We start from the raw sequence: 54,494 nt of genomic DNA on the forward strand, positions 1-54,494 counted from the left end.
GAAGCCGTCAACACAATCATCGACTTCATCCACGGCTTCAGCCTCGGCGAAGCGTCAGTCCGCGCCGACACCTTCGACCTCGCGCCCGACCTACTCACGCGAATCAACGCCCTCCCCCCCGGCAAGGCACCCACACTGACCCGCGTAGTCACCGAGCTAGGCGCGTCGGGCCTGGCTTACGACTTCGACACCGGCTTCACGACGGGAATCACTCTGCTCGTGGACGGCATCGCCACCCGCTTCGCCTTATAGTCCGGCTCTCAGCTCAACCGGTAGCTGACCCGGACGTCATGACCCCCGCCGGAGGTGTCGATCTCGAGACTGCCGCTGATTCCGACCAGCTCACCGGTCCCGGAGCCCGGGGCGAACTCGTAGTACAGGTTCGCTTCCCCATCCATCGTCCCGAACTGCTGCAACACCACCGTGCCGACCCGTCCGTCGATGCTGCCCTGGAACGACTCGAGGGCGACATAGCCCGCCTTACCCGCTGCCGGATCCCCTGCCGACAACATGAAACCTGTACTGGTCCCGTCCATCCCCCCAGTCCAAACCTTACTGAAATCAAACCGCCCAGTTGCCTCCAGCAACGATTCCCCAGGCTGCAGCTCAATACTGAACGCCGCAGTAGTCTCCTGAAGCCCACCCACCACCGTCGAGTTCTCAGACATGTCAGGGACCTTAGCCTCATCGGGTCTTCCGCCACTTGTAAGAACACGACAGCCCACCACTCCGACCGCGGCCCACCCGCCAACTCCCGGCGCCCCACCGGACCGCCCCAACCCGCCACCACCCGACCTGCCCGACCGCCCGACCTGACGAGCTGACGAGCTGACGCAAGAGTGCACACCCGGCGCCAATGCCTTCGCCGACGTGAGGCCCGCCTCGACCAACGCATCCAGCCAGCGACGACGAACATCACCCGCGACCTCCCGCCAACAGCAGTCGCGTACCGATCGGCCCCCGACCCAAGGACGAGACGACCCATGACGGCCAGCCCGCCCACCGCCTTTACCAAGCCGGCGACGGAGGAGCCGGCGCGCTGGGTGGGCGGGAGCGTCAGCGCGGGTGAGCGACGCAGGAGCGAGCGGAGCGCCGGCGTGGGGTTCTTCGAGCGTCGGCGTGGGGATCTTCGGGCGTTGATAATCGGGGAACCCACCGCCTGGAGGTTTTGATGCGTGCGAAGGTTTTGTATGTCAGTGATCTGACTTATCCGGCTCGTGGTCGGCGGTATGGGGATGAGGACGCGTATCTGACCCGCGAACTGCGGGAGCATTTCGATCTGGCGTTGTGTCATCCGTTGGATGCGGTCGGGTTGATGGATCGGTTCGACGCGGTGATCGTGCGGAACAGCGGGCCGGTGTTGCACTTTCAGGCGGAGTACGACGAGTTTCGGGCTGAGGCGATCGCGCGGGGGACGCGGGTGTTCAACCAGCTCAGCGGTAAGGCTGACATGGTCGGCAAGCAGTACCTGGTGGAGTTGAGCGACGCCGGCTATCCGGTGATACCGACGACAGACAGCGATCCGTCGACGTTGCCGGAGTCGGCCGGGTATCTGGTGAAGCCGAAGCTGGGCTCGGATTCCATTGGGCTGCGCAAGGTTTCCCGAGACGAGTTGAGCACGCTGGCGCTCGACGGGCTGCTCGCGCAGCCGCTGGTCGATTTCCAGTACGAGGTGTCGTTCTACTTCGTCGATCGCGAGTTCCAGTACGCGCTGTACACCCCGGACCCCAAGCACCGCTGGGAACTCGAGCCATACCAGCCGACCGACGACGACCTGGCCTTCGCCCAGCGCTTCGTCGACTGGAACACGATCGACCACGGCATCCAGCGCGTCGACGCCTGCCGGACCGTCACCGGCGAGCTGTTGCTGGTCGAGCTCGAGGATCTCAACCCGTTCCTCTCCTTGGCTTCGACCACCGACGACCACCGGATCGCCTTCGTCAACCGGGTCGCCTCATCCCTCGGCACCCTGCTCAGTCTGTGAGGCCACTGGGATTTCTGTAAGGTTTTTCCGCTGTTTTAGTCGAAGTATTGCGTCAAGTAATTGGCGCGCGTACGGTCGCCAAGAGCCGAGACCGCCCCCAACTTGGCAGGAGTTCCCCATGCACGGCATCCAAAGCCCACTGCACCAAACCAGCCGTATCCGGCGCCGCGTGATCGCTGTCTCCGCGACCGCCGCGGTCGCAGTGACCGGCGCGATCTGGATGTCGTACGCACCGCCCGCCCCGGCCGCCACCACCGCGGTCACCGCGGGGGCGACGACGGCCTTCAGCAGTTACGAAGGCGAGGCCGGCACGCTCGGCGGTGGGGCGACCGCTGTGTCGCTGACCGCAGCGCCGACAACGCAATTCTCGAGCCCGGCACTCGAGGCCTCCGGTCACGGCTACGCGCACCTGAGCGCGACCAATCAGTCGGTGCAGTGGACGAACAACACCGGCCAGCCGATCAGCTTCGTCAACCTGCGCGCGAGCATCCCGGACTCCGCGTCGGGCGGCGGGATCGCCGCGACGCTGGACCTGTACGTCGACGGTACGTTCCGGCAGGCGCTGAATCTCAACTCCAAGCAGACCTGGGTCTACGAGGGCACCAGCTACAACACCAGCGACGACCAGAACCCGGCCGACGGCGGTGCCCGCGTCTTCTTCGACGAATCGCACGCCTTCATCACCGGTACTCCGATCGCGAACGGCAGCACCCTCCAACTGAGGAAGGCTCGTCGAACACCGCGGCGTACTACGACATCGACGTGATCGACGTCGAGAACCCGCCGGCTCCGATCGCCCAGCCGGCCAACTCGATCTCCATCACCAGCTGCGGCGCGGTGTCGGACCCGACTCCGACCAACGGCGCGGCCAGCCCCCAGTCGGTGGACAGCCGGGCCGCGATCCAGAGCTGCATAGATCAGGCGCAGTCGCAGGCCAAGGTCCTGTGGATTCCGCAGGGCACCTTCTACCTGAAGGGCACCGGCAACCTGCACGCGAACGGCATCACGATCGCCGGCGCAGGGCTCTGGTACAGCACGATCTACCGTGACGTGCCGGTGCCCAACAACACGCCGTTGGGTGCCGTGTTCGACCTGACCTCGACGACCGTGCAGAACTTCCACATCGACGCGAACGCGATCAGCCGCAGCACCATCGGCGGCGATGGTGGCGCGATGGACACCACCGGTACGAACTGGATGGCCAACGGCATCTGGACCCAGCACACGATGTCCGGGTTCTGGGCGTCGGGCACCGGCGGCACGGTGCAGAACAGCCGGCTGACCTCGATCTGGGCCGACGGGATCAACGTCAACAACGTGGCGCTCACCGGGACGACCGGGAGCAACCTGACGGTGACCAACAACTTCGTCCGCGGCACCGGTGACGACGCGATCGCCATCAACTCGGTCGCGTACAACACCAACGGCGACGGCTCCACCACCACCTACACCCCGATGACCAACATCAAGGTCACCCACAACACGTCGATCTCTCCCTGGGGCGGCAAGGGCATCGGGATCTACGGCGGCAGCGGCCACCTCGTGGACAGCAACTACGTCAGCGACACGGCCCGCTACATCGGTCTGGGTGCGGGCCGGTTCGGCGTCAACGGCAGCGACCTCACCTCCGCGACGGTGTCGAACAACACCGTCGTCAGGTCCGGCGGCAACGCCTACAGCCAGGGTCAGCCCGCATTGCACGTCGGCAACGGAGGTGACGGCCAGAACGTGGGCGTCGTCAACAACGTCACCGTTACCGGCAACACCGTGGCGAGCTCGGTCTACGACGCGATCGGCTTCTCCACCTCGACGAACACCCAACTGCAGAACAACACGATCACCTCGCCCGGACGCAACGGCGTCATCATCTCGCCGCCGTTCTATCCGGCGCCCAGTGGATCCGCGACGATCACCGGCAACACCCTGACCGGCCTCAAGGCAGGGATGACCGCGTTCGCCAACAACTCCAGCGGTTTCAGCGCCTCGGTGAGCAACAAACAGCTGGGACGGCACCACCACCCCAGGCGGCCCGTACGGCGGAACGCCCGCCGCGGTTCCCGGCACTGTCCAGGCGGAGAACTACGACACCGGCGGCCAGGGCGTCGCCTACAACGTCGGCTCCATCAACGGGAACGGCACCGCCTATCGCTCCGACGGCGTCGACCTCGAGTCGACCTCGGACACCGGCGGCGGCTACAACCTCGGCTGGACCAGCGGCGGGCAGTGGTTCCGCTACACCGTGAACGTCGCCTCGGCCGGCACGTACACACTCAACCTGAGGGTCGCGGCGCCCTCCGCCGCGAACGGCGCACTGCATCTGTCCAACGCTTCGGGCACGAACCTCAGCGGCGCGATCAACATCCCGGCCACCGGTGGCTGGCAGACCTGGAGCACGATCACCGCCAGCGTCACGCTCCCAGCCGGTCAGCAGGTCCTGACCCTGAACCAGGACAACGGCGGCTGGAACCTCAACTCCCTGACCTTCGCCGCGAGCAGCAGCCCCACCCCGATCGACTCCTCGGCCTGGTACGAGGTGGTCAACCAGAACAGCGGAAAGTGCGCTGACGCCCTCAGCTCCAGCACCGCCAACGCCACCGTCGTCCAGCAGAACACCTGCAGCGCGGCCCTCAACCAGCAGTGGCAGTTCGTCTCCGCCGGCAACGGCTACTACGAGGTGCTCGGCCGCCACGCCGTCACCCAGCGGCAGGCTTGGGACGTCACCGGCGGCACCTCCGCCACCTCGCCCGGAACCCCGATCCAGACCTGGGCCTACGCCACCGCGACCAACCAGCAGTGGCAGGCCCAAGCCCTGACCGGCGGCTACTACACCTTGGTGGTCCGCAACAGTGGTCTGTGCCTGGGTGTCCCGAACTCCTCCACTGCCAACGGCGTGCAGCTCCAGATGCTCACCTGCAACGGCAGTCCCGCACAGTCCTTCCAGCTGATCAAGCAGAGCTGACACGACCTCATCCCTCCTCTTGTTGTGAAGCCGGCGGCGGTAGCGCCGCCGGCGTGATCAGTGCCGTCAGGAACAACGGGATCGTCAGACCGGCCACCAACACCGGCAACGCGAACCAGACCGCTCCCAGCGCGAAGCCCGCATAGACCACGACAGCGAAGACCTCTGCGAACAACCCCGACACCGAGGTCACCGTCGCCCGTGCCGGACCCGTGATGGCGTCCTGCAACCGTGCCTCGGCGACGATGATGACCAACTGCATGAAGCCGTAGCCGACCGCGATCGGCACGAACCCAACGGCCGTCCCGCTCAAGGCACCCCACGCCAGCATCCCGGCCGACAACGCCAGCCCGACGCCGAGCACCCAGCCTCGCATCCGGTACGCCGGACCCGCGAGCGCACCACCGATCGCCTGCGCGGCGACCGTGCCGGCGATCAGCAACGGCACGAGTTCCGTCGAAGCGCCGATTCCCCTTGCCAGCAAAGGGAAGTACTCGTCGAAAGCCAGGAACCCACCGAGCAGAGCCACCAGAACAACAGCCTTGCGGACAACCCGGCTGGTCGAAACCTCGGACAGCCCCGAGCGCAACATCACTACATACCGCCCGAACGGACTACTTCTGCCCAGACTCACCTCCTTTGTTTCGTCGGCCGTGGCGACTCGGGTCGCCTCGGGTAGGGACAGAGCGACGGCTGCTTGGGCAAGGCAGCTGAGCACGCTGACGACACCCAGCAACGGATAGCCGCCGAGCTTGAACAGCGGTGCTGCCAACGCAGTCGCCGCGAGGTTGAGTACCAACGCGGCCGACTTCGCCCGACCGATCAGCCCGGCGTACCGGTCGGCGGCTCCGCGCGCGGCGAGTTCGTCGTACACGAGGGCTTCGAAGGTGCCGGAGATCAGCGCAGAGCTGATTCCCCACAAGACGAAGCCGAGCGCGAACCCCGCGTACGAGGGAACGACGATCCAGCCGGCGAAGCCCAGGCCGCGCACGAGCGTGCCGAGCACCAGCAGTTTGCGTCGGGAGAAGACATCCGCCCAGGCACCAGAGGGCACCTCGAGCAGGAAAGCGGTCGTCGACCAGATGATGAACAGCGACGAGACCTCCGTCGCCGAGAGCCCGTGATCGGTGAACAGCAACTGGTACACCGGATACAGCGGGATGAAGTCCTGCAGCGCCTCGAAGGCGACGATGCGCGCAGTCAGACTGCGCGGTACAGCGTTCGGTGGGCGGTCAGATCGTCAAAGATGCGGCGCTGAATAGTTCATACCTCAGAAGATAACCGCGAACCAGCTACCCGAACAGCTCCTTTGTTCCAGGTGTGGATAAGTGCAGAACCTGGTACCGCGTCCCCGGAACGATCCCCGGCTCGCCACTCCACAAGGTGAAGTGCACCAGCTCCCACCGCTCCGGATCCACCGCGACCGCCGAGCTGTGGACGCCAGGCAGCTCAACGGTCCGCTGCAAAGCGGCCAACGCCTCGGCCACCGGCTCAGCCGGGTCGACTTCCGCGGGCAACTGCCACACATTCTTCGTCGCACCCAGCGCCGGCTGGTCCACATCAGCTCCGGCCTTGGCCAAGGCACCGGTCCAGTGCCGCACACTCGGCCGCCCGAACGACTGGCAGATCCCGGTGAAGAAACCACCACCCCACAGGAATCGGCCCATCCCCGCCGCGTCGTTCCACAGATAGAACGGCGCGTACTGGTTCACGATCGACCCGTTGGCCTGGTCCTGCACCAGGTACGCCTTGATCCCCAGCCCCTCGAAGTCATCCGTCCGGTCCCCCAGCGTCTCCACGCGGCGCCGGATGATCCCCATGTCGTAGTCCGTCGGCAGATTCAGCTCGTACTGCATCGCGTACATGCCGTACATACTAGTTGGTACAGAGCGATATTGAGAAGCTTTCCGGGCCCTGGTCCGGCAGGCTTTGGGGATGGGCGATGTGGGCGAGCGAGTCTGGCGGAAGGTTCCTGACGGGGCGCGGGAGGCGCTGACGCGCGGGCTCAGTCCGTCCGAGTTGCAGACTGCGCTGCTCGAGGTCGGTCGGGAGCGGGCGGCTGCGGTGACGCCGGCGCGGTTGATGCAGCGGTGGCGGGAAGATCGGTTCGTGCGGCCGTCAGGGGTCGATCCGCGGGCGCTGGTGAAAACGCAGGCGATGCTGTGGGAGCGACTGCCGGAGCGGTTCGCGGGCGTGGAGTTGTCGCCGCTGACGCCGCTCGGGACGTGCTCGACGGTGGCGACCATTCACCAGAACATGATCGTCAGCACGATGCGCAGTACCGAGGTCGCGAGCGATCCGACCAACCAGCTCGCGATCGAGGCCGCGGTACGCCGCCGTGCCGGGCAGGACCGCGTTGACCTTGCCACCTGCCAGCGGGTGGTTCGCGCGCAGCTGGTCGACGGGCCGGGGATGTTCGCGCACTTCGAGCTGTTCGCGCTGGTGTCGAGTGCGCGGGACACCGGGTCGGGGCGGATCGAGGGGGAGATGCTGGTCGATCACCTGCGCTACTGGCACGGCGTACTGGGTGATGAGGCGCAGTTGACGTTCACGACGTTCGAGCGGACCGCAGTACGGGAGCGGATCGATGACACCGTACGGCCCGCGCTGAAGGTCGAGTTCGCCGAGGATTCTCAACGGGAGAAGGGCTCCAACTACTACGCCGGTACTGCGCTCGGCATCGCCCTCCCCGGCGCCGACCTGGGCGACGGCGGCTTCACGCCATGGACCGCGCAGCTGCTCGGAGATGCGAAGGAGCGTTGCCTCATCTCCTGTGTGTCGACCGAGCGGCTGACCGCGGTACTCAGCGGAGCTTGAGCAGAGCCGCCTCGGTGGGCGAGAAGCCGCATGCCTTGACGTAGAAGTCCGTGAGGTGCGGCTCGTGGTCGACATGCAGCCACTCGCAGCCCGCCGCCTTCGACTCCGCCGCCGCGAGGCGAACCAGCTCCTTGCCGATGCCTTGCCGCCCGTATGACGGGTGGACGGCAGTGTCGAGTACGAAGGCATGCGCGCCACCGTCCCAGCAGACCTGCACGAACCCGACCAGCTGGTCGTTGCTGAAGGCACCGACCCAGGTCAGCGCATGCCGCTCCAGCCGAGCGGCCCAGGGCTGTACCTCGACCGGGGACTCGAAGGCGAGCGCATGCAGGGTGGACAGCTCCGTATCGTCGACCGGGAAGCGGGTCAGGTAGTCGATCACGGGGCCGCCTCGGTACTGATCAACACGACCGTGCTCCGGCCAGTCAACGACAGTAGCTCGCGTGCCGCTCGCAGGCCGGCCAGGGTGGCGGCTCCGCTGGCACCCGATGAGATCCCGGCTCTGCCGAGGTCCTGGACGGCGGCCGTTGCCTCGTGCTCCTCCACTGTGATCGCTGCGTCCAGCCCGGCCTGCAGTACCGGCCAGGCGAGGCTTGAGGGCGTACCGCAGTTCAGGCCTGCCATCACCGTCTTCCCCGTGGGCACAGTGAGCAGCTCTCCGGCCCGCAAGCTTGTGGTGACACAGGCGGCGCTCGCCGGCTCCACACCGAGCAGGGCCGGAGTGACCAAGCCACTGCGGTAGTGAGTGACAGCAGCCTGGGCGACAGAGCCCACACCCATCGGTACTACGACCAGGTCGGGCTCGACGTCGATCTCCCGGAACAGCGTCGAGTACCCGTCGACGATGTGCTGCGGGATGACCTCGTACCCGGGCCAGGCCGAGTCCTGGATCAGCAACCGCTCTCCTGTCGCCGCGTCGGCGGCAGCGGCCACAGCAGCGTCGTACGAGTCGTCGACGACGGTGACGACGGCACCCTCAGAGCGGATGGCCTCGATCGCGCGCTCGCTGACCACGGCAGGGATGAACACGTGCGCCTTGATGCCGAGCGTCTTCGCCATCCGGGCTACTGCTCGACCGTGGTTGCCGTCGGTGGCGGTGACGAGCTCTGTGGTCGCCAGGTGGTCCTGCAGGGCGCGGTGGATGGCCCACCAGGCTCCGAGCGCTTTGAACGCGGGCAGGCCGAGTCGCTGCGACTCGTCCTTGACCAGGATCTCGGCTACGCCCAATTCAGCGGCCAGGACTGGTACAGGGGTGAGCGGGGTCGGGTGGTAGCCGTCGAGGCTCTGGTGGAAGGTGAGTACGTCTGCGGGCGCAGCCGTAGTACGCCAGGTCCTTGCGGACGGGTTGCTGTGCCAGAGCACTGACTAGGCCACCAGGGCGAAGGCTTGGGCTGAGGTGGAGTAGGCGTTCGGGGAGGAGACCACGCGCTGCGGGGCGGACTCGGTGACCCGGATCGAGGAGGTCTGCAGGCGGACAGGCAGGGTTGCGCGGACGGCGGTGGCCAGGTCGAACTGCACCTCGGCGAGGAGGTCGGCGAGCTCGAGGTCCAGGGCCCGGCAGATCGCGGCGAGGATCTCCGAGGAGGGTTCCTTGCGGCCGCGCTCGATCTCGGAGAGGTACGGCACGGAGACCTGGGCCTGCTCGGCGAGCTCGCGCAGGGTGATCCCCCGCTCGCGCCGCAGCCGGCGGAAGACGTTTCCGATCACCTGGCGTAGCAACACGTCTGGGTCCTCCCCTGCTCCGGTGTCCTTAGGTCGAGTGTGCCACCCCGGGCAGGTCTGCGGTGGGCAGATCTGCCATGGGCAGATTCCTGGGACTCCGTCGCGCCGGGCGGCGACGCTGGATCACATGAGCGAGACCACTGCACCGAATGCCCTCGACAACCACATCTACCAGCGCCTGCTCTGGCAGCGCATCGTCGTGCTCGGCGACGAGATCAAGGACGAGAACGCGAACGCCCTGTGCGCCCAGCTGATCCTGCTGAACGCGGAGGATCCGAAGGCGGACATCTCGCTCTACATCAATTCGCCCGGCGGATCCGTGTCGGCCGGGCTGGCGATCTACGACACGATGAACTTCATCAGCAACGATGTCGCGACGTATGCGATGGGGCTGGTCGCGTCGATGGGGCAGGTGTTGCTGGCTTGTGGGGCGGAAGGTAAGCGGTACTCACTGCCGCACGCCCGGATCATGATGCACCAGCCGACCGGTGGGATGGGCGGGACGGCGACGGACATCAAGATCCAGGCGGAGCAGTCGGTGCTGGCGAAGAAGGATCTGGCCCGGTTGTTGAGCGTCCGCACCGGCCAGCCGATCGAACGGATCGAGGAGGACTCCGACCGGGACCGCTGGTTCACCCCTGAGCAAGCCCTCGACTACGGAATCATCGACAAAGTCCTCCAGCAACCAGCACCAGTACTCAGCTAGCCGCCAGGGCCTGGGATAGGTCTTTTGTGAGGTCGGTTGGGTCTTCTAGGCCGATGCTTAGGCGGAGGAGGTTGTTGTGGGGTTTGGCGGAGTCGGCTACCAGGCGGTGGGTTAGGCCGGCGGGGTGTTGGATGAGGGTGTCTACTCCGCCTAGGGAGACTGCGTGGGTGATGAGGTGGAGTGAGGCAGCTACTTGGGCGGCGGCGTCGTAGCCGCCGGTGGTGGTGAAGGCTAGGACGGCGCCGGGGCCGGATTGCTGGCGGCCGATCAGGCCTTGGGGGTCGCACTCGGGTAGGCCGGGGTAGTAGACGTTATCCACAGCTGGGTGGGTGCTTAGCCAGTCAGCGACCTTCTCTGCTGAGGACTGCTGGGCACGGACTCTTACCGGCAGGGTTTGGAGTCCTCTGTGCAATTCGTATGCCGCTAGGGGGTGCAGGAGGGCTCCGGTGAGGGCGCGGACCTGGCGGAGTTTGGCGGTCCATTCGGCGTTCGCCGCGACTACTCCGCCCATGACGTCGCCATGGCCGCCGAGGTACTTCGTTGCCGAGTGCAGCACCAGAGTCGCGCCGTGCTGGGCGGGTTGCTGGAGTACTGGCGTTGCGAAGGTGTTGTCCACAAGCACCGGTACGCCGTTGGCCTGGCGGACGGCTGCTGCGATGTCCACCAGCTCCACGGTCGGGTTGGCCGGGGTCTCGACGAGAACGAGTCCGGTGTCGGGGCGAATGGCGTCGGCGATACCAGTGGGGGTCACCCAGCTCACCGTCGTACCGAGTAGGCCTGTGGACAACAGGTGGTCGGAGCCGCCGTACAGGGGGCGGACGGCGACCACATGCGGGCGGCCTGCGACGACAGTGGCGAGCAGTGCGGCCGACAGGGCCGCCATGCCGGAGCCGAAGGCGACTGCCCCTTCGCAGTACTCGAGTTCGGCGAGGGCCTGCTCGAAGCGGGCGACATTCGGGTTCCACAGCCGCTGGTAGACGAGGCTGCCGCCGTCAGGGCCGTTGCCGAGCGCCAGAGCGTCGTACGAGGCTCCGCCGCTCGCCACGTCGGGCAGTGGGTAGGTCGTGGAGAGGTCGATCGGGGGGACGTGGACGCCGAGCGCTGCGAGGTCGTCGCGGCCGGCGTGCACGGAGCGGGTGTCCAGCTGGGTCATGGGGGCCTCCTCGGGACGGTGAGGCCGAGGATGGAATCTTCTGCGGATTTGGGCAAGAGTTCCGAATAAAATTCGTCCACAGGGTTGTCCACACACTGTGGATTCTGTGGATGGGACTTACAGTGGAGGCATGCCGAAGAATCGTCGGACGCCTGGACCGGCCCCGCGGCCGCTTCCGGCTGCGCTCGACGAGGTCGACCAGGAGCTGGTCCGGCTGTTGACGGCCAACGGCCGGATGCCGAACAACGCGCTCGCCGAGGCGACCGGGATCGCGCCGTCGACCTGCCTGAGCCGGGTCCGTTCGCTCCGTGAGCGCGGCGTGATCCGCGGTTTCCACGCGGATGTGGACCTGGCGGCGCTCGGGCGCCCGCTCCAGGCGCTGGTCGCGATCCGGATCGGCGCTCACTCGCGCGACGACATCGACCGCTTCCGGGCGGCGGCGCCGCGGCTCCCCGGCGTACTGGCCCTCTTCCACGTCAGCGGCGCCAACGACTACCTACTGCACGTATCGGCCGAGAACCCCGACGCCCTCCGCGATTTCGTCCTCGACCACCTGACCGCAGATCCTGCGGTGATCCACGCCGAAACCAGCCTCATCTTCGAACACGTCCGAGGCACCCCGACCTGAACAACCTGTGGATAACTCCACTCAGCGGGGCTTCAGGCCCCAGGCGGTGGCTAGCAGGTCGTAGGAGTGGCGACGTTCGGCCGGGTTGTGGATGTTGGTGGTGATGATCAGTTCGTCGGCGCCGGCGGACTCGGCTCGGCGGGTGAGGTCGGCGGCTACCTGGTCCGGGGTGCCTACGGAGACCAGGCCGGCCCACTCCTCGACGGCTGCGCGTTCGCCGTCGGACCAGGGGTACGCGGCGGCTTCCTCGGGTGACGGGAGCGGGCTGGGGCGGCCGGAGCGGAGGCGGAGCATCGAGAGTTGGTTTGCCAGGCTTAGTTGCTGGGCGCGCTCTTCGGTTTCGGCGACGATCGCGGCCAGGGCGAGGATCGCGTGCGGCTTCGGCTGCTCGGGGCTGGGCTGGAAGAGCTCGCGGTACGAACCGATGACGCCCGCCGGGTCGAGGTTGCCGAAGTGGCCGGCGTAGGCGAATCCGGTGCCCAGGGCGGCGGCTGCCTGACCGCCGTACGCGCTCGAGCCGAGCACCCAGACGGGCGGCAGTGGGATGTCGTCCGGCTGCGCGGAGATCGGGGCGAAGGGATGGCCGGCCGGGAAGCCTTCGGCGTACGCGCGCAGTTCGGTGTACTGGTCGAGGAAGTCGTCGGCGGCGAGGGCCTCGCGGCTGCGGCGGAGGGCCAGTGCGGTGCGCTGGTCGGTACCGGGGGCGCGGCCGATGCCTAGGTCGATGCGGCCCGGGTAGAGCCCGCCGAGGACGCGGAAGCTCTCGGCGACCTTCAGGGGTGAGTGGTTGGGCAGCATGATGCCGCCGGAGCCGACCCGGATCGAGGAGGTCGCGGCGGCGACGGCCGCGATCATCACCTCGGGGCTGGTGCTCACGACGCTGGGGATGTTGTGGTGCTCGGCCAGCCAGTACCGGTGATAGCCGGCTGCCTCTGCGCTTCTCGCAAGTTCGAGGGTCTCGTGGAGTGCCTCGGACGGACGCGTTCCCGTCGGTACCGGGGAGAGGTCGAGCACGGACAGGGGCATCGGCTCAGCAGTCACGTTCAACCGTAACCACCACCCATCACAGGCTATTCCGGCTGTACCGCACTAGGCGGGGTATGGGGTGGTGGTGCGGGCTTCGCGGAGGGGGCGGGACCACCAGGCGAGTTGGGTGAGGAGGGTGGCTGCGGCTGCCGGGGTGGTGGGGTCTTGCGGCGTGCCGTCGGCGGTGAACGGGTCGGTGGGCTGGTGGAAGCTGAGGGTCTCGCGGATGGTGACGGCGTGGAGTTCGCCGAAGACCTGGCGGAGTTGCTCAGCCGCACGGAGTCCGCCGGAGCGTCCGCCGTACACGACGAAGGCGACCGGTTTCGCGTACCAGGGTCGGCGTACCGCGTCGATGGCGGTCTTCAGATCGCCCGGGTAGCCGTGGTTGTACTCCGGCGAGACGATCACGACCGCATCAGCCTCGTCGATCCGCGCGGGGAGTTCGGCCGTCGGTGTGCGGCTGAGATCGATGAGGTCGAGCTTGAAATCGTCCCGGGCGTCCACCTCCCGCGCGAACCACTCAGCCAGCACGGTGCCGAACTTGCCCGGCTCAGAGTTCCGGACCAGCAGAGCGAGGCGGAGCGGATGCACGGTCATTCCGCCGACGGTAGAACCTCAACAAGACTTGAGGTCAAACTACTCCGATTCGGGCCGGCCCCTACCGCAGAGACAGCATCGGCGGACAGGACGAGCCCGTCACAGGGCAGATCTCCAGCTCGTACGGAACGCCATCGAGTCGGTTGCGGACAAAACCGGCCGTTGTCTCGTCGAATCCGGGGTCGAGGATTCGGGCCAGAACAAGCACGGAGACTTTCGCGGCTCCAGCTAGTCTGAGTCGCCGCCCCGCGCCTTGTGCGTGCCCGCCCGACGCCCACGTGTCATCGAAAACGACGACATGCCGGCCGCTGAGATCCGCTTCGCAGGCGTAGTACCCCGGATTGGGCGCGCGTCGGGCATTCTGGTCCCGAGGCAGGTCAGTGCTCGGCGACAAGGTGAACCTTGACCAGCCAGCGGGCAAGTAGCTCAGCATCTCGTTGAGCGGATGTGTCCCTGGTCTGTCCTAGGGACGGCACCGTCGCCACCGCCGACACAGGCAGCTGGAGCGCCCTGCCGATGCAACTCCCATGTCGAAGAGCGAAGAGCGCCGTGAGGATGCTCAGCCGACGCTTCGCCGGCTCGCCTCCGGACTTGTATCCCCACATGTCGCGATAGGCCTGCCGACCCTTGACGGCATAGGTCAGCGGCACGACAAGGTCCGCGGTAGAGGTCTGCGACTTGGCAGGATCGGACGTGCCGATCCCCGCCTGGGCTCTGAAACTGTTGCAGGCATGGCACCTGCGGTAGCACGCAGTCACAGGCCGCGTGCAGTCCTGGCAGGTGAGTCCGTGCTGCCTGATCGGATTGCCCATCACTTTGGCGATCTGGCGAATGAGGTCCGCGACCCGCGGATCAGGTGGGGCAACCATCGTTCGCTAGCCGGTGAGATCGTGCAGAATCTGCGAAACCCGCGTCGGGCGGTCGAGGATCTCCCCGATGACAGAGAGCGCACCGTCGACGCTGCCGACAACGTTGACGTCGTACGCCGAAGACGCGAGTTCTCGTCCCCACGAGGTCGTCGACGCAACGTCGGTCGACAGGATCAGCGGCCGCCCGTGCGCAATTGCCTGGCGGGCCTGGATCCTGGCCCCGGATCGCTCACCGGCCGCGACCACCATCGTGCAACCGCCGTACGCCGACATGGTCGCGTTCCGAAGCGGGAAGGAGGTCTTCGTCGGGGGGCTTCCGGGCCAGAACTGGCTGATCACCAGCCCACGCTGCTCGATCTCCGACTGGAGTGCCCGATTCTGCGGCGGGTAGAACCGATCGATCCCGGTACCAATCACCGCCACTGTTCTTCCACTGTTGTCGAGCGCACCACGGTGAGCCGCTGTGTCGATGCCTGCGGCGAGTCCCGAGATCACCGCCACCTGCTCACCAGCCAGGGCCGAGGCGAGCTGATAGCTGAAGTCGAGGGCTGGCCGGCTCGCCTGCCGTGATCCGACCAAGCACACACCCCGATGATCCTCCCCGCCACCGTCAAGGTCTCCTCTGGTGAAGAGGAAGGGCGGCAGATCATGAACGTCGGTCAGCTGGCTGGGGTAGCGAGCGTCGAAGACGGTGATCAGGTCGGCCAGATCGGACCAAGCTGCCGTGTCCTGACGCGCTCTCTCCAGCAGTTCGGTCGTCGGATCGCCCATCAGGTCGGCCGGCACCACAGTCCGGAGATAATCCAGCGCGCTGCCACGCTCCAGAACATCCGCCACCGTGGCACGCCATCTGTCGCCCGCGTCCGTGTACAGCAACAGAGCGATCATTGCCAGGTCTTCGTCCGTCACTGCCACCACCCTTGCTCGACGTTGCTTCAGCCTACGACCCGAGACCCCCAGTTTTGGCGTAACCTGCGTCTCCGCCGGTCAGGCTGGCCGCTCAGTGCTGCTGTCAGTTCCCCTCGCCGCCGCCTGCAGCCGTTTCCGGGGCGGGGGCCGCGGGCGCGGCCGGAGGCGCGTTGAGAGGGAGGGAGGTATTGGCGGCTCGCATCAGTTCTACGGATTCGGGGGATGGCGGCTCTGGGGGTGCGGTGGGGAGGACTCCTACCGATTGCCAGGCGGTTTGTACGGCGGTGGCTTCTGGGGACGACGGGCCGAAGAGGGTTTCGGCGGTGGCGTGGGTGGCGGTGGCGAAGGCTTCGAAGGTGGTGCTGGGGGTGAGGTTGCCGGAGGTGAGGGTGGTGTACCAGATCTGGCCGGGGGCCTCGTAGGCGTTGCCGCCGAGGGCGGTGGCGACCAGGTAGAAGGCGTGGTTGGGGATGCCGGAGTTCAGGTGGACGCCGCCGTTGTCTTCGGTGGTTTCTCTGTAGGAAGACATGTGGGCGGGTTGGGGGTCGCTACCTAGGCGCGGGTCGTCGTAGGCGGTGCCGGGGGCCTTCATCGAGCGGAGGGCTACGCCGGCGACACCGGGGCGGAAAAGTTCGGCGCCTATCAGCCAGTCGGCTTCAGCTGCAGTTTGGCCTAAGTGGTGTTGTTTGGCGAGCGAGCCGAAGACGTCGGAGAGGCTCTCGTTGAGAGCACCTGACTGCCCTTCGTAGACCAGACCGGCCGTGTACTGCGTAACGCCATGCGTCAACTCATGCCCAGTGACGTCGATCGAGCGGGTGAAGTCGCCGAAGATCTCCCCGTCGCCATCACCGAACACCATCTGCGCGCCGTCCCAGAACGCGTTCGCGTACCCGTGGTCGAAGTGCACCGTCGAGCTCAGCGGCAGCCCCGCGCCGTCGACGGAGTCCCGCCCGAAGCATTCCTTGAACATCGTCCAGGTCGCGCCGGTACCGTCGTACGCCTGGTTGACGGTCGCGTCGGCCACCGCGGGATCGCCCTCGCGCCGGACGACCGGGCCGGGCAGCGTCGTGCCGTTCTCCGCATCGTGGACGACCCGTCGCGCGCCCGGGTCATCGCCTTCAGACTGAACAGTGCCCTCGAGCTGGACCGAGCCCTGTCCGAGGGCGGCCGGGCGGCTTCGGAGTACGGCGTCGTGCTGCAGCGACAGGCGGTAGCGGGCGCGCAGATTCGGGTCGTCCGCGGTGCGCTCGAGGTGTTCGAGCAGGTACGGCGGGACGATGTGGTGGACCGTCATGCTGCTGATCGTGCCCTCTGGACCGGGTAGCGCAAAGGGCGAAATGCGATAAACTCAAGGATTTGTGGCGGCGGCCAGAGAATTGCCGAAATCGGCACCGGGAACCAACGAGCTGCATTTTATCACGAGGGGTTGGAATTGCTGAATCCGGTCGAGGCTGAACAGGTTTACCTGACGGCTTTCTACGCGACTCTCGACCGTGAGCGCGAGCGTACCGAGGGTCGCCGGCAGGACGAGCAGATCGCCGGTACGAGGAACGCGCAGGCCCTGCACCAGCGTGACGGACGGGTCCGCGACCTGAACGCCAGGCTGTCGCGATTGAACGCCGCCGAGGAAGGTCTGGCGTTCGGCCGGCTCGACGACGAGGACGGCGGCGTCCTGCACATCGGCCGGATCGGGTTGCACGACGAGGACTACGAACCGCTCCTGGTCGACTGGCGCGCGCCCGCGGCACGACCGTTCTACATCGCCACGGCGGTGGTGAACGAAGGCATCGTCCGGCGCCGGCACATCCAGACCCGGCTGCGCCAGGTGGTCGACGTCCAGGACGAGCAGCTCGACCTGGACCGGACCGCGGACGGCGCGTCCCAGCCCGGCACCGGGGTGGTCGGCGAGGCGGTGCTGCTGAGCGCGCTGGAAGCGCGGCGTACCGGCACGATGGAGTCGATCGTGCGGACCATCCAGGCCGATCAGGACCGGATCATTCGCTCCGAGCTGGCCGGGGTGCTCGTCGTGCAGGGCGGTCCGGGGACCGGAAAGACCGCAATCGCACTGCACCGGGCAGCTTTCCTTTTGTATACACACCGCACCCAACTGGAAAAGCGGGGAATTCTGGTAGTCGGCCCCAATTCCACCTTCCTGAAGTTCATCGGCCAGGTGCTGCCGTCGCTCGGCGAGGACGGCGTCCGCCTCGTCACCGTCGCCGAGCTGTACCCCGGTGTGACCGCGACCCGTCCCGAGCCCGCCGAGGTGGCCGAGGTCAAGGGCCGTGCGGTGATGGCCGAGGTGATCGAGACCGCGGTCGCCGACCGCCAATGGGTGCCGGCCGAGCCGATCGAGCTGACCGTCGACCGGACCGTACTGCGGGTCGAGCCGTCCGTCGTCGAGGAGCTCCGGGCCGCTGCGCGCGCCCGGCAACTGACCCACAACCAGGCGCAGCCGTTCTTCCGGACGACGTTCATCGAGCACCTGGTCAGCCAGTACGCCGACATCATCGGCGAGGACCCGCTCGGCGGCGAGAACCTGCTCGACGACTACGACCTGGAGGAGTTGCGCAACGAGGTCGTCGCGGACCCCGGCGTCCAGGCGTTGCTCCAGCAGCTCTGGCCGGTGCTCAGCCCGCAACAACTCCTGATCGACCTGTACGCCGATGAGCGGCGACTCGCCTCGGCCGCGCCGCAGCTCACCGCACTCGACCGCGAGCACCTGCTCAGGTACGGCGATGACTGGAGTCCCGCCGACGTCCCGCTGCTCGACGAAGCCGCGGAACTCCTCGGCGACGACGGTCGCGACCTGGCCCGCGAGCGGGCCGAGCGGGCTCGCGCGATCGCTTATGCACAAGGGTCTCTGGATGTTCTGTCCGGCTCGGGCTCGACCGACTTCGACGAGGACGACGAGGCGGAAGTCCTGTCGGCCAAGGACATCCTCGACGCCGAGATGCTGGCCGAGCGCTACGAGGCCGATGACGATCGCACGCTGGCCGAGCGGGCGTCGGTCGATCGGCGGTGGACGTACGGGCACGTGATCGTGGACGAGGCGCAGGAGTTGTCGCCGATGGCGTGGCGGGCGATCGCGCGGCGCTGTCCGTTGCGGTCGATGACACTGGTCGGCGACGTCGCGCAGACGGGTGCTGCCGGCGGCGGGACGAGTTGGCGGCAGGCGTTGGCGCCGTCGTTCGGGGATCGCTGGCGGCTGGCGGAGTTGACGATGAACTACCGGACGCCGGCTGAGGTGATGGAGTTGGCTGCTGGCGTACTACGTGAGGTCGACCCGACGGCGATTGCCCCACGGTCGGTGCGGGCGACAGGGGTGCGGCCGTGGCATCTCGACGTACCGGCGGCTGAGCAGGCGGCGTACGTGAGCAAGGTGGCGCACGAGGAGACGCAGTACGGGCAGGTCGGCGTCATCACGTCGCGCCACCGGCTGGAGCTGGTGCAGGAGGCAGTGGGCGACATAGCCGGTATCACCGTGCTCACCGTCGCCGGCGCGAAGGGCCTCGAGTTCGACTCGGTCCTGGTCGTCGACCCCGACGGCATCTTGATCGAGTCCCCCCGAGGCCTCCGCGACCTCTATGTAGCCCTCACCCGCTGCACCCAACGCCTGGGCGTCATCGGCCCGCTGCCCGAAGTACTGCAGGACTCAACCGCGTGGGGCGAGCGGGCTTAGTGGTTGGCGCAGCACTTGATCTGGTGTTCGACTTCGAACGGGATCAGTACTCCGCCGACGGCTGGTTGGACCAGGAGGACTATCTGGCCGTTGCGGCGGATCGGGCGGATGAAGTCGCGGGTGTCGACCAGGGTGGAGTCTTCGACGGGTAGGCCGCCGATGGCTTCTACCTGATCGATACCGCAGGTCTCGACCAGGTCTGCAGCGGTCAGGGTGCCGCGGGCGTTCTCCTGGCCGGGGAATGCGACCAGGCGGCCCGCAGTACCTAGTGCTGTTTCTACTGCGGCCACGTAGGCGCCGCGGACGAGTTGACTCGGGCCTGCGACCTCGGGCTCGGCTGCGCCCGCGCGGATGACGGCCGAGCCGACGTCCTGGGTCAGGGACGCCTGGTCGAAGCCGGACGTACTGATGGAGACAGCCAGGTGGCCGCCTGACACCACATGGGTGCAGGCGACTACCGGGCCTGTCGCGGACTCCAGCAGGCCGTGGAGGACGTGTTCGGCCTCCACGGTGTCTGCGGAGTCCGCATCGACGGCGATGATCACTTTGTCGGAAGCACCCAGATCGGGTTCGTGTAGAACCACAGGTCCACCCACGGGTCGGCGTCGCCGACCACGTCCAGCTGCGGGCCCTGCGGGTCGATCGCTGCACCGAAGTAGCCGACCTGGCTGCGGTTGCCATCGGTACCACGGACGCGCACGTAGAACGGGTTCTCCGGGTCTGCCTTGCCGAGCGGCAGGACGAGTTCGAAGGTGCCGCGCTTGCCGGAGGTGTCCCACTGCTTGACGACCTTGGTGTCCGGCGCCGTGAAGGTGTCCTTGTCGCTGACCGCGCCCTTCACCGCACCCACGATCACGTCGACGCGGTTGAGCGCCGGCGTGAAGTTGGCCCAATTCGGGACGTTCTGCGCGGTGATCCGGATGACGAGCTCGACCGCGCGGCCCCGGCGTACGTGCAAGGCACCACCCAGTGGCTCGCCGTGGGTCTTGCCGGTCTCGCGGACCTCCATGTCGACGCCCTTGACGAGCGCGCCGTGGTCGACCCAGACACGGCCGTTGCGCAGACCTTCCATCACCGCGCGGTAGTCGCGGTTGTCGGCGCCGACGTGCGTACGGCTGTAGTAGCCCGGGAAGAAGTCGGCGGCGGTGCGGTTGACCGTGCGGCTGTAGACCGGGTCCATGTAGCGGCCGTCGCGGTCGAACTGCGCCTGGTCCGAGCCGTCGGGACGACGGGAGGTCTCGTTCCAGTTGACGTGCGAGTCCGAGTTGGCGCTGATCCACCACGGCTTGCCCTCGGCGAGCAGGCTGTCCCAGAGGCCGCCGACGGTCGACGTCATCCAGTCGAAGCCACCCCAGGTCCGGTACGACTCGGCCGGGTACCCGGGGAAGGAGTTCGCGCTCGGCGCGTTGCCGTAAAGGCCGCGGGCGCCACCGGCACCGATCGCGGCGGGCAGACCGCCGGCCTGGTGACCGGGCGCGCCCTCGAAGCCGACGGCGATCCGCGGGTCGGCGTCGCGCCAGTTGCGGATCTCGTGCGGGCTGTCGATGCCGTTGCGGGCGGGGTGGTTCGCGAGGAACAGGGCGTCGGCGACCCGGCGGGCGTCGACCTGCTGGCCGAGCCACTGGATGCCGTCGAGGGCGAGCTGCTCGTTGGCCGGCGTGTTGGCGCCGGCGTTCTTTACGCTGCCGTCGTAGCTGTTCTCGAACTGCTTGAGCACCTCGACCTCGCGGCTGCCCGGAGCGACGAACACGGTGCCGTGCTCGGCAGCCGGGATGTTCCACTCCAGGCCCTGGAAGATCAGCGTGTTCTTCAGCTCGGCCCGGGCCGCCTTGATCTGCGGGTTGACCAGGTCGACGCCGATCCGGGCGTGGGTGGCGCCACCGTGGTCGGTGATGACCAGCCAGTCGAGGCCGTTCGCGGCCGCGTGCTGCGCCTGGTCGATGACCCGGTACATGCCGTCGGAGCTCAGCTGGGTGTGGATGTGGTGGTCGCCGGCCAGCCAGACGTTCGGCCGGCCACCGCTGGTGAACACGTGCCCGGCCGGCGACGTCGCGGCGGCGAACTCGGCGCCGGAGACGGCAAGGGCGGCAGCGCCACCGAGGATCCCGGCCGAGCGGAGCAGCCCACGGCGCGACAACTCGGTCGGCGACAGGTCCTGGTCCGGAATCGACTCGTCCAGCGCCGCGGTGGTGGCGGCGTCCAACTCGGTGTTCGGGTGATGATGGTCGTGATCATGACCGTGCCCATGACCGTGCCCGTGGCCGTGCCCGTGCTCATGGCTGTGATCGTGACCATGACCGTGGCCGGTGTGGTCGTGGGAGTGTCCCATTCGTGCGTCCTCTCGGATGGCGGAATCCGGCGGGATCATCGCCTTTCTTGATGACATCCAGATGTTGCGAACATGAACCCCAGGCCATGGACAACGCAGAGCGACGGGTCTTCAATGGGCGCGGGGGGAAACATGAATGGAGAACCGGAAACAGTCACGGAAAGTTTCGAAAACACCCACCCGGGCAAGGACAGCGGTAACGCGACGCTGGCTGCCCTCGGCGGGGTCGCGGTCGGGGTGGTCATCGTCCTGCTGGCCTGGCTGGTCTTCCTGCTGAGCCGGCAAGATTCGGCCAAGGAGACGGCGTCGACGCCGCAGCCGGCCGGCGTACCGGTTACGGTGAAGACGATGACAGTGGCTCCGTCGGTCAAAGGCAGCACGACGGCGCCTGCACCGGTACGAACCCTGCCGAAGGCGATCGGCGACGTCCGATCGCTCCCGGCGGGACTCTTCTGCCGGGACCTGAAGAGCAAGGGGTACAGCTACGTGGCGGCGATCGACTACTGGCGGCTGCACGGTCAGCCCAACCAGATGGATGCCGACCGCAACGGTATCCCGTGCGAGACGGTCTATCCGCGCAGCGATATCGGGTCGTACTGGAACGGCCGGGAGGTCGTCGGCGTGACACCGCTGGCGTCCGGACTGTTCTGCCGCGATCTCGCCGACCGGGGCGCGACGTACGCCGAGGCCGTCGCCTACTGGTGGTACTACGACCGGCCGTTGCGGATGGATGCCGACAAGAACGGCATCCCGTGCGAGACGGTCTACTCGGTTGCCGTGGTCAACGACTTTTGGTTCCAGTGAGGCGGTCCGTTTGGGTGGCCTTCCTGTCCGCGGCCCTCGTGGTCGCGGGCAGTGGGCTGATCGCTCTCACCGCTACCGGGGTGTTCGACCGGTCCGAGTCCAAGAAGCCGGCCGGTGCTGCACCGGCGCCGGCGAGCAGCGTGCGTACCAAGACAGTGGCTGTACCGGCTGAGCCGACTGCAGTGCCGACAACCGCGCCAACTGGTGTCGCGACGCCTGCACAGCCTGCGACACCTGCGCAGCCCGCGACGCCGAAGAGGCCGTCGAGGTCGGTGGCTCCGCCGACCACGGTCAGCATCCGCGCCACGAAGTACGTGTTCCCGATCGGTGGTTGCCGGGCGGATGCTTCGCAGAGTCATCACGACTATCCGGCGTCGGACATTTTTGCGGACAGGGGGTGCCGGTTCGTCTCGCCGGTGGATGGCCGGGTCGACGAGGTGACCCGGGTGGACACCTGGAACAAGAAGACGAATGTGGGGCGGGATCGGGGTGGGTTGTCGATCTCCGTCGTCGGCGTGGACGGCGTCCGGTACTACGGGTCGCACCTGTCGGCTATCGGGGCCGGGATCAAACCCGGGTTGGTCGTGAAAGCCGGGCAGACGTTGGGGCTCACCGGGAACACCGGGAGTGCTCAGGTGACGCCGCCGCATCTGCACTTCGGGATCAGTTGGCCTACCGCGCCGGGGCATTGGTGGATTCGGCGGGGCGCCGTCGCGCCGCAGAGTTTCCTCAACGCTTGGCATGCGGGGCGGCAGTTGTCGCCGGTGGCGTTGGTGGGGAAGGTGCGGCGAGCGTACGGGGTTGATCGCGGGTGCCGGGATTACTGCTGACGTAGGGGTCTGAAGAAGGCCCGGATGTCGTCGACCAGCAGGTCGGGAGCCTCTAGGGCTGCGAAGTGGCCGCCTCTTGAGTACTCCGTCCAGCGGGTGATGTTGTGCTGGCGGTCGAGGATGTGGCGCATGGCCGGGTCGGTGGGGAAGACGGCGACTCCGGTGGGGACTTCGCTGCGGGCGCTGGAGGCGCTTCGGCTTTCGTAGTACAGGCTCGCCGAGGTGGCGCTGGTGTTGGTGAACCAGTAGATGGAGACGTTGGCCAGCAGGTGATCCAGGGCGACTGCGTCCTCGGGGAGGGCGCGGGCGGGGTCGGTCCAGTCGTGGAACTTCTCCAGGATCCAGGCTAGCTGGCCGACCGGTGAGTCGCTGAGGGCGAAGGAGACGGTCTGCGGCTTGGTGGACTGCAGTTCGGCGTAGCCGGTCCCGGTGGCGCGGATGTGTTCGGCCGTTGTGAGCTTGGCCTGATCAGTTGGGTTGAGATCGTCGAAGTCGCCGGGCTCGGCCGGTGGGAAGGCGAGGCCGCCGTTGAGGTGTACGCCGATGACGCGGTCGGGTGCGAGCGCGCCGACGAGCGGTGAGACGACCGATCCGGTATCGCCGCCTTGCGCGCCGTACCGGGCATAGCCGAGGCGATCCATCAACTCGATCCAAGTGCGGGCGATCCGCTCGTGATCCCAGCCTGGGCCTTCGAGTGGCACCGAGAATCCGTGGCCCGGTACCGATGGCGCGACCACGTGGAACGCGTCCGCTGCGTCGCCGCCATGTGCACCCGGCGAGGTGAGCGGCCCGAGGATCTCGAGGAATTCGGCGACCGAACCCGGCCAGCCGTGCGTCATCAGAAGTGGGATGGCGTCAGGCTCGGGTGATCGCGCCTGCAGGAAGTGCACGGTCTGCCCGTCGATCCGGGTCGTGTACTGCGGTACTGCATTGAGCCGCGCCTCCCACACCCGCCAGTCGAACTCCAGCCACCGCTCGACGATCCCACGCAAGTACTCGACCGGTACTCCGCGCGCCCAGTCACTCGACAGCGATCGCGGCCAGCGAGTCGCCCGGAGCCGGCGGTGGAGGTCGTCGATGGCTTCCTGTGGGACCTCGATCCGGAACGGCTCAAGCATCTCGGGTCAGCCGATAGAGGATCTTCGTGTGGACGGTCCGGAACCCGAGCTGCTCGTAGAGGCGCTGCGCACCGGTCGGACTTGCTGCGTCGACGTTGAGCCCGGCACGCTCGAATCCGGCTTCCTCGCCCGCCCGCATTACCTCCGCCATGGTGGCACTCGCCAGCCCACGGCCGCGATAGTCACGCCGGGTGCCGACCTGCCCGATCCACAGCTCCTGTACGCCGGTCGCCTCGGTGTCGGCCGGATACTCATAGGCGAGTGCGTACGCCGCGATGCGATCGCCGTCGAGCACCAGCCGGGACAGCGCCGGCCGGAACCCGCGATGACCGGTGAACCACCGCTGCCAGTCGTCCTCGGTCTTGGGCTCGACGCCCCAGTGGTCCACGAAGATCTCGTTGTGGGCCAGCCGGAGCGGCTCGTCGTGCTCGGTGGCGAAGGGGATCAGCCGGAAGCCCTCCGCCAACTGAGTGACGATGGGCTGTTCGGAGTACGGGCGCTGCATCGAGCTGTAGTACCGGGTGGGCTCGTAGCCGTTAGCGAGTGCGAGCACTCGACCGCCGTCGTCGACGCTCTGCAACTCGACGTCGACCGGCGCGAACGACTCCGCGGCTCGCCGGGTCGCCCACTCGAACAGCGGCCGGCCGATCCCCTGCCGCCGATGCTCCGGGTGGACGCCACCTTTCAGCATCCCGTCGTCGATCAGGCTGTACCCGACGAGTCGACTCCCCTTCCAGACACTGCGCCCGTCAGCGGCCGCGTCGATCACACGCCGCAGGCCCACCGCGTCGACGTACTCGCCGCTTCCGTCGCCCGCGACGATCGCGTTGACCAGCTCGACGAGCTCTTCGAGCTCGGCCGCGTCGAGCGGTCGAACCTCCACACCAGCCGGCCAGCTCATGCCGACCTGAGATCGGTAACCAGCCGGAAGCGCCACAGGATCGCCTCGGTGCTGTCGTCGACAGTGAAGGCCGGGTCGTCGAGGACAGCACGCATCTCCATGCCGATCAGCCTACGGACGTCGGTAGGTCAGAGGTTGGCGTAGTACTCCGGCTTCATCTGGATGATCTGGACGTAGTTGCCGTCCGGGTCGATCAGGGTGGCGAAGTAGCCGGGGCCGCGGTCCTCGGGTTCGACCAGCCAGTTCACGTCGAGGGTGCGCAGGTGGGCGGCGGTCTGCTCGATGTCGTCGACCGCGAAGTTGATGATGAAGCGGCCCGGTTCGGGCGCCTTCGCGTCGACGTCGTCGCGGTGCTCGATGATCAGGCCGAAGCCGCCGAGGTCGAGGGTGCCGTAGTTGTTGGTCTCCGCGTGGAAGCCGTCGCGGTACCACGCCTTGAGACGATCGGGATTCGTACTGCCGAGCAGCATGCTGTTCAGTGCTGGGCGGTCCATGACTTGTCTCCTGTTCCGAGCCGGCGATCGGCTCACAGCGGGGACGTCGGAGTCACGGCGGCCGGCTCGACATACCGGCGCCGAAAGATGCGGAGACAGAAAACGTCCGCACCGGTGAGGTTCGGTGCGGACGATGAGGTGTTTTCGTTTTTACTTTTCCAGGCGCATTTTTCGAGGGGCTAACGGGGGGCTACATCCCACATGCGCTCGCCGGGCAGGGGGTCGGGGAGCCGGTCCACGACGGGCATCGGGTCGTTGGTGACCCGGAGTCCGGCGAAGCGACGGCTCATGGCGTGTGCGTACCGCTCGGCCAACGCCGGCTCGGCGTTGTAGTCGGCGATCACGTGCTCACCGAACCAGACTCGTACGCGTCGGCGCTCAGACGTCTGGGTGGCGGTGGCGGTTGTCACTTGTCCTCCATGCAGTTCCAGGGTGGTCGGCCTTAGTCGCGGAGCGAGCGCGGTGCCGGTGCGCCGTGTGTTCACCGTCACGTCAGATCCAACGGACGAGCAGAACGGAAGGTCACGCACGAAATCTGGGCAATTGTCCAGAACTTCTTCACCCGTTGTTCACCGACTTCGAAGCCTTGTTCGATTGTTTCGGGAGACGCAATTCATAGCGTTTCCTCAGGTACGACACGCCGAGGCGACCCGACGGCCTCCGTACGCTGGTGAGGTGACCATCGAAGACGCTGGGACCAAGGCCCTGGCGGTTCCCGACCAGATTGTTTCGCCGACCGGGATCGCCACCGTCCAGACCGAACATTTGATCGGCGACATCAGCGACGCGCTCCGGCTGCTGGACGCCGTGGAGCGGGTCCGGGGCCACGCCCACCCGCTGATCCTCGGCCTGCAGGACGCGGTCGGGATCAAGATGCCCGCCGCCCTCGTGCTGAGCGCGATCTCCAACGGGCGCGACTCCGCCGAGGCCGTCGCCAACCAGGTCGGCACCACCACGGGTGAGGCAGAGCTCGCGATCGCCGAGCTGGCCGCCCTCGGACTGGTCCGTACTTCGCCGGTGCTGATGGTCACCGGGATGGGCCAGGCCCGCCTGTCCCAGCTCGACGGCCTGACCGTCCGCGTCCTCGACGTGGTCACCGGCATCCTCGGCCCGGCCGACGCCGCCCAGCTGATCCGTCTCCTGCACACCGTTGCCGACGGCCTCGAATCGGCCGCCATCACCGCAGGAGTCTCCGACCAGCTCCCCCCGACCATCCTGCACAACTAGTTGCTGGGCGTCGGGTCGTCGTACTTGCCCAGCTGACCCTCGTAGCGCTGACCGTTCCGATAAGGCCACGCGTACGCCGTACAGCCGTGCAGACCCAGCGTCTGCTGCTGCATCACGGGCGCCGGCTGTCCCGGACCAGGGCACAGCTCATGCGCGTTGCCGAGCCGATGCCCGGTCTCGTGGTTGATCATGTACTGCCGGTACGTCGTCAGGCTCGCGCCGTAGTTCGGCACTCCCCTGGCCCAGCGCGCCACATTGAGGACAACACGCTCCCCGATCCGGCAACTCGTGTACTGGTCGAAACCCCCGCCGCAGTACGTGTCCCGGGTCGCGGGCGTGACGAGCATCAGCTTGAAGTCAGCCGCCTGCCCCGGCCCGACTTGGCGGAACCGGTACTTCCCCGCGGAGGCCCAACCTTCCGGTGCTCCGTAGGTCGCGCGCACAAAGCTCGCGAACGCCGCATGATCGACGCCCTTGATTCCACCCTCGATAGCGATCTGGAACGTGTAGAGCTTGCCCGCTCGCCCGATCGTCGCCGGATCCCCCGGAAGGACCGTGAAGTCGACCGTGCCGCGCACGGGGTACGTGATCCCCGGATCTCCTTGCCCGGGCGCCGCATTGGACTGCGGAGCAGCCGGTACTTCGGGAGTCCCCGACTCGGTCGGAGTCTCAGCCTCGGCCGCCGTGCCGGTGGGCGTCGACTTCGGCGAGGCCGCCTTCTTGAAATGCGTCGACGTCTGGGCCACCGGTCGCTCTGGGTGATCCTGGCGCGAGAACGGACTGGCCGGCAACTGGAGCAACGCGACGACCGCGACCGCTCCAACGATCCCCAGGGCGGCGATCCTCGTCTTGCGCATCAACAGCTCCTCACTCCGCGCTCCGGTCGAACGCGTCCTCACCCAGTACTTGTCTGATCAGCCAGAACCCCTTCTCGGGCCGCCGTAAACGGGCCGCCTCCTCCCCCGGGTGGAGATCCGGATATCCACCTGCCTGATTCCACACGGTCGTGTTAGTTTGAGGGAAACAACACGGGCGTGCGAATACAGGGAGTGAGATGAAGCGCTGGACTGCGAGCCTCGCCGTGATGACGGTGGCGCTCAGCTCGAGCCCCGTGGTGCTCGCCTGGGGCGCCGGAAGTACGGCAGTACGGGCCGGGCTGACTGCTGATGTGAACAGGGATGGACGGCTGACGGCGGCCGACGAAGCCGGGGAGGATCGGTGGAGCGACGGCCGCGGGGCGATCTTCCTGCCGAATCTCGATGACGACGAGCGGCGGTGCACAGTCGAACCGGCTGATCTGGACAAGGCCGGTGCCGAGGTCGATCGGAAGCTTGCTGCTTGCAACGACGCTGCCGACGAGCGGATCAACGGGCCGCGCGATGCGGCCGACCTGGCGCCGCTCCGGGTCGATGCCCAGGGCAACATGAGCGATGCGGCCAGCGGTCGGCTCAGCGTAGTACCGGCTGGGAAGGCGCGGGTGTTCGTTGCCGGGAAGGCGGTCGAGACGCTGACTGCTGACCAGTTGCGGCACGGAGTACGGGTTGGGTTGGAAGGGCGGGATGTGGTTCGGGATCCGGCCGAGTGGGATGGGCAGGTGTCTGTCACGTTGACCGTTGCCGATCGTGGGCGGACGAGTAGCGATGTGGTCAGGCTGAGGGTCGCGCCGTTGATGTTGCAGAACGATTTGCAGCGGGCGGAGACGGTACTGGCCGCTAAGCCGAACCAGGAGCCGGGGTGGCCGGGTGGCGAGGCGCCTTATCCGGAAGGGGTTCCGAGCGAGTGGGAGCCGTTCGCGAACACGCTTGGCAAGGCGACGCGAGCGGCCGGGGCTGGGCTGAAGTTCGTCCAGGGCACGGCCGACGGCTGGAAGGATCTGTGGTTGCAGGACACCTTCGAACCGGCGTCGGCCGGCATGCCGGCGGTCGGCGGCAGTCAGACGATGCGGATCCTGATCCGTTCGGGGAACGTGTGGGAGTTCCCGGGTACGGACGGCAAGCCGATCGCGACGCCACGGCCGGCCGGGCGGTTGATCTATCGCGATCTCCGCGGGCCTGACGTCGGGGTTGTGCAGGAATTGAGCCCGGTCGCGTCGAGCGGGCTGAACGACCTGCTCAACATGGGCGGCAATATCGAGTCGCTACCTCCGTACGCCGGGTATCCACACGGCCGGATCGTCTATGGATCGGGGTCGCGGCACCCCGATCGCGGGTTCATCACCATGGTGACGGGCCAGGGGTATCAGCCGCCGGTCGTGGTCGACACGTCCTGGCTGATGGTCGGGCATGCGGACGAGACGACGCATGTCGTACGGGCCGACAACACTCGCGGGTGGACGCTCGCTGTCGCCGATCCTCGGTTGGCGGTTGAGTTGTTGCGGGAGGCGCGGCGGGCGGGCGCCGGCGACGCGCGGCTCTTCGCGGACACCAATTCGCGGTCGAAGCCGACGGTCGATCAGGTGCTTGCCGACCACGCTTGGCTGGCCGACAACGCGGCGGCCGCCGGCCACATCGACGACCAGCTGAAGATCTTGCTCAAGGCAACGGGTTTGCGCTCGGCCGAGCTGGTTCGGTTGCCGGTGCTGTTCGAGCGGCAGAAGGACTTCGGGTTGCTGCGGGCCGTCACTCCAGGGTTGGTCAACGGCCTGTCGCTGACCGGGCGGGACTTCGCAGCACCGGTTCCGCACGGTCCGAAGGTCGATGGTCGCGACCTCTTCCAGCAGGCGACCGAGCGGGGGCTTGGGCGTAACGGCGTACGGGTCCACTGGGTTGAGGACTTCTTTTGGGCCCACCTCGCCGGCGGAGAGGTCCACTGCGCGACCAACACTCTTCGCGACACCCGTTCCACCGACACCTGGTGGACTAACCGACTCGGTCGGTGAGGAAGGATTCCCAGGTGTGGGTGCCGGTGGCGTGGGTGGGGGCCAGGTTGAGGCCGGTTCGGAAGGCTCGGGGGGCCTTGCCGGGGAAGCGGATGGGGAGGAGGGGGCGGCGACGGTTGGTGGCTTTGAGGTACGAGGTGATGATTTCTTTGAGGGTGTAGATCTTGGGGCCGGCGATGTCGGGGACCAGGCCCGAGGGTTCGCCTTGGGCTAGCTCCACCAGGCGGGCGGCTACGTCTCGGGCGTCGATCGGTTGGACGCGGAAGCCGGTGGGGACCGGTACTACGGGGAGCTTGGTGAGCGTCTTGGCCAGGGTCAGGACCAGGTCGTTGAACTGGGTCGCGCGGACGGTCGTCCACGGCAGGCCGGACTCCGCGATCACCTGCTCGGCGCCGCGTTTGAACGCGAAGTACGCGAAGGAATCCTGGTCGGCGCCGACTACCGAGATGTAGACGATGTGCGGCTTGCTGTCGGTTGCCTTGATCGCGTTGACCAGCGTGCGGGCCTTCTCGTCGTCGCCCTTGGCGTCGCCTGCCAGGTGGACGATCGTGTCGACCCCGGCGACGGCCGCGTCGATGCCTTCGCCGGTGGTGAGGTTGCCGACGGCGTACCCGATACCGTCGGCCGCCTCGTGGCTGCTACGGCTGAGCACCCGCACCTTGAATCCTGCGTCCCTCAGCAAGGGCGTGGTCAGCCGCCCGAGAGTTCCGGTGCCGCCGGTGACGAAGACGGTCGCAGTCATGGTTCTTGCTCCTGTCGGTCAGTACGTCCGCGGTCCTCGCGGCTCTACTTGTCCGACTCGCGCCAGGCGAAGAATGTGACAGCGCGGTTTGGCTCAGGCGTAGCGGATGCCTAGGCCGCCGTCCACGGACCAGTTGGCGCCGGTGACGAAGGCGGCGGCGGTGGAGGCCAGGAAGCAGACGACTTCGGCGACGTTCTCGGGGGTGCCGATGCGGCCCAGAGGGTGGACGGCCAGGGCGGTTTCGCGGGCGTCGGGGATGGTGTCGAAGAACTCTTCGAGCAGGTCGGTGGCGATGAAGCCGGGGCTGACGGCGTTGACGCGGATGTTGTGCGCCGCGACGTCCAGGGCGAGGCTGCGGGTCATGCCGACCAGGCCGGACTTGGCGGCGGCGTACGGGAACATGCCGGCCGTGGTCAGCTGGGAGTGGATCGAGGCGATGTTGACGATCGCGCCGTGCTTGGCCTCGATCATGTCCGGCAGCACGGCACGGGCCATCAGCCAGGCGCCTTTGAGATCGACGGCGAAAACGCTGTCCCATTCGGCGACGGTCATCTTGGTCGCGTCGGCGTAGGAGTTCTTGCCGGCGTTGTTGACCAGGACGGTGATCGGGCGGCCGAGGGTCTCGGTGAGTTCGGCGACGGATCGGCGTACCGAGTCTTCGTCGGTGACGTCGCCGACGGCTGACGCGATGGTCACGCCGTATTGCTTGAGGTCGGCGGCGGCGGTCTCGAGTTGGTCGGGTAGGACGTCGAGGAGTGCTACCGCGGCGCCTTCTTCGGCGGCCTTGGCTGCGATCGCGCGGCCGATTCCGCGGGCGGCTCCGGTGACGAGCACGACCTCATCTGTCAGACGTCCGGACACTTGGCGGCCTCCTTCGTTGGCTCATCCTTTCAGGAGGATGCCGGCCTTTGCTGCTTCGGCGGCATCGCGGGCGTAGCGGTCGGCGTCGGCCGCGGAGAGGTCTTGGCGCAGGAGTGCGACTTGATGGAAGAGGGGTGCGGTCGCGGTCAGCAGGACGCGGTGGGGGTCGGTGGCGGCAGGGATGTCGCCGCGGTCGATGGCTCGGGTGATGACGATGGCGCTGCGCTCGTACCGGTCCTTCCAGAAGTCGTGCAGGGCGGTTGCTGCGTCGGTTGTGCGGAAGGAGGCCGCGATGACGGCGGTCGTCAGGGAAGGGTGGATCGTGAGGGAGGCGTGGATTTCGCGGTTGAGTTCCACGAGGTCGCCTTCGAGGGTGCCGGTGTCGGCGGGGATCCAGGAGTCGTCGGCGCCCATCGCGAGCAGGTCGATCAGGAGGCCGTCGACGGTGCGCCAGCGGCGGTACACGGTGGTTCGGTGTACGCCGGAGCGCGCGGCGACGGCGTCGATGGTGAGACCGTCGTAACCGTGCTCGGCCAGCTCGGCCTGCACTGCTGCCATCACGTCAGCCCGAACCCGCGCAGTCCGTCCACCAGGTCTGGCCCGCTCGCCGGCAGCTCCCCCAGCTCCCGGGACCGCAGCAGCGGCGCCCTCCGCCCCCGTGCCCTCCGCGTCCGCGACGGCTGCGTCCGCTGCGCCCGCGTCTGCGGCGGCGGTTGCGTTTCTGGGAGCGGGCATGGCATGATCTTAACGCAACATTCGTCGCATTAGCAGGAGGTCGTCGTGGAGTTCTGATTCGCCGTCGAACCGGGTCCACCCGTCTCGGGTGAGGTCCGTCCGTTCCAGCGAGTCAGGAGGACACGTATGTCTGCCCAGTTGTCGTTGCAGGAGATCTCCAAGTCGTACGACCATCGCCCGGTGCTCGATCGGGTGAGCTGCGCCTTCCCGCCCGGCGAGGTGAGCGGGCTGATCGGTGAGAACGGCTCGGGAAAGTCGACGCTGCTCCGGATCCTGTCCGGTGCCGAGCGTCCGGACGACGGCGTGGTGACGGTTGCCGGGAGCGTCGGCTTCCTCGGCCAGGAGAATCCGCTGCCGCTGCACCTCGACGTAACGGCGATACTCGACCACGCGCTGGCCGAGTTGCGCGCGATCGAGAAGCGGATGCTGGAGCTCGAAGGGTTGCTTGCCGAGGGCAATGTTTCGGTGCTGGAGGAGTACGGGGAGTTGCAGACCGCCTTCCAGGTGAGGGAGGGGTACGACGCCGAGGCGCGGTTCCAGCGGGCGCTGGCCGGGTTGGGATTGAGCTCCTTGCCAGGTGATCGGGTGTTGTCGTCGCTGTCGGGTGGCGAGCTGGCGCGGTTGCATTTGGCCGCCGTGCTGGTTGCCGGCGCTGAGGTGTTGCTGCTCGACGAGCCGACGAACCATCTCGACCTGGCCGCGACGGTCTGGCTGGAGGATCACCTGCTGTCGCGGTCCGGTACGACGGTCGTTGTATCGCATGACCGGGCGTTCCTGGAGCGGGTCGCGTCGACGTTGTTCGAGGTGGACGGCGATACGCATCGGGTGACTCGGTACGGGAACGGGTATGCCGGATACCTCGCGGAGAAGGCGGCTGAGCGGGCGCGGATCGCGCAGGCGCGGCAACTGTGGGAGGACGAGGTGGCCGTGATGCGGTCGACCGTGGGGACCGCGGCAGATCGGGTCGCCTACGGGCGGCCGATGCAGGACAACAACAAGATGGCGTACGGCATCGCGGGTGATCGCGTGAACCAGGCTGAGCGGAGCAAGATCCGCAATGCCAAGGAACGGTTACGGCGGTTGGAGGAGAGTCCGCCGCCGGTGCCGTCGAAGCCCTTGCGGTTCACGGCCGCGTTGCGGACGGCTGGGTCGAGTGGGGTGTTGCTCGATGCGGTCGGGGTGTCGGTCGCCGGTCGGTTGCGGTCTACGTCCGTTGAGGTTTCGAAGGGCGACCGGGTGCTGATCACCGGGCCCAACGGGGTTGGGAAGTCGACGCTGCTCGAAGTACTGACTGGGGCGCTGACGGCTGACTCCGGGTCGGTGGAGCGGCGGGGGCGGATCGGGTATTTGGCGCAGGACGTCGTCGAGGCGCGGCCGGATGCGACGTTGCGGGACGAGTTGGTGCGGCATCGCGGGTCGGGGCGGTTGGGGTTGTTCAAGCGGGAGCAGTTGCAGACGCGAGTACGGGAGTTGTCGACCGGGCAGCGGCGGCGGTTGGCGCTCGCGGAGTTGCTGACCACGCAGTACGACGTACTGGTACTGGACGAGCCAACCAACCACTTGTCGCTGGTGTTGGTGGAGGAGTTGGAGGCTGCGCTGGATGCGTATGACGGGGCGCTGGTCGTGGTGAGCCATGACCGGCGGTTCGTGTCGCGGTGGCGTGGTGAGGTGCTCGAACTGGAGGAGAAGAATCTTGCGAAGTACTGAGATTGTTGTTGCTGAGGGCAATGAAGGTCCGTACGGCGTGGCGGTGGGCGGCGATGGTGCGGTGTGGACGACGCTGGTGCATGCGGGGGCGGTGGCCCGGGTCTCGCGGGATGGCTCGGTGGCGCGGTTCTCGCTTGATGCTGACGGGAGCCGGCCGAGTGTGATCATGCCGGGGCCGGATGGGGCGGTGTGGTTCACCCGGAACGGGGACGACCGGATCGGACGGGTCGGGGCCGATGGGGTGGTCTCGGCGTTTGAGGTCGGGTCGGGGCCGTACGGGGTGTGCGTGGGGCCGGACGGGGCGTTGTGGTTCACGTTGATGAACGTGGATCGGATCGGGCGGCTGACGGTGGACGGGGAGGTGTCGTTGTTCGAGATCGGGAGCAGCGGTGGGTTTCCGGCGATGATCACGGCGGATGACGGCGGGGTGTGGTTCGCGCTCAACCAAGGGAATGCCATTGGGCGGATGTCGCTGGATGGGGTGGTGGTGCTCCATCCGCTACCTACCGAAGGTGCTGGGCCGGTGGGGATCAGCGCTGGGGGTGGCGGGGTCTGGTTCACGGAGTTGATGGCGGGCCAGGTCGGTCGGATCGACGGTGAGGGAAAGATCGTCGAGTATCCCCTGCCGGACCGGTCCTCCAAGCCGCATGCAGTTGTCGCAACCGACGACGGCGGTTGCTGGGTGACGCTGTGGGGCTCGGGTTCCGCGATCCGACTCGACGCTCAGGGCACGGTGGTCGAGGAGATCTCCCTGGGCGAAGGTTCCGAGCCTCACGGTCTCGCAGTGACGGCTGACGGCGAGGTCTGGGTGGCGCTCGAGATCGGTGTTCTGGCCCACATCCACGCCTGAGAGTGAGCCGATTCACCCACTGGAGGGACGCGCTGGTCCACCCACAGGAGCAGTGTGGTTTCCGTGACCACACTGGTGGGACCAAGAGTTGTTCGGGTACCTCGCGTACGGGATGTACTCGCCGTGGGGCGGCCTGCGTTCTGGGTGGTTTCGGTGGTGCCTTACTACGTGGGGGTGCTGCTGGCCACGCATCGGCTGGTTCCTGCGGTTGGGGACTGGGGCCGGTTGTTGGTGGGGGCGGTCGTGATGGGGCCGTTGCTTTGGTTGTCTGTGTTGGCGATCAATGATGCGTATGACCTGGCTGGGGATTTGGTCAATCCGCGGAAGTCGAAGTCGCCGTTGCTGGATGGGCGGGTGACGTTGGTCGAGGCCAAATGGCTGGCGGTGGGGGCTGGGGTGGCTTCGGTTGGGGTGGCGTTCTTCGTCGGGTGGGTGTTTGCGCTGGGAGTGGTACTGGCAGTGGTGTTGGGGTTTGCGTACAGCGTGCCGCCGGTGCGGTTGAAGACTCGGGCTGGGTTCGACGTGGCGGTGAATTCGCTGGCGTTGGGGACTTTTGGGCCGTTGGCGGGGTGGGCGGCGGTTCGGCCTGAGTTGGGCGGGTTTCCGTGGGTGATGGCGTTGCAGGGGACGTTGGCGGCGATCGGGTTGTACCTGCCGACGACGCTGGCAGATCTCGAGGCGGATCGGGCGGCTGGGTATCGGACGGTCGCGGTGCGGCTCGGGGCGCGAGCGACGTACCGGCTGGGGTTTGCGTTCTGGATTGCGGCGGCGGGGCTGTCCGTTCTGCTGGCGGCGCTGGACGCGGTGATTCCGCGGAGCATGCTGGCGCTGGAGATCGTGATGGTGCCGGTGCTCGTCGCGGCGTACCGGCGGTTCATCGGGCCGGGGATGACGTTCAAGGGCGTGGTGATTCTGGCGTCGCTGTTCCTGCTGCCGTGTGGGACCTTCGCGCTCACCTACACCGGGGTCCTCTGACTCACACCTCCGCGCCGCCGGCCGTTCCATCGGTATGACCTGGAGAGAAGAGCTCGACGAACACGGCTGCGCGCTGATCGGACAACTGCTCACGCCGGAGCAGTGCGCGGAGATCGCCGGCCTGTACGACGAGGTGCGGCGGTTCCGCTCGACGATCGACATGGCGCGTTACCGCTTCGGCTCGGGGCAGTACCGGTACTTCGATCACCCACTCCCCGACCTCGTCGCCAAGCTCCGTGAGGAGTTCTATCCGCAACTGCTCCCGGTCGCCCGCGAATGGGCGGCCAAGCTCAACCGCCCGGCGCCCTGGCCGGACACGCTCGAGGAGTGGCTCGACGACTGCCACCGGGCCGGGCAGACGAAGCCGACGCCGATCCTGCTCAAGTACCAGGCCGGTGACTGGAACGCCTTGCACCGTGATCTGTACGGCGATCTGGTCTTCCCACTGCAGATCGTGATCGGGCTGAACAAGCCAGGCGTCGACCACGAGGGCGGCGAGTTCCTGCTGGTCGAGCAGCGGCCGCGGGCTCAGTCACGCGGGACCGTCACCATGCTGCCTCAGGGGCAGGGACTGATCTTCACCACTCGCGATCGGCCGGTGAAGTCGGCTCGCGGCTGGTCCGCTTCGCCGGTGCGGCACGGCGTGAGCACTGTCCGGTCAGGAATCCGGCACACCCTCGGTCTCGTGTTTCACGATGCCGCTTGAGTTGATGCGCAAGCGGAACGACCGGCGCTCGACAGCGGCGACCACCTCGTCGAGGATCTGGGCGAGCGGCGCGGAGAGTTCCGCATCCAGCTCGGCCATCGCGGCAGTGGTCGCCTGCCACTCCGCCTCGATGGTCGGCAGCAACGAGCACGTCTTGTCGGTGAGGTGCACGATCCGCTGCCGCGCGTCCTCGCCGGGCTCGAGCGTGACGAACCCGGACCGGTTGAGCTGGGCAACCGTCTGGCTGGCGGCGGAATGCGTCACCCCGACGGCCGCGGCCAGCTCCCGGATCGACAACGGGCCCTCGGCAACCAACGTCCGGACGATCGGCGAGAACCTCGGCCGGTACTCCGGCAGGCCGGCATCCACGTAGACCTTGGCCACGTCGCCGTCGAGCAACTCCAGCACGTGCCGTAACCGGGTACCGATCGCGCCTTCCACCGGAGTAATCTAACAGCACTGTTACATCTACTCGACTATGGAGGCACCTCGATGCAGCCGGATGACCAGGGGATGCTCGATGTGGGCGACGGGCAGCTCGTCTACTGGGAGGTCTGCGGCAACCCCGAGGGCAAGCCGGCTGTCGTGCTGCATGGCGGGCCGGGGTCCGGGGCCGGCGCGTTCTGGTACCGATTCTTCGACCTGACGAAGTACCGGGTGGTGTTGTTCGATCAGCGCGGGTGCGGTCGCAGTACGCCGGACGCCGCGGAGCCGGACGCTGACCTCAGCACCAACACGACCTGGCATCTGGTGGCGGACATCGAGCTCTTGCGCGAGCACCTCGGCATCTCGAAATGGCTGGTGCTGGGTGCGTCGTGGGGTGCGACGCTGGCCTTCGCGTACGCCGAGCGGCATCCGTCGGCGGTCTCGGAGATCGTGTTGTTCAGCGTCACGAGCACGACTCCGCGTGAGGTCGAGTGGATCACCCGGGACATGAGCCGGATCTTTCCTGAGGAGTGGCGGCGCTTTCGGGACGTCGTACCGGTTGAGGAGCGGGACGGGAATCTCGCGCTCGCGTACAGCCGGTTGCTGCACGATCCCGATCCGGCGGTACGGGACCGGGCGGCGCGGGCTTGGTGCGAGTGGGAGGACACGCATGTGGCGACGTACCAGGGCTACAAGCCGGACCCACGCTACGAGGACCCGGTCTTCCGCCTGAGGTTCGCGCGACTCGTGTCGCATTACTGGGGCCACACAGCCTGGATCGAGGACGGTGCGTTGCTTCGTGACGCGGGCAAGCTGGTCGGGATTCCCGGGGTCCTCGTCACCGGGCGGCTCGACATCAGCAGCCCGCCGGACACCGCGTGGGAGCTGGCCCAGGCCTGGCCGGACGCCGAACTGCACATCGTCGGGGACGCCGGTCATGGCGCCGGGAAGGCGAGCGTCTCCGAGCTCGTGACGGCCGCGATCGACAGGTTCGCGTCGAGTCGGGCCGTCTGAGCTGCCACCAGCCATACCTGCAGCTTGTACTAACGCCTGCTGCGCATCTCCGCGTCGAACGAGTCCTGCAACACCTTCATCGCCGCGGCCTCAGCAGGGTCCGCGAACAGCTCGGGCAGCGTCGCCGGATCCACGTCGTACAGGTGCGTCTGCAACCACCAGATGTTGCCCTGCGGGTCCTTGATCCGGCACCCCCGGTCCCCCACGATCCGCGACGTCGTCAGCTCGGTCACCACCGTTGCCCCGGCCTCCAGCGCCCGCGCCAGCACCGCGTCGACATCATCGACGAACACACTTAGCAGGCTCGGAGTATCCGGCCAGTCCGGCTTGGAATCGAAGGTCATCAACACCGAGTCCCCCACCGTCACCTCGGCATGCCCGACAGTCCCATCGTCATTCAGCACTACAAACGACTTCTCCGTCTCGAACGTCCGCTCCACGAACTCCAGCCACTCCACCGCCCCACGCACCGCGACGTACGGAGTAACAGTGCCTTTACCGCCAGGATTCTTCGTCATGCCCCAAGTCTCACAGCGGTAGCGGCCAGCTTCTGGCCTCTACTTCAAGCTGTAGGGATTGGTCAAAGTGATCGGCGTTCGAGCAATCTCGAGGACCGGCTCCGGAAATCGTGGGCCGGCGATGTAGTAGCGGGCCCGGGTCCGGCCGACCGGCTCGAGGTACTGAGCCGTCACGAGATCGCGGAGATCCCGCTGCGCCTGCTGGAGATTCAGTCCCTCGGAGTGTTCGTAGCGAGAACGCCTGACCCGTCCCTCCATGGCAATGTCATGGAGGGCTGTGACGACTCGCTCATCGAGACCCGCCTTCTTGGCGAAGTCATCGAGGGCGGTCCAGGTCCTGCCCGAGCGATCAAGGCGACTCTGCACGGTCTGTGCCTGCTGGTGATAGGCGACGAGGTTGAAGCGGATCCAGCCGGCGACATCCTGGTCGGGCAGATAGACCGCTCCGCGGAGGGTGAGCTCCCGGTAGTACTCCCAAGTGTTACCGGGGCGTCCGAGCCACGCCTCGATCGAGGAGAACTCGGGAGCCAGCACTCCTTCGCGGGCGATCATCAGCGTCTGTAGCGAGCGAGACATCCGGCCGTTGCCGTCGGCCCAGGGGTGGATGGAGACCAGCTGCAGGTGTGCCATCGCGGCTCGCACCAGGAGGTGGGTGGAGTCTTCCGCGTTCAGCCAATCGACCAGCTCTGCCATCAACTTCGGCAACTCGCCGGCCGGAGGCGCCGTATAGGCGGCGATGCTGGGATCGCGGACGTCGGTGACGTAGACAGCTCCCTTGCGCCATTGCCCGGCCGGCTTGCGAGCGGTGTGTCGATGTCCCTGCAGCATCCAGTGCAGCGCGTTGAGGAATCCCTTGCTGTAGGCGAAGTCCTCGACATCGTGCAAGGTCTGGAGGTAGGTCATCATCCGCTGGTAGGCCAGCGTCTCCTCCCGGTTCTCGTCCGAGACTTCGACGTCGCGCTCACCCGCCATCAGGTCCTCGACGTCGACCGTCGACACCTTGAATCCCTCGATCGAGTTGGATCCAGCAACGGCGTCGGCAGTCAGGAACTCCCGAAGGCCGGCGGTCCACTTGGTCGGAGTCGCCAGCACTTGATGCCGCAGCGCCTCCCGCATCCGGTCGATGTCCGCGAGTACACGCCGGTCATCCGCAGCGAGAGCGGGAGTAGGAAAGAGCATAAATTCGACAATAGATTGATATAATCATTGCGTCAATATATGCATTTGGCCGCTATGACGCTGCCGAGGTGTAGCGGGCGGCCAGTTGGTGGGCCGCGGTTTTCAGTTCGGTCGGGCCTTCGAACTCGAGGTCGGATTCGAACATGCCGAAGGTGGCGGCCAGGCCGGTCCAGGACCAGGCGCTGAGGGTCAGGCGACAGGTGGTGGGGGTCAGCTCTTCTACCAGGGCTTCGTGGCCGGCGTAGCGGGCTATGTCGGCGGCTTTGGCTTGAAGGATGGCGGTGCCTTGGCAGGGCCACTGGTTCTGCGAGCGGAAGCGTTCCCAGATGTAGGCGGAGATGTCGGGCGCGGGGAGTTCGCGTGGAGTGAAGCGCGGGCCCGATGGGGTTTTGGGGAGCATCCGGTCTACCCGGAAGGTGCGCCAGTCGTTGCGGTCGAGGTCCCAGGCGACCAGGTACCAGCGGCCGCCCCAGGTGACCAGGTGGTGGGGCTCGACCTTGCGCGGTGGGACGAACTCCTCGGTGGAGGCGCCTGGTGAGGCGTAGTCGAAGCGGAGTACTTCGTGAGCGCGCAGGGCCGTGCCGATCGCGATCAGGTGGTCGGAGTCGACCTTGGCCCGGCGCGAATCGGCGTACTTGTCGACCGTGGTGACCTGCAGCGCGTCGACGCGTTGACGTAGCCGCGCGGGCATCACCTGGCGGACCGTGGCGAGCGCGCGCAGGGCGCCTTCCTCGATACCGGTCACCGTGGTCGTCGCGGTCTGCAGGGCGACGGCGACCGCGATCGCCTGGTCGTCATCGAACAGCAGCGGGGGCAGGTCGGCGCCCGCGTCGAGGCGGTAGCCGCCGTCCGGGCCCTTGCTCGCGCGGACCGGATAGCCCAGGTCGCGCAGGCGGTCCACGTCGCGGCGGACCGTGCGCGGACTCACCTCCAGCCGTTCGGCCAGCAGCGCGCCCGGCCAGTCGCGGCGCGCCTGGAGCAGGGACAGCAGCGAGAGGAGTCGAGCCGAGGTTTCGGACATGAGTTCAGATTGCCACGAGTAACGGCCAGAACCTGTCCTCTACTGCTGGAAATGTCGTCGCCAAGAGGCCCCCGACCAAGGAGACATCGTGATCAGCACCCGACAACTCACCAAGGACTTCGTGGTGAACCGCACCGAGACCGTGCACGCGGTCCGCGGCATCAGCCTGGACGTCGAGCCGGGCGAGCTCGTCGCCGTGCTCGGCCCGAACGGCGCCGGCAAGACCACCACGCTGCGGATGCTCACCACCCTGATCGCCCCGACCTCTGGTACGGCGAAGGTCGCCGGGTACGACGTGACGGCCGACCCGGGCCTGGTCCGCCGGCAGATCGGGTACGTCGGCCAGGGCAACGGCGCGGGCCACTCGCAACGGGTCCGCGACGAGCTCTACGGCCAGGGCATCATCTACGGGCTCGACCAGCGGGCGGCGAAGCGGCGTACCGGCGAACTGCTCGAATCGCTCGAGCTCGGCGAACTGGCCAAGCGCAAGGTGTCCGAACTGTCCGGCGGTCAGCGTCGGCGGCTGGACGTCGCGATGGGGCTCGTGCACGCGCCCGGACTGTTGTTCCTGGACGAGCCGTCGACCGGGCTGGACCCGCAGAACCGGGCCAACCTGTGGGATCACATCCTGCGGATGCGCGCGCAGTACGCCATGACGATCGTCCTCACGACGCACTATCTCGACGAGGCGGACTCGATGGCCGAGCGAGTCGTCGTGGTCGATCACGGCGAGGTGATCGCCGACGACACCGCGGACGCACTGAAGGCCGAACTGGCCGGCGATCAACTCGACCTCACAGTCGCGCCGGGCAATCTCGCCAAGCTCACCGAGCTGGCGCACAAGGTGCCTGGCGCAAGAGAAGTAGTTGCCGAGGGCGACCGGTTGACCGTGCGCGTCCCGGACGGGCCGAGCGCGTTGCCCGAACTCGTCGCGGCGGCGCAGCAGTACGCAGTACCGGTCGGCAGTGCTCAGGTGCACCGGCCGACGCTCGATGACGTCTTCCTCAATCTCACCGGCCGCAGCCTGCGCGAGGCCGACAGCACCGGAAAGGTCGCAGCATGAGTACTGTCACTCTGGAGAGGAACCTGTTCCGGGATACCTCGTTCGTGATGCGGCGGGAGCTGAAGCCGGTACTCCGTGACCCGTTCTCGCTGATCTTCGGGATGATCCAGCCGCTGGTCTTCCTGGCCCTGTTCGGCCCGCTGCTCGCGGGATCGCTCGGTGGCTCGCTCGACGGCGGTGTCTGGCAGTGGTTCGTGCCGGCGATCCTGGTGATGACGACGTTGTTCGGTACGTCGGCGACCGGCTCGAATCTGTTGACGGAGTTCGTGACCGGCGCGCACGAGCGGATGCTGGTCACGCCGCTGTCGCGGTCGTCGCTGCTGATCGGGCGGGCGCTGAAGGAGATGGTGCCGCTGTTCGGGCAGGCGGTGATCGTGATCGCGGTGATGACGCCGTTCGGCTTCGACCTGCATCCGCTCGGCGCGCTGGTCGGGCTCGCGTTGCTGGCCGTGTTCGGGGTCGGGCTCGGGTCGTTCAGCTATGCGCTGGCGATCGCGGTACGCAAGCAGGAGTGGATGTTCTGGGTGGTGCAGCAGACGTTCCTCTTCCCGCTGATGATCCTGTCCGGGATGCTGCTGCCGCTGGAGACCGGCCCGGAGTGGATGCGGGTGGCGTCGAAGTTCAACCCGTTGTCTTATCTGGTCGACGCCGAACGCACCCTCTTCTCCGGCGACGTCACCTCGACCACCGTCCTGTGGGGCTGGCTGGCCGCCATCGTCACGGTCGCCCTCGGCCTGACCGTCGGCATCCGCTCGATGCTCCGGTCGGCAGACTGAAGGTCAGAAGCGCAGGTGCGCGGCGGTGACCTGGTTGAGGTGGATGAGCAGGTCGTAGCTCGGGGCGAGGCGGATCGGCAGGTCGGGGGTCGGGTAGCCGGTGCCGATGTCGCGGGTCGGACGGCGTACGTCGAACCAGGCGTGCGTACTGGCCGGCAGGCGCCGCAGGTCGACCAGGTAGTCGCGGTACGGGACCTGGTCGAGCGTGTACTCGTTGCTGCCCGGCGATGCCGGCGGGAGCGTGAACGTCTTCAGCTCACCGTTGGAGATGTCCTGCGAGTTGAAGGAACCGTGGTCGAAGGACGTCCCGATGGTCAGGTAGTCGCGCCCGAGCTGCTCGCGCAGGAATGTGCCCTGGGCCTTCGGGTAGTCGGCCGGCGATCCCGTCTCGAGCGCGATGTGCCCGTTGTGCGCCGACAGCATCACCTTCGCGCCCGTGGTGCGCGCCCACCATGCGGCGTTGGCCGCCATCGACTCGTCCCGGAAGTACATCGCCTTCGGCAACTCCTTCGGGTCGGTGACGTCGAAGGAGAAGAACTTCGCGACCTGCCAGATCGCCCGGGCATGCTGTGCCGCCCAGGTCCGCTCGGGGCTCGGCGGCAACGACTCGACCAGTACTACGGCCCGCCGGGCTGCCGCCTCGACCTTGACCCGGTCGGCGAGCGGCTTGGTGAGGTACGCCGCGCTCCAGGCCTCGTACTCGGCGTCGGAGCGGATACCGACGTACAGGCTTTTGATCTCGGGCAGCTTTGCCGGGCTGGTCTTGCCGACGTAGCCGATGACGCGGTCGAGGAGGGCGGGACTCGCGTAGCCGAGGTCGTCGCCGACGAAGTGCAGCTTGCGGGCGTGGGTGCGGTTGTAGGAACGCATCCACTCGATCAGGTCGAGATACTCCTGCGCGTTCCAGAACTTGTACGAACCCTGGAAGTCGCGTCGCATGATCTCGCGCGGATCGCCGACGCCGCTGACGACGTACCGGTCGAGTTCGAGGCCGGTACTCCAGGACGCTTCGAGAGCGAAGGTGGTGAAGCCCTTCTTCTCCACCAACTCGCGGAAGATCTTGTGCTTGAGCGTGAAGAACTCGCTCGAACTGTGCGTCGCCTCGCCGACGCCGACCACGCGTGCGTTGCCGACCATCGCGACCAGCGGCCGCAGGTCGCGCAGACTGCTGTCAGCATCGGTACTACGAATCGGATGCGCCGCCGCGGTCAGCGCGGGCACCGGGTCAGGTGTAACAGCGGACGCTGTGGACAGAGGCAGCGCCGCCGCGACGAGCAGGGCGGGGAGCGCCAGAAGCCGCTTCATCAAGGTCCTCCAGAGAGTCGGAATCAAGTACTTCCAACCCTGTCCGGAGAGGCCCGCGCGCCCCATCCCGCAGCCACCCCACCTGAGGTGACCCCAGCTCTACCCTTCGAGCTTCTCCAGCGCCGTGCGCATGCCCGCTTCGGCCTCGTCGCCGAGTTTCTTGAACTGGGTTTTGAAGAGGGGCTCGATCAGCCGGGTGACGCCTTTGAACTCGAACTCGGCGCGGTAGGTGACCTCGGTGCCGCCGCTGTCGATAGCGCGGAACGTCATCGTGTCGAGGGCACTGACGGTCTTGTTGTCGCCGCGGAGCTGGAAGACGCGGCCGGGCTCGAGTTGCTGCACGACGTAGTCGAGCTCGGTCTCGCGCCCGGCGAACGACGACTTGTTCCGGTACTTCGTACCGGGCCCGCCGTCGCCTTCCACCTTCACCGTCGACACCGTCCCGGGATCCCACTCGGTGGTCGTCTCGAAGTCGGACAGATAGGCGAAAACACGCTCGACGGACTTCTCCACGGTGACAACGCGCTCGATGGTGATCACCCTCGTCACGCTACCGGTCGGCTCAACCCGAAGTTATGCACCGACCCGACGATCGGCCTGCCGGGCGAGTTCAGTGAAGTCGACATTGCCGAAGTGCAGCCGGGACAGCCCGCCTTTGCGCGCCTCGGCCCTGACCTTCGCCCACTTGACCGGTGTCCGGTACGACCCGATGATCCGGTTCCGCCGGAACAGCTCGAGGATCCCGTTCTCGACGTGCAGGTAGACGTCGTCGTGCTCGAACACCATCGTCAGACCACCCGGCGGTTGGCGAGGGTGGCGACCTTGGTGAAGTAGTCGCGAAAGAGCAGTTCGTCGGCGGCCGAGATCTGCAGGGACGAGGTGGCGGCGGAGCGGATGTCTTGCCGGTCGGTGCCGTAGAGCGGTTTGCGCTCGTCCTCGACCGAGCCGACGAACAGCTGGCCGGGCTTGCCGGGCTTCTTGAAGTAGATCAGGAAAGCGAGCCAGTGCAGCGGGAGGCGATAGGTGTCGTGGGCGCCGATCAGGTTGAACGCCTCGAACACCCCGCGATCCACGCGGAAATGCAGGTCTGCGTAGTCGAAGGTGAGCGGTTCCATGGGCGGAAACCTAGTCGGCTTCGGTGATCGCGAGGATTTCGGGGACGGCGGTGTCCCAGGTGGGTCTGGGGATTTCGTGGCCGGCGCCTTCGAGCAGGACCAGACGGGCGTTGGGGATTTCACGGGCGAGGGCTTCGCCGTGGGCCGGTGGGAAGAGCGGGTCTTCGGTGCCGTGCAGGACCAGGGCCGGTACTGCGATCTCGCCGAGGCGGTGGCGGATCGAGCCGCCGGGGGCCACTGCCCAGTGGTTCGTGGCCGAGGCCGGGTTGACGCTGCGGGCGAAGGCCTGGCCGTAGAGGGCGCGGCGGGCGGGTTCGTCGTACGGGAGCGAACCGGCGTACAGGCGGTCGTCCGCGACCAGCCTGTCGAGGGCTGCTTCCGTGTCGGACCAGTCGATCGGGGTGTCGTCGGAGAAGCTGGCGCTGAGCTTCTCGCTCGGCGGCGGGAGGTCGGAATCCGACGGGCCGCTGGGACTGGTCGACGAGACGGTGATCGAGGCGACCCGGTCCGGTTGCTCGACGGCGAGCTGCAGCACGATGGCGCCGCCCATCGACAGGCCGACGAGGTGCGCCTTGTCGATCTTCAGGGCGTCGAGGATGCCGATCGGATCGGCGACCAGGTCCTCTCCCGTGTACTTCGGATCGCCCGGCTCGTTGGTCGTCGACTGACCGGTGTCGCGGTGGTCGTACCGGATCACGTAGCGCGGACCGGCCGCGAGGCGTTCGCAGAACTCGGGCTCCCAGTGGTCCATCGACGCGGATCCCCCGTGGACCAGCAGGATCGCTGGGTCCGCGGGGGATCCGAAGGTGTCGACGCACAACTCGACGCCGTTCACGGGAAGCAGGCTCGTCATGCTCCGACGGTAGTGCTGAAAGGGGGCGCCGGCCGGTGGGTGCCGGCCTGAGCCGAGTTCCCGGCATGCAGTGCCAGCGCGAAGGCGACGACGGCGAGGGTGCTGGTGATGGCGCGGAGGTTGTTGCTGGGGTTCCACTTGGACAGGTAGTTCAGCCATTCCGCCGCACCGGCCGCGGAGTGCGGGTCGACGGCGGCGAGCTGGTCGTTCAGCGGGATGTTGACGGCGAAGCTGAGCACGATCACACCGAGCAGGTAGAGAGCTGCGCCTGCGAGCACCCAGGACTTGCCGGGGGTGTTCTTGACGAAGGCGATGATCGTGAGCGCGACGCAGACCAGCGCGGTACCGCAGAAGACCAGCAGGAAGAGCGGGTTCTGGATCCTGACGTTGATCAGGTTCATCGCGGTCGCGCCCTGGCCGGCCGGCATCCGCTCCAGCGAGCTCATCACGGCGGTACCGAAGGCGAAGAACAGGCCGGCCATCAACGCGCTGCCGACCAGAGCGCTCAGGGTGAGGATCTTGGTGAGGTTCATACCGACCACACCCCGGTCTTCGCGGTCTCCCGCGCCCAGTCCGCGAAGTCGCGTGGCGCCCGGCCGAGTACCTCCTGGACACCCTCCGACACGTACTCCGAACGGTGGTGGCGGATCACCGCGAACAGATCGCGGACGCTCTCCGCGTCCTCGAGTGTCTGCCCGTAGCTGACGAGTTCGGCGACGAACTCCTCGGGTTCGAGATCCACGTACTTCACCTGCCGGCCGGTGACCGTCGACAACTCGGCGGCGACCTCGGCCAGCGTCAACGTGCGCGGCCCGGACAGCGAGTAGGTCTCGCCGGTGTGCCGCTCGTCGAGCAACGCGGCCGCCATCACGTCGCCGACGTCGTTGGTGTCGATCCAGGCCTCGCCACCGTCGCCGGCCGCCAACCGGATCTCGCCGCCGAGCACGTAGTCGAACAGGAAGTCCTCGCTGAAGTTCTGCGCGAACCAGGCGGGCCGGACGATCGTCCAGTCGGCGCCGCTCGCCCGGACCGAGTTCTCCAGTTCGACGCTGCTCTCGTAGACCGCGAAGTCGCGGCCGGGGCTGCCGACGCCGCGACCGGACAGCAGCACCACCCGGCGCAGTCCTTCGGCCGCCGCCTGCTGGATGAATCGACCGGCCTGGGCCAGCCCGGTCGGGCCGACCGGCGGTGCCAGGTACGCCGTGTCGATGCCGGCGATCGTCGGCGACCAAGTGCTCTCGTCGTACCAGTCGAAGCGCTGCTCGCTCGACCGCGAGGCCAGCCGGTAAGGGACGCCACGGGCGTCCAGTTGCTCTGCGACGCGACGGCCGGTCTTGCCTTTGCCGCCGATGATCAGGAACGGGTTCGTTGTTGTCATGGCTTAAGTTCATCGCGTTGGAGTGAGACAAACCATGGTTGTCTGGCGCAATTCGATGTCTGAAAGTCTCAATCCGGGATACTCTGGCCGGTATGGACGTCCTCGATGATCTGCTCGCCGGCACCCGGGCCCGCGGTGGCGTGTTCAACCTGACGATCCTGGACCCACCCTGGGGTCTGGACATCGTCGACGAGGCGCAGCTCGCGCTCGCGACCCTGGTCCGCGGTTCCGCCTGGATCATCCGCGGCGATCAGCCGCCGGTCCGGATGGAGGAGGGCGACGTCGCCGTACTGTCCGGCACCGAGCCGTACGTCGTGGCCGACCAGCCGGATACCGTGCCGAACCTGCGGATCCATCCCGGCGGCATCTGCGAACCGTTGCCTGGGGCCCCTATCGACTACAGCGCACGACTCGGCGTCCGGACCTACGGAGGTCGCCCGGACGGTGAGGCGATGGTGGTCAGCGGCACGTACGAGCTCGAAGGCGACGTCAGCCGCCGGCTGCTCGCGGCCCTTCCGCCGACTCTGGTCGTGCCGGCCGCGAATGTCGCGGGACACGTGATGGAGATCGTGCTCGGCGAGATCCAGCGCGACGAACCCGGTCAGCAGTCGGTGCTGGACCGCTGGCTCGACCTCGCGTTGATCACCACGTTGCGCGCCTGGTTCGCCCGACCCGAGTCGCATGCGCCGGGTTGGTACCAGGCGCAGAGTGATCCGGTGGTGGGGCTGGCGTTGCGGTTGTTGCATGAGGATCCGGCGCATCCCTGGAACGTTGTCGAGCTGGCCGACCGCACGGGGGTGTCTCGGGCCAGCCTGGCTCGGCGGTTCAGTGGTTTGGTTGGTGAAGCGCCGATGGCTTACCTGACCGGGTGGCGGATCACGTTGGCCGCTGACATGTTGCGCGAGACGACCGACACGGTCGAGTCGATCGCGCGGAAGGTCGGGTATGCCAATGCGTTCGCGTTGAGCGTCGCGTTCAAGCGGGTCAGGGGCACGAGTCCGACGGCTCATCGCCGGGCTAGTACTGCAGCCTGACAGTCAGCGGTTGAGGATCCACGCGAGGTCGGTCGACGGGAGATACGGCTCGAAGATGGGTGGCTCGGCGATGCGGTCCCACAGATCGCCGGTGGTGCGCGAGGGGAGATAGGCGTTGACGAAGGCGCCGTGGTCGACGCTCACCAGGGTGGCTTCTACGGTTTTCACCCGGCCAGGGAATTCCGAGCGGAGTACGGACTCTGCCGCAGTGAACAGCGCCGGTAGCATCGACGGGTTCCCGTATGACGTGCGCAGCTGCCGACGGTAGGAATCGAAGCCGGGCCAGCGGGCCTGGAGGGCGCGGTCGAAGTCGAGTGGCTGGACGGCTTCGGCGTACGGGAGCTGTGTGGTGAGCAGGTGTTTGACCGCCCAGCTCTCGGGTGGCACCGGCCCGGCGTCGAGGAAGAGCCGGTCGGCCTGGACGAAGGTGGTCGCCAGCACGCGTGGGCTCGGGTCGGTACGGTCGGCCTTGCGGTGGTCCGCGTAGGTCGTCGAGCGGTCGGCGTAGTTGGGGATCAGATGGATGATTCCCGCGCGCAGCAAGGGCTCCGCGGTGAGGATGCGCTGGCCGAGGGCGGTCAGATCCGGGGTGTCGATGCCGAGCTGCATCTCGGTGTAGTTGCGCCGGCGTTCGGGCTCGAGCGTCATCGGGTCGTCCAGCGGCGCCTGGTTGCTGCTCGCCACCATCAGCGGATGGAAGGATCCCGGCCGGTGGTCGGGCAGCACCAGGGTGTCGACGATCAGCCGAGTGCGTTCGAGCAGCCAGGCCTCGTCGGCGGCCGGCACGACGGAGACGGCGAACCGCTCGCCCTGCCGCCAGCGGAGTCCGTCCGGGCCGGTGATGAATCGCTTCGCGTACGCCTTGGCGACCAGCTCCGGGGTGGGGGCGGGCCGCCGGAAGAAGCGGTTCATCCGGCGGCTCAGCGCGGGATTGCGGCTGTACCCCTGCGCCATCGGCTCAGGCGGTGGTGGCGTCGATGAACGCGAGCGCCTGCGGCCAGGAGAGCCGGTAGGCGTCGGCGTTCACCACCTTGTCCTGCCGGGAACGGTCGGTGTAACCGTGCTCGGCACCGGGATAGAACTGAGTGATCGTCGCCCCGGCCTCGCGGCTCTGCAACGCCGTCTGCAGCGCTTCTAAGTCGGCGACCGGCACGGCGGCGTCGGCACCGGGATAGGCGATCAGCACCGGCGCGGTGATCCCGATGGAGTCGGCGATCGCGTCGTACGAATGGTTCGGCCGCAACTCCGAGGGGACCGTCGGATGGAAGGCCAGCACGTTCGCGAGCCGGCGATCCCTTGCCCCGAGCAACAAAGCGAACCGACCGCCGAGGCACCAGCCGACCGTGCCGACCTTGGTGCAGCCGAGTTCGCCGAGCAGGTGGTCGAGCAACGCGACCTGCTCGGCGAGGACGGTGTCATCGTCCAGCCCGCTCAGCAACTCTGCGAGCTCATCTCGGGCCGAGTTGTCAGTACTCCGGCCCTTGAACGGATCCCAGACCAGCGCGGTGATCCCCCGCTCCGCCAACTCGTCAGCCCACGCCCGGAGCTGCTCGCCGATCCCGGTGATCATCGGCAGCAACAACATCCCCGGCCCGGCCGTCACTCCGACCGGCCGGGCTAGGTATGCGCTCTGCTCTCCGACCTGTACCTGACTCGCGTCGATGTCCACGCGTCGGAGATTAACCGACGATCAGACCTTGTTGGCCTTGAGCATCCGCTGGCCGGCCACGTTGACCAGGACGAAGATGATGGCGGAGAAGATCAGCAGCGCGAGTTGGTCCGGGAGCAGCGCGACACCGACACCGACTGCGAGCACCGGGAGCGCGAGTCCGGCGTACGCGATCAGGAACAGCGCGGCCAGCACCTCACCGCGCGAACCCGGGTCGGCCAGCGACGCTGCGGTCGCGACGGCGCCGCGGAAGACGAGGCCGACGCCCGCACCGGCGACCACGCCGCCGATGACGAACAGCCACAGGTTGGGGATCAGCCCGCCGACGGCGACCCCGACCAGACCGACCGACATCAGGACCAGGCCGAGCCGGAGCTGCTGCGGACGGCTGAACCGAACGAACAACACCTGGCTGGCCGCTCCCGCGATGAAGACCACGAACGTCACGACCCCGGCGAGCAGCCGCGAGGTGTGGTGCAGCGTGCCGGCCAGGAACGTCGGGGCGAGCGAGGTGAACAGGCCGAAGATCGCGAACGCGGCGAACGCTCCGACCGCGGTGGCGAAGAACTGCGGCTTGGCAGCACTCGGCAACGCGACCCGCTGCGGCCGGTACGCCGGACGCTCCTCCAGCCGCTCGACGGTCTCGGGCACCAGCGCGATACCGAGCGCGCTCAGCAGCAACAGCACGAGGAACAGCTCGTACGGACGATCCAGCGGCTTCGATCCGTACTCCGCGAGCAGACCGCCGACGAGCGGACCGAAGGCGAGGCCACCCAGGTTCACCATCGAGGAGATCAGCGCCGAGTGGCTCGGGTCCTCGTCCGGCCGGGAGATCCGTCGCAGCTCGGACAGGTGAGCCGTCGCGGTCGCCGTCAGGACGCCGACGCCGACACCGCTGATGAAACGAGCCAGCAGCAGACCGGGCACGTCCTGCCAGAACAGGAAGACGACGGCAGCGAGTGCCTCGGTCAGTACTGCGAGCAGCGCGACCCGACGCCGGCCGAGCCAGTCGCTGACGTGGCCGGCGAGGTACAGGCTCACCATCACGCCCACTGCGTAGGCGGCGAAGATGACCGTGATCAGGAAGGTCGGGAAACCGTCCCGGCGCTGGTAGATGGCGTAGAGCGGAGTCGGGACCGTCGAGAACGCCATCGTGGTCAGGAACGCGACGGCGATCATCCAGAAGCCGGCGCTATGCGCGAACTGGACGCGCGCACCGGCCTTGTCGAGCGAGCGGGGGCCGGAGAGAGTTGTCATGCTTCTAGGTTGCGCCGATTGATCTATCGAGTCCAACGAATCTTCTTGCACTGTCTTATCGAGGCTGACGATAATTGGCCTGTGGACAGCAGGCAACTGGAGTACTTCGTCGCCGTCGCCGAGGAACTGAGCTTCACCCGGGCGGCGCAGCGGCTCTTCACCGTCCAGTCGACCGTCTCGGCCGCGATCCGCGCGCTGGAGACGGACCTGAAGACGACGTTGTTCGACCGGTCGACCCGGCGGGTGACTTTGTCGGACACCGGCGAGGCCCTGTTGCCCGAGGCGAAGGCTGCGCTGGAGGCGTTGGACCGGGCTCGTGCTGTCGTCGAGGAGGCGTCCACCGGGCTGCGCGGCAGTGTCCGGATCGGCACGATGACGAGGCTCGGGCTGGTCGACCTGGCCTCGCTGCTGGGCGCGTTCTACCAGCGCTATCCGTTGGTCGACGTCCAGGTGACGACTTCGCCGACCGGGTCGAGCGGATTGGCTGACGACGTGCGGCACGGCCGGCTCGACGTCGCTCTGGTCGGGTTGAGCGCGGCGGAGCTGACGGGGCTGGAGCCGCGGGAGTTGGCGACGGTGCGGTTCGTAGTACTGCTGCCGTCCTCGCATCGGCTGGCCGGGGTGAGTGAGGTTCGGCTGGCTGAGCTGGCCGGGGAGCGGTTCGTGGACATGTTGCGCGGGTTCGGGAATCGGACGGCGGTGGATCGGGCTTTCGATCAGGCCGGCATCCCTCGGCGGGTGCAGGTGGAGGTACCGGATCTGACGACCGTGCCGGACTACGTGCGGGCGGGGCTGGGGGTTGCCGTCGTACCGGAGATGGATCTGGAGGAGGTGCCCGGTGTGGTCCGGTTGCCGCTGGCGGATTCGGAACTGGCGTGGACGTTGTCGGCGATCACCCTGAGCGGCAAGCGGCCGAGCCGGGCGGTGACCGCGCTGCTGGATCTGATGGCGGCGTCGGTCCGGACGTGACGTACGCCACTTTGTTGATACATCATCAAAGCGACGTATTCTCGAAGTAGACACCCACTCCTGGGGGCCTTTGCTATGGATCGTCCGGCACGTTCCTGCCGGCGAAGGAAAGGAAGTCAGCGACATGGCCACTGTGTCGTTCAAGGGAGCAACCCGGGTCTACCCCGGCACCGAGATCGCCGCCGTCGACAAGCTCGACCTGGACATCCAGGACGGCGAGTTCGTGGTCCTGGTCGGGCCGTCGGGCTCCGGTAAGTCGACCGCGCTGCGGATGCTCGCAGGGCTCGAAGAAGCCAACGAAGGATCCATCTACATCGGTGACCGCGACGTCACCAACAGCCCGCCGAAAGAGCGGGACATCGCGATGGTCTTCCAGAACTATGCGCTCTACCCGCATATGTCGGTCGCCGACAACATGGGCTTCGCGCTGAAGATGCAGGGCATCCACAAGGAGGAGCGGGCCAAGCGGGTTCTTGAAGCCGCGAAGCTGCTCGGCCTGGAGGAGTACCTGGAGCGCAAGCCGAAGGCGCTGTCCGGTGGTCAGCGTCAGCGGGTGGCGATGGGTCGCGCGATCGTGCGTGATCCCCAGGTCTTCCTGATGGACGAGCCGCTGTCGAACCTCGACGCGAAGTTGCGGGTGCAGACCCGGACGCAGATCGCGGAACTGCAGCACCGGCTGGGTGTCACGACCGTCTATGTCACGCACGACCAGATCGAGGCGATGACGATGGGCGACCGGGTGGCCGTCCTGAAGGACGGGCTGCTCCAGCAGGTCGACACCCCGCTGAACCTGTACGACGCCCCGAAGAACCTCTTCGTCGCGGGCTTCATCGGCTCCCCGGCGATGAACCTGATCGAGGCCCAGATCGTCGACGGCGGCGCGATGATCGGCGACTACCTGGTGCCGATCGCCCGCAACCTGCTCGCCAAGGCGGGCGACGACAAGACGATCATGCTCGGCATCCGGCCGGAGTCCTTCCACCTGGCCGACGAGGGCCTGGCGGTGAAGGTCTCGGTGATCGAGGATCTCGGCTCCGACGCCTACCTCTACGGCAGTGCCGTCCACACCGACGACCAGCAGATCATCGCCCGCGTCGGCACCCGCCTCCACGACGAGAAGGGCACCATCGTCCACCTCGCCCCCCAGCCCGAAAAGCTCCACCTCTTCTCCAAGTCAACAGAACTCCGCATCACCGCCTGACCCCCGCCGCTTGCCCACCATCTGAGGGGTTGTCCCCTCAGACGGTGGGTTGCCTGGCCGGATCCCGAGGGGGCAACCCGCCAACTGCGGGGTTAACCCCTGAGATGGTGGGCTGGGGGGCGCGTTAGCGTCGGGGGGTGGAGACGTGGGAGTTGGGTGCGAGCGGGGTGTTGAGGTTGCCGTCGGGGCGGTTGGTGCGGGGGCGTGGGGTGCGCGACGGGGTGCCTGGTGGTGCGCTGCCGGCGTACGGGGTGTATTTGCTGGGGAAGGAGCCGCCTGCGGTTCCGTGGGAGTCTCGGTGGGTGGTGTGGCCGGACTTCCGGTTGCCTGCGGATGATCGGGATGCGCGGGACGCGTTGGTGGAGGTGCTTGCTCGGGCGGGCGATGAGCGGGTGGAGGTTGCTTGCGCAGGCGGGCGCGGGCGGACCGGTACTGCGCTGGCCTGCTTGGCGGTGCTCGATGGGGTTGCGCCGGCCGACGCGGTGGCTTACGTGCGGGCGAACTATCACGCCAAGGCGGTGGAAACCTTTTGGCAGAAGCGTTATGTGAGGCGCTTCAGAGCGGCGAGCGATTCCTGAGCGGGGGTGCCGGCCAGGAGGGATTGGCCGGGGGCGGATTGGATGTCGAAGGTTTGGTAGGTGAGGGTGAGCCGGCCGGCGACGGGGTGGTTGAAGGTCTTGACCGTGCTGCCGAGGGTGTTGACGCCGTGCTGGTTCCAGAGGTCGGCGAATTCGTTGCTGCTGGCAAGTAGTTCGTCGACGAGTTGCTTGACCGACTCGTTGTCGGGGGATGCCAGGCGGAGCGCCTCGACGGATTCGCGGGCGACTGCGGGCCAGTCGTCGAAGAGGTCGCGGGCGGCCGGGTCGTGGAACAGGTTGGTCATCATCGGGCGGAGGTCTTCGAGTGGTGACAGGAGCGCGGCGGCGAGGTCGTTGCAGGCCAGGACGTCCAGGCGGCGATTGATGATGTAGGCAACGGCCGAGTCGAAGCCTTCCATCAGTTGGAGCAGCGCGGGGGCGACTTCTTCCGAAGGGGTCTCGGACTTCGGGGCGAGGCCGGCCAGTTGGTACGCGTACCAACGTCCGTTCTGGCCGAGGCGGAGAGCGCGGGCAATCGCGTCCACGACCTGGCCGGATGGGTTGCGCTCGCGGCCTTGCTCGAGACGGGTGTAGTAGTCAGCGCTCACGCCCGCAAGTACAGCGACTTCCTCGCGACGCAGGCCGGCGACCCGGCGAGCACCTGACACGGCCAACCCGACCTCGTCGGGGGTCAGCTGCGCTCGGCGTACGCGGAGGAACTCGCCCAAGTCGTTCATAACGTTGAGATTAGCTACTGTCACGCAGATGGATGACGATGCTCCGGAGAAGGCGGGCTATCGGCGGTCGGCGGGGTCGGCGCGGGGTGAGGCGCGGCGGCGCGAACTGCTCGAGCGCGTGACCGACGAGGTCGGGGCCAACGGTCTGGTGGACTTCTCGCTCCGCCGGGCCGCGCGGGCCGCCGGTACGACGCA

The 54,494-nt window shown here is 67.3% G+C and carries 60 protein-coding genes and 2 pseudogenes (2 of these 62 only partly in view); 26 read left to right on the top strand and 36 right to left on the bottom strand.

All coding sequences use genetic code 11. The features are described 5' to 3' along the window. On the top strand, positions 1 to 252 hold the end of the coding sequence (locus AB0M15_RS32500) for a TetR/AcrR family transcriptional regulator (RefSeq protein WP_363826713.1). It extends 450 nt beyond the left edge of the window; the window shows 252 of its 702 coding nt (coding positions 451-702); its start codon lies beyond the left edge, outside the window; its stop codon occupies positions 250 to 252. 8 nt (positions 253 to 260) lie between these two features. On the opposite strand, the gene AB0M15_RS32505 is transcribed toward AB0M15_RS32500, so the two are convergent. Further along, positions 261 to 668, bottom strand: a complete 408-nt coding sequence (locus tag AB0M15_RS32505) for a DUF3224 domain-containing protein (RefSeq protein WP_363826715.1) — start codon at positions 666 to 668, stop codon at positions 261 to 263. Between the two features lie 503 nt (positions 669 to 1,171). Between AB0M15_RS32505 and AB0M15_RS32510 the strand changes: the two genes are divergently transcribed. The 5 genes and pseudogenes from AB0M15_RS32510 to AB0M15_RS32530 all read left to right on the top strand — a co-directional run bounded on the left by AB0M15_RS32510 (position 1,172) and on the right by AB0M15_RS32530 (position 4,943). After that, positions 1,172 to 1,984 (top strand): hypothetical protein, encoded by an 813-nt coding sequence (locus tag AB0M15_RS32510; RefSeq protein WP_363826718.1) that lies wholly within the window; start codon positions 1,172 to 1,174, stop codon positions 1,982 to 1,984. A 118-nt stretch (positions 1,985 to 2,102) separates the two neighbouring features. Further along, positions 2,103 to 2,750, top strand: a complete 648-nt coding sequence (locus tag AB0M15_RS32515) for a hypothetical protein (RefSeq protein ID WP_363826721.1) — start codon at positions 2,103 to 2,105, stop codon at positions 2,748 to 2,750. Between the two features lie 689 nt (positions 2,751 to 3,439). Continuing rightward, positions 3,440 to 3,940 (top strand): annotated as a pseudogene (locus AB0M15_RS32520) (right-handed parallel beta-helix repeat-containing protein); the annotation flags it as partial. Between the two features lie 166 nt (positions 3,941 to 4,106). After that, positions 4,107 to 4,412 (top strand): annotated as a pseudogene (locus AB0M15_RS32525) (carbohydrate-binding protein); the annotation flags it as partial. 105 nt (positions 4,413 to 4,517) lie between these two features. Beyond that, the gene (locus tag AB0M15_RS32530; protein ID WP_363826724.1) at positions 4,518 to 4,943 is read left to right on the top strand and encodes an RICIN domain-containing protein; all 426 of its coding nucleotides are present in this window, start codon (positions 4,518 to 4,520) and stop codon (positions 4,941 to 4,943) included. Positions 4,944 to 4,950: 7 nt separating this feature from the next. On the opposite strand, the gene AB0M15_RS32535 is transcribed toward AB0M15_RS32530, so the two are convergent. Beyond that, a complete protein-coding gene (locus tag AB0M15_RS32535; RefSeq protein ID WP_363826727.1) occupies positions 4,951 to 6,090 on the bottom strand; it encodes an MFS transporter in 1,140 nt (379 codons plus the stop codon). Positions 6,091 to 6,235: 145 nt separating this feature from the next. Beyond that, positions 6,236 to 6,808 (bottom strand): DUF4865 family protein, encoded by a 573-nt coding sequence (locus tag AB0M15_RS32540; protein ID WP_363826730.1) that lies wholly within the window; start codon positions 6,806 to 6,808, stop codon positions 6,236 to 6,238. A 70-nt stretch (positions 6,809 to 6,878) separates the two neighbouring features. Between AB0M15_RS32540 and AB0M15_RS32545 the strand changes: the two genes are divergently transcribed. Beyond that, positions 6,879 to 7,760 (top strand): hypothetical protein, encoded by an 882-nt coding sequence (locus tag AB0M15_RS32545; RefSeq protein ID WP_363826733.1) that lies wholly within the window; start codon positions 6,879 to 6,881, stop codon positions 7,758 to 7,760. On the opposite strand, the gene AB0M15_RS32550 is transcribed toward AB0M15_RS32545, so the two are convergent. From AB0M15_RS32550 to AB0M15_RS32560, 3 genes are read right to left on the bottom strand one after another with little or no spacing between them, the layout of a single operon-like run. Then, positions 7,747 to 8,142 (bottom strand): GNAT family N-acetyltransferase, encoded by a 396-nt coding sequence (locus AB0M15_RS32550; protein WP_363826736.1) that lies wholly within the window; start codon positions 8,140 to 8,142, stop codon positions 7,747 to 7,749. The genes AB0M15_RS32545 and AB0M15_RS32550 overlap by 14 nt on opposite strands. Continuing rightward, on the bottom strand, positions 8,139 to 9,122 hold the full coding sequence (locus AB0M15_RS32555) for a pyridoxal-phosphate dependent enzyme (protein WP_363826739.1): 984 nt from the start codon (positions 9,120 to 9,122) through the stop codon (positions 8,139 to 8,141). The genes AB0M15_RS32550 and AB0M15_RS32555 overlap by 4 nt, the downstream gene beginning before the upstream one ends. 3 nt (positions 9,123 to 9,125) lie before the next feature. After that, positions 9,126 to 9,482, bottom strand: a complete 357-nt coding sequence (locus AB0M15_RS32560) for a helix-turn-helix transcriptional regulator (RefSeq protein WP_343982119.1) — start codon at positions 9,480 to 9,482, stop codon at positions 9,126 to 9,128. A 118-nt stretch (positions 9,483 to 9,600) separates the two neighbouring features. Here AB0M15_RS32560 and AB0M15_RS32565 point away from each other — a divergent pair, with 118 nt between their 5' ends. Then, a complete protein-coding gene (locus tag AB0M15_RS32565) occupies positions 9,601 to 10,188 on the top strand; it encodes an ATP-dependent Clp protease proteolytic subunit (RefSeq protein ID WP_363827179.1) in 588 nt (195 codons plus the stop codon). Here the strand turns inward: AB0M15_RS32565 and AB0M15_RS32570 are convergent. Continuing rightward, entirely contained in the window at positions 10,181 to 11,341 is a 1,161-nt protein-coding gene (locus tag AB0M15_RS32570) for a PLP-dependent aspartate aminotransferase family protein (protein ID WP_363826742.1), read from the bottom strand. The two genes, AB0M15_RS32565 and AB0M15_RS32570, sit on opposite strands and share 8 nt — an antisense overlap. A gap of 130 nt (positions 11,342 to 11,471) precedes the next feature. Here AB0M15_RS32570 and AB0M15_RS32575 point away from each other — a divergent pair, with 130 nt between their 5' ends. After that, positions 11,472 to 11,969 carry an Lrp/AsnC family transcriptional regulator gene (locus AB0M15_RS32575; protein ID WP_363826745.1) on the top strand — a complete coding sequence of 166 codons (498 nt, stop codon included), beginning with the start codon at positions 11,472 to 11,474 and terminating at the stop codon, positions 11,967 to 11,969. A gap of 21 nt (positions 11,970 to 11,990) precedes the next feature. On the opposite strand, the gene AB0M15_RS32580 is transcribed toward AB0M15_RS32575, so the two are convergent. The 4 genes from AB0M15_RS32580 to AB0M15_RS32595 form a co-directional block, all read right to left on the bottom strand. After that, positions 11,991 to 13,010, bottom strand: a complete 1,020-nt coding sequence (locus AB0M15_RS32580) for an LLM class flavin-dependent oxidoreductase (RefSeq protein ID WP_363826748.1) — start codon at positions 13,008 to 13,010, stop codon at positions 11,991 to 11,993. A gap of 48 nt (positions 13,011 to 13,058) precedes the next feature. Further along, on the bottom strand, positions 13,059 to 13,592 hold the full coding sequence (locus tag AB0M15_RS32585; protein ID WP_363826751.1) for an NAD(P)H-dependent oxidoreductase: 534 nt from the start codon (positions 13,590 to 13,592) through the stop codon (positions 13,059 to 13,061). Between the two features lie 875 nt (positions 13,593 to 14,467). Continuing rightward, on the bottom strand, positions 14,468 to 15,370 hold the full coding sequence (locus tag AB0M15_RS32590) for a DNA-processing protein DprA (protein ID WP_363826754.1): 903 nt from the start codon (positions 15,368 to 15,370) through the stop codon (positions 14,468 to 14,470). A gap of 103 nt (positions 15,371 to 15,473) precedes the next feature. Then, a complete protein-coding gene (locus tag AB0M15_RS32595) occupies positions 15,474 to 16,664 on the bottom strand; it encodes a M4 family metallopeptidase (protein ID WP_363826757.1) in 1,191 nt (396 codons plus the stop codon). A gap of 132 nt (positions 16,665 to 16,796) precedes the next feature. On the opposite strand from AB0M15_RS32595, the gene AB0M15_RS32600 reads away from it, so the two are divergent. Continuing rightward, positions 16,797 to 19,049 (top strand): AAA family ATPase, encoded by a 2,253-nt coding sequence (locus AB0M15_RS32600; protein ID WP_363826760.1) that lies wholly within the window; start codon positions 16,797 to 16,799, stop codon positions 19,047 to 19,049. Here AB0M15_RS32600 and AB0M15_RS32605 read toward each other — a convergent pair. Continuing rightward, the gene (locus AB0M15_RS32605) at positions 19,046 to 19,594 is read right to left on the bottom strand and encodes a hypothetical protein (RefSeq protein WP_363826763.1); all 549 of its coding nucleotides are present in this window, start codon (positions 19,592 to 19,594) and stop codon (positions 19,046 to 19,048) included. The genes AB0M15_RS32600 and AB0M15_RS32605 overlap by 4 nt on opposite strands. Then, complete coding sequence (locus AB0M15_RS32610; protein WP_363826766.1) at positions 19,591 to 21,378, bottom strand: PHP domain-containing protein; 1,788 nt, start codon at positions 21,376 to 21,378, stop codon at positions 19,591 to 19,593. The genes AB0M15_RS32605 and AB0M15_RS32610 overlap by 4 nt, the downstream gene beginning before the upstream one ends. Positions 21,379 to 21,510: 132 nt before the next feature. On the opposite strand from AB0M15_RS32610, the gene AB0M15_RS32615 reads away from it, so the two are divergent. Next, complete coding sequence (locus AB0M15_RS32615) at positions 21,511 to 22,182, top strand: hypothetical protein (RefSeq protein ID WP_363826769.1); 672 nt, start codon at positions 21,511 to 21,513, stop codon at positions 22,180 to 22,182. Next, complete coding sequence (locus AB0M15_RS32620; protein ID WP_363826772.1) at positions 22,179 to 23,012, top strand: peptidoglycan DD-metalloendopeptidase family protein; 834 nt, start codon at positions 22,179 to 22,181, stop codon at positions 23,010 to 23,012. Before AB0M15_RS32615 ends, AB0M15_RS32620 begins: the two co-directional genes overlap by 4 nt. Here AB0M15_RS32620 and AB0M15_RS32625 read toward each other — a convergent pair. From AB0M15_RS32625 to AB0M15_RS32640, 4 genes are all read right to left on the bottom strand, one after another. Beyond that, positions 23,003 to 24,130 (bottom strand): epoxide hydrolase family protein, encoded by a 1,128-nt coding sequence (locus tag AB0M15_RS32625; RefSeq protein ID WP_363826775.1) that lies wholly within the window; start codon positions 24,128 to 24,130, stop codon positions 23,003 to 23,005. The two genes, AB0M15_RS32620 and AB0M15_RS32625, sit on opposite strands and share 10 nt — an antisense overlap. Beyond that, complete coding sequence (locus AB0M15_RS32630; protein WP_363826777.1) at positions 24,123 to 25,013, bottom strand: GNAT family N-acetyltransferase; 891 nt, start codon at positions 25,011 to 25,013, stop codon at positions 24,123 to 24,125. Before AB0M15_RS32630 ends, AB0M15_RS32625 begins: the two co-directional genes overlap by 8 nt. Positions 25,014 to 25,159: 146 nt before the next feature. Next, a complete protein-coding gene (locus AB0M15_RS32635) occupies positions 25,160 to 25,525 on the bottom strand; it encodes a VOC family protein (RefSeq protein ID WP_363826780.1) in 366 nt (121 codons plus the stop codon). Positions 25,526 to 25,704: 179 nt separating this feature from the next. Then, positions 25,705 to 25,935, bottom strand: coding sequence for a hypothetical protein (locus tag AB0M15_RS32640; RefSeq protein WP_164602023.1), 231 nt, complete (start codon positions 25,933 to 25,935; stop codon positions 25,705 to 25,707). A 265-nt stretch (positions 25,936 to 26,200) separates the two neighbouring features. Between AB0M15_RS32640 and AB0M15_RS32645 the strand changes: the two genes are divergently transcribed. Continuing rightward, entirely contained in the window at positions 26,201 to 26,752 is a 552-nt protein-coding gene (locus AB0M15_RS32645; protein WP_363826784.1) for a MarR family transcriptional regulator, read from the top strand. Here AB0M15_RS32645 and AB0M15_RS32650 read toward each other — a convergent pair. Beyond that, a complete protein-coding gene (locus AB0M15_RS32650) occupies positions 26,749 to 27,609 on the bottom strand; it encodes a DUF3152 domain-containing protein (RefSeq protein ID WP_363826787.1) in 861 nt (286 codons plus the stop codon). The genes AB0M15_RS32645 and AB0M15_RS32650 overlap by 4 nt on opposite strands. Positions 27,610 to 27,806: 197 nt before the next feature. Here AB0M15_RS32650 and AB0M15_RS32655 point away from each other — a divergent pair, with 197 nt between their 5' ends. Next, entirely contained in the window at positions 27,807 to 29,630 is a 1,824-nt protein-coding gene (locus AB0M15_RS32655) for a protein-arginine deiminase family protein (RefSeq protein ID WP_363826791.1), read from the top strand. On the opposite strand, the gene AB0M15_RS32660 is transcribed toward AB0M15_RS32655, so the two are convergent. The 3 genes from AB0M15_RS32660 to AB0M15_RS32670 form a co-directional block, all read right to left on the bottom strand. After that, positions 29,611 to 30,372 carry an SDR family oxidoreductase gene (locus AB0M15_RS32660; protein ID WP_363826794.1) on the bottom strand — a complete coding sequence of 254 codons (762 nt, stop codon included), beginning with the start codon at positions 30,370 to 30,372 and terminating at the stop codon, positions 29,611 to 29,613. The two genes, AB0M15_RS32655 and AB0M15_RS32660, sit on opposite strands and share 20 nt — an antisense overlap. Before the next feature lie 93 nt (positions 30,373 to 30,465). Next, complete coding sequence (locus tag AB0M15_RS32665; RefSeq protein ID WP_363826797.1) at positions 30,466 to 31,233, bottom strand: glucose 1-dehydrogenase; 768 nt, start codon at positions 31,231 to 31,233, stop codon at positions 30,466 to 30,468. Positions 31,234 to 31,254: 21 nt separating this feature from the next. Beyond that, entirely contained in the window at positions 31,255 to 31,968 is a 714-nt protein-coding gene (locus tag AB0M15_RS32670) for a TetR/AcrR family transcriptional regulator (RefSeq protein WP_363826800.1), read from the bottom strand. 126 nt (positions 31,969 to 32,094) lie between these two features. Between AB0M15_RS32670 and AB0M15_RS32675 the strand changes: the two genes are divergently transcribed. The 4 genes from AB0M15_RS32675 to AB0M15_RS32690 all read left to right on the top strand — a co-directional run bounded on the left by AB0M15_RS32675 (position 32,095) and on the right by AB0M15_RS32690 (position 36,206). Then, positions 32,095 to 33,675, top strand: coding sequence for an ABC-F family ATP-binding cassette domain-containing protein (locus AB0M15_RS32675; RefSeq protein WP_363826803.1), 1,581 nt, complete (start codon positions 32,095 to 32,097; stop codon positions 33,673 to 33,675). Beyond that, a complete protein-coding gene (locus AB0M15_RS32680; RefSeq protein ID WP_363826806.1) occupies positions 33,662 to 34,525 on the top strand; it encodes a virginiamycin B lyase in 864 nt (287 codons plus the stop codon). Before AB0M15_RS32675 ends, AB0M15_RS32680 begins: the two co-directional genes overlap by 14 nt. A 156-nt stretch (positions 34,526 to 34,681) precedes the next feature. Further along, positions 34,682 to 35,500, top strand: a complete 819-nt coding sequence (locus AB0M15_RS32685; RefSeq protein WP_363826809.1) for a UbiA family prenyltransferase — start codon at positions 34,682 to 34,684, stop codon at positions 35,498 to 35,500. Between the two features lie 34 nt (positions 35,501 to 35,534). After that, a complete protein-coding gene (locus AB0M15_RS32690) occupies positions 35,535 to 36,206 on the top strand; it encodes a 2OG-Fe(II) oxygenase (protein WP_363826812.1) in 672 nt (223 codons plus the stop codon). Here AB0M15_RS32690 and AB0M15_RS32695 read toward each other — a convergent pair. Then, entirely contained in the window at positions 36,159 to 36,647 is a 489-nt protein-coding gene (locus AB0M15_RS32695; protein WP_363826816.1) for a MarR family transcriptional regulator, read from the bottom strand. The genes AB0M15_RS32690 and AB0M15_RS32695 overlap by 48 nt on opposite strands. Positions 36,648 to 36,698: 51 nt before the next feature. Between AB0M15_RS32695 and pip the strand changes: the two genes are divergently transcribed. After that, positions 36,699 to 37,646 carry a prolyl aminopeptidase gene (gene pip / locus AB0M15_RS32700; RefSeq protein WP_363826819.1) on the top strand — a complete coding sequence of 316 codons (948 nt, stop codon included), beginning with the start codon at positions 36,699 to 36,701 and terminating at the stop codon, positions 37,644 to 37,646. Positions 37,647 to 37,675: 29 nt separating this feature from the next. Here pip and AB0M15_RS32705 read toward each other — a convergent pair whose 3' ends face one another. From AB0M15_RS32705 to AB0M15_RS32715, 3 genes are read right to left on the bottom strand one after another with little or no spacing between them, the layout of a single operon-like run. Continuing rightward, a complete protein-coding gene (locus tag AB0M15_RS32705) occupies positions 37,676 to 38,164 on the bottom strand; it encodes a VOC family protein (protein ID WP_363826821.1) in 489 nt (162 codons plus the stop codon). 39 nt (positions 38,165 to 38,203) lie between these two features. Continuing rightward, positions 38,204 to 39,343, bottom strand: coding sequence for a Fic family protein (locus AB0M15_RS32710; RefSeq protein ID WP_363826824.1), 1,140 nt, complete (start codon positions 39,341 to 39,343; stop codon positions 38,204 to 38,206). A 52-nt stretch (positions 39,344 to 39,395) separates the two neighbouring features. Then, a complete protein-coding gene (locus AB0M15_RS32715) occupies positions 39,396 to 40,364 on the bottom strand; it encodes a WYL domain-containing protein (RefSeq protein WP_363826827.1) in 969 nt (322 codons plus the stop codon). 88 nt (positions 40,365 to 40,452) lie between these two features. Here AB0M15_RS32715 and AB0M15_RS32720 point away from each other — a divergent pair, with 88 nt between their 5' ends. Next, positions 40,453 to 41,427: an ATP-binding cassette domain-containing protein gene (locus tag AB0M15_RS32720; RefSeq protein WP_363826830.1), complete on the top strand. Its 975-nt coding sequence runs from the start codon at positions 40,453 to 40,455 to the stop codon at positions 41,425 to 41,427. Then, on the top strand, positions 41,424 to 42,203 hold the full coding sequence (locus AB0M15_RS32725) for an ABC transporter permease (RefSeq protein WP_363826833.1): 780 nt from the start codon (positions 41,424 to 41,426) through the stop codon (positions 42,201 to 42,203). The genes AB0M15_RS32720 and AB0M15_RS32725 overlap by 4 nt, the downstream gene beginning before the upstream one ends. Positions 42,204 to 42,206: 3 nt before the next feature. On the opposite strand, the gene AB0M15_RS32730 is transcribed toward AB0M15_RS32725, so the two are convergent. From AB0M15_RS32730 to AB0M15_RS32760, 7 genes are all read right to left on the bottom strand, one after another. Continuing rightward, the gene (locus tag AB0M15_RS32730) at positions 42,207 to 43,508 is read right to left on the bottom strand and encodes an erythromycin esterase family protein (RefSeq protein WP_363826835.1); all 1,302 of its coding nucleotides are present in this window, start codon (positions 43,506 to 43,508) and stop codon (positions 42,207 to 42,209) included. Between the two features lie 99 nt (positions 43,509 to 43,607). Continuing rightward, complete coding sequence (locus AB0M15_RS32735) at positions 43,608 to 44,048, bottom strand: SRPBCC family protein (protein ID WP_363826838.1); 441 nt, start codon at positions 44,046 to 44,048, stop codon at positions 43,608 to 43,610. Positions 44,049 to 44,081: 33 nt separating this feature from the next. After that, positions 44,082 to 44,294 carry a hypothetical protein gene (locus AB0M15_RS32740; RefSeq protein ID WP_363826843.1) on the bottom strand — a complete coding sequence of 71 codons (213 nt, stop codon included), beginning with the start codon at positions 44,292 to 44,294 and terminating at the stop codon, positions 44,082 to 44,084. Between the two features lie 2 nt (positions 44,295 to 44,296). Then, positions 44,297 to 44,623, bottom strand: a complete 327-nt coding sequence (locus AB0M15_RS32745; protein ID WP_363826846.1) for a hypothetical protein — start codon at positions 44,621 to 44,623, stop codon at positions 44,297 to 44,299. A gap of 10 nt (positions 44,624 to 44,633) precedes the next feature. Further along, entirely contained in the window at positions 44,634 to 45,476 is an 843-nt protein-coding gene (locus AB0M15_RS32750) for an alpha/beta hydrolase (RefSeq protein ID WP_363826849.1), read from the bottom strand. Continuing rightward, positions 45,473 to 46,009 carry an anthrone oxygenase family protein gene (locus AB0M15_RS32755; protein ID WP_363826852.1) on the bottom strand — a complete coding sequence of 179 codons (537 nt, stop codon included), beginning with the start codon at positions 46,007 to 46,009 and terminating at the stop codon, positions 45,473 to 45,475. Before AB0M15_RS32755 ends, AB0M15_RS32750 begins: the two co-directional genes overlap by 4 nt. Next, positions 46,006 to 46,854 carry an NAD(P)H-binding protein gene (locus tag AB0M15_RS32760; RefSeq protein ID WP_363826855.1) on the bottom strand — a complete coding sequence of 283 codons (849 nt, stop codon included), beginning with the start codon at positions 46,852 to 46,854 and terminating at the stop codon, positions 46,006 to 46,008. Before AB0M15_RS32760 ends, AB0M15_RS32755 begins: the two co-directional genes overlap by 4 nt. Positions 46,855 to 46,946: 92 nt before the next feature. On the opposite strand from AB0M15_RS32760, the gene AB0M15_RS32765 reads away from it, so the two are divergent. Then, positions 46,947 to 47,888 (top strand): AraC family transcriptional regulator, encoded by a 942-nt coding sequence (locus AB0M15_RS32765; protein ID WP_363826858.1) that lies wholly within the window; start codon positions 46,947 to 46,949, stop codon positions 47,886 to 47,888. Positions 47,889 to 47,891: 3 nt separating this feature from the next. Here AB0M15_RS32765 and AB0M15_RS32770 read toward each other — a convergent pair whose 3' ends face one another. Genes AB0M15_RS32770 through AB0M15_RS32780 form a run of 3 tightly spaced genes read right to left on the bottom strand, consistent with a single transcriptional unit; the run spans position 47,892 to position 50,814 of the window. Further along, the gene (locus AB0M15_RS32770) at positions 47,892 to 48,842 is read right to left on the bottom strand and encodes a hypothetical protein (protein ID WP_363826861.1); all 951 of its coding nucleotides are present in this window, start codon (positions 48,840 to 48,842) and stop codon (positions 47,892 to 47,894) included. A gap of 4 nt (positions 48,843 to 48,846) precedes the next feature. Then, positions 48,847 to 49,557: a dienelactone hydrolase family protein gene (locus tag AB0M15_RS32775; protein WP_363826864.1), complete on the bottom strand. Its 711-nt coding sequence runs from the start codon at positions 49,555 to 49,557 to the stop codon at positions 48,847 to 48,849. A 21-nt stretch (positions 49,558 to 49,578) separates the two neighbouring features. Then, positions 49,579 to 50,814 (bottom strand): MFS transporter, encoded by a 1,236-nt coding sequence (locus tag AB0M15_RS32780; protein WP_363826867.1) that lies wholly within the window; start codon positions 50,812 to 50,814, stop codon positions 49,579 to 49,581. 81 nt (positions 50,815 to 50,895) lie between these two features. On the opposite strand from AB0M15_RS32780, the gene AB0M15_RS32785 reads away from it, so the two are divergent. From AB0M15_RS32785 to AB0M15_RS32795, 3 genes are all read left to right on the top strand, one after another. Then, complete coding sequence (locus AB0M15_RS32785) at positions 50,896 to 51,783, top strand: LysR family transcriptional regulator (protein ID WP_363826870.1); 888 nt, start codon at positions 50,896 to 50,898, stop codon at positions 51,781 to 51,783. 124 nt (positions 51,784 to 51,907) lie between these two features. Further along, a complete protein-coding gene (gene ugpC / locus AB0M15_RS32790; protein WP_363826874.1) occupies positions 51,908 to 52,984 on the top strand; it encodes a sn-glycerol-3-phosphate ABC transporter ATP-binding protein UgpC in 1,077 nt (358 codons plus the stop codon). A gap of 137 nt (positions 52,985 to 53,121) precedes the next feature. Beyond that, complete coding sequence (locus AB0M15_RS32795) at positions 53,122 to 53,562, top strand: protein-tyrosine phosphatase family protein (RefSeq protein ID WP_363826877.1); 441 nt, start codon at positions 53,122 to 53,124, stop codon at positions 53,560 to 53,562. Here the strand turns inward: AB0M15_RS32795 and AB0M15_RS32800 are convergent. Continuing rightward, entirely contained in the window at positions 53,526 to 54,299 is a 774-nt protein-coding gene (locus AB0M15_RS32800) for a helix-turn-helix transcriptional regulator (RefSeq protein WP_363826883.1), read from the bottom strand. The genes AB0M15_RS32795 and AB0M15_RS32800 overlap by 37 nt on opposite strands. A 28-nt stretch (positions 54,300 to 54,327) precedes the next feature. On the opposite strand from AB0M15_RS32800, the gene AB0M15_RS32805 reads away from it, so the two are divergent. Beyond that, positions 54,328 to 54,494: the 5' portion of a hypothetical protein gene (locus AB0M15_RS32805; protein ID WP_363826887.1), read on the top strand. 442 nt of this gene lie beyond the right edge of the window; the window shows 167 of its 609 coding nt (coding positions 1-167); it begins with the start codon at positions 54,328 to 54,330; the stop codon falls past the right edge of the window.

The sequence above is a fragment of the Kribbella sp. NPDC051718 genome, from assembly GCF_040681515.1.
Classification (GTDB): Bacteria; Actinomycetota; Actinomycetes; order Propionibacteriales; family Kribbellaceae; genus Kribbella.

Excerpts from the sequence above, each read along its gene's own strand:
- AB0M15_RS32505 (WP_363826715.1), bottom strand. The coding sequence starts at position 668 with ATGTCTGAGAACTCGACGGTGGTGGGTGGGCTTCAGGAGACTACTGCG.
- AB0M15_RS32510 (WP_363826718.1), top strand. The coding sequence starts at position 1,172 with ATGCGTGCGAAGGTTTTGTATGTCAGTGATCTGACTTATCCGGCTCGT.
- AB0M15_RS32515 (WP_363826721.1), top strand. The coding sequence starts at position 2,103 with ATGCACGGCATCCAAAGCCCACTGCACCAAACCAGCCGTATCCGGCGC.
- AB0M15_RS32540 (WP_363826730.1), bottom strand. The coding sequence starts at position 6,808 with ATGTACGCGATGCAGTACGAGCTGAATCTGCCGACGGACTACGACATG.
- AB0M15_RS32545 (WP_363826733.1), top strand. The coding sequence starts at position 6,879 with ATGGGCGATGTGGGCGAGCGAGTCTGGCGGAAGGTTCCTGACGGGGCG.
- AB0M15_RS32570 (WP_363826742.1), bottom strand. The coding sequence starts at position 11,341 with ATGACCCAGCTGGACACCCGCTCCGTGCACGCCGGCCGCGACGACCTC.
- AB0M15_RS32575 (WP_363826745.1), top strand. The coding sequence starts at position 11,472 with ATGCCGAAGAATCGTCGGACGCCTGGACCGGCCCCGCGGCCGCTTCCG.
- AB0M15_RS32585 (WP_363826751.1), bottom strand. The coding sequence starts at position 13,592 with ATGACCGTGCATCCGCTCCGCCTCGCTCTGCTGGTCCGGAACTCTGAG.
- AB0M15_RS32595 (WP_363826757.1), bottom strand. The coding sequence starts at position 16,664 with ATGACGGTCCACCACATCGTCCCGCCGTACCTGCTCGAACACCTCGAG.
- AB0M15_RS32610 (WP_363826766.1), bottom strand. The coding sequence starts at position 21,378 with ATGGGACACTCCCACGACCACACCGGCCACGGTCATGGTCACGATCAC.
- AB0M15_RS32615 (WP_363826769.1), top strand. The coding sequence starts at position 21,511 with ATGAATGGAGAACCGGAAACAGTCACGGAAAGTTTCGAAAACACCCAC.
- AB0M15_RS32625 (WP_363826775.1), bottom strand. The coding sequence starts at position 24,130 with ATGCTTGAGCCGTTCCGGATCGAGGTCCCACAGGAAGCCATCGACGAC.
- AB0M15_RS32635 (WP_363826780.1), bottom strand. The coding sequence starts at position 25,525 with ATGGACCGCCCAGCACTGAACAGCATGCTGCTCGGCAGTACGAATCCC.
- AB0M15_RS32650 (WP_363826787.1), bottom strand. The coding sequence starts at position 27,609 with ATGCGCAAGACGAGGATCGCCGCCCTGGGGATCGTTGGAGCGGTCGCG.
- AB0M15_RS32655 (WP_363826791.1), top strand. The coding sequence starts at position 27,807 with ATGAAGCGCTGGACTGCGAGCCTCGCCGTGATGACGGTGGCGCTCAGC.
- AB0M15_RS32660 (WP_363826794.1), bottom strand. The coding sequence starts at position 30,372 with ATGACTGCGACCGTCTTCGTCACCGGCGGCACCGGAACTCTCGGGCGG.
- AB0M15_RS32670 (WP_363826800.1), bottom strand. The coding sequence starts at position 31,968 with ATGCCCGCTCCCAGAAACGCAACCGCCGCCGCAGACGCGGGCGCAGCG.
- AB0M15_RS32675 (WP_363826803.1), top strand. The coding sequence starts at position 32,095 with ATGTCTGCCCAGTTGTCGTTGCAGGAGATCTCCAAGTCGTACGACCAT.
- AB0M15_RS32690 (WP_363826812.1), top strand. The coding sequence starts at position 35,535 with ATGACCTGGAGAGAAGAGCTCGACGAACACGGCTGCGCGCTGATCGGA.
- pip (WP_363826819.1), top strand. The coding sequence starts at position 36,699 with ATGCAGCCGGATGACCAGGGGATGCTCGATGTGGGCGACGGGCAGCTC.
- AB0M15_RS32705 (WP_363826821.1), bottom strand. The coding sequence starts at position 38,164 with ATGACGAAGAATCCTGGCGGTAAAGGCACTGTTACTCCGTACGTCGCG.
- AB0M15_RS32710 (WP_363826824.1), bottom strand. The coding sequence starts at position 39,343 with ATGCTCTTTCCTACTCCCGCTCTCGCTGCGGATGACCGGCGTGTACTC.
- AB0M15_RS32715 (WP_363826827.1), bottom strand. The coding sequence starts at position 40,364 with ATGTCCGAAACCTCGGCTCGACTCCTCTCGCTGCTGTCCCTGCTCCAG.
- AB0M15_RS32725 (WP_363826833.1), top strand. The coding sequence starts at position 41,424 with ATGAGTACTGTCACTCTGGAGAGGAACCTGTTCCGGGATACCTCGTTC.
- AB0M15_RS32730 (WP_363826835.1), bottom strand. The coding sequence starts at position 43,508 with ATGAAGCGGCTTCTGGCGCTCCCCGCCCTGCTCGTCGCGGCGGCGCTG.
- AB0M15_RS32740 (WP_363826843.1), bottom strand. The coding sequence starts at position 44,294 with ATGGTGTTCGAGCACGACGACGTCTACCTGCACGTCGAGAACGGGATC.
- AB0M15_RS32745 (WP_363826846.1), bottom strand. The coding sequence starts at position 44,623 with ATGGAACCGCTCACCTTCGACTACGCAGACCTGCATTTCCGCGTGGAT.
- AB0M15_RS32750 (WP_363826849.1), bottom strand. The coding sequence starts at position 45,476 with ATGACGAGCCTGCTTCCCGTGAACGGCGTCGAGTTGTGCGTCGACACC.
- AB0M15_RS32755 (WP_363826852.1), bottom strand. The coding sequence starts at position 46,009 with ATGAACCTCACCAAGATCCTCACCCTGAGCGCTCTGGTCGGCAGCGCG.
- AB0M15_RS32760 (WP_363826855.1), bottom strand. The coding sequence starts at position 46,854 with ATGACAACAACGAACCCGTTCCTGATCATCGGCGGCAAAGGCAAGACC.
- AB0M15_RS32765 (WP_363826858.1), top strand. The coding sequence starts at position 46,947 with ATGGACGTCCTCGATGATCTGCTCGCCGGCACCCGGGCCCGCGGTGGC.
- AB0M15_RS32770 (WP_363826861.1), bottom strand. The coding sequence starts at position 48,842 with ATGGCGCAGGGGTACAGCCGCAATCCCGCGCTGAGCCGCCGGATGAAC.
- AB0M15_RS32780 (WP_363826867.1), bottom strand. The coding sequence starts at position 50,814 with ATGACAACTCTCTCCGGCCCCCGCTCGCTCGACAAGGCCGGTGCGCGC.
- ugpC (WP_363826874.1), top strand. The coding sequence starts at position 51,908 with ATGGCCACTGTGTCGTTCAAGGGAGCAACCCGGGTCTACCCCGGCACC.
- AB0M15_RS32800 (WP_363826883.1), bottom strand. The coding sequence starts at position 54,299 with ATGAACGACTTGGGCGAGTTCCTCCGCGTACGCCGAGCGCAGCTGACC.